General features: G+C 70.0%; 49 protein-coding genes (1 of these 49 running past the window's edge). 31 read left to right on the forward strand and 18 right to left on the reverse strand.

Features of this window, described 5'->3' with window-relative positions; genetic code table 11:
• On the reverse strand, window positions 1-1884 hold a 1884-nt coding region (locus tag N553_RS0100035; protein WP_028044837.1), incomplete at its 3' end, for a DUF4214 domain-containing protein.
• Window positions 1885-2076: 192 nt separating this feature from the next.
• Between N553_RS0100035 and rfbB the strand changes: the two genes are divergently transcribed.
• Window positions 2077-3072, forward strand: a complete 996-nt coding sequence (gene rfbB, locus N553_RS0100040) for a dTDP-glucose 4,6-dehydratase (RefSeq protein ID WP_028044838.1) — start codon at window positions 2077-2079, stop codon at window positions 3070-3072.
• Window position 3073: 1 nt separating this feature from the next.
• Window positions 3074-5389, forward strand: coding sequence for a hypothetical protein (locus tag N553_RS0100045; RefSeq protein ID WP_028044839.1), 2316 nt, complete (start codon window positions 3074-3076; stop codon window positions 5387-5389).
• Window positions 5390-5412: 23 nt separating this feature from the next.
• Here N553_RS0100045 and lhgO read toward each other — a convergent pair whose 3' ends face one another.
• Entirely contained in the window at window positions 5413-6603 is a 1191-nt protein-coding gene (gene lhgO / locus N553_RS0100050; protein ID WP_028044840.1) for an L-2-hydroxyglutarate oxidase, read from the reverse strand.
• A 72-nt stretch (window positions 6604-6675) separates the two neighbouring features.
• Window positions 6676-7728 (reverse strand): lysylphosphatidylglycerol synthase transmembrane domain-containing protein, encoded by a 1053-nt coding sequence (locus N553_RS20275; RefSeq protein ID WP_051639707.1) that lies wholly within the window; start codon window positions 7726-7728, stop codon window positions 6676-6678.
• A gap of 179 nt (window positions 7729-7907) precedes the next feature.
• On the opposite strand from N553_RS20275, the gene N553_RS0100060 reads away from it, so the two are divergent.
• Both N553_RS0100060 and N553_RS0100065 read left to right on the forward strand, forming a co-directional pair.
• Complete coding sequence (locus N553_RS0100060; RefSeq protein WP_028044841.1) at window positions 7908-9008, forward strand: DegT/DnrJ/EryC1/StrS aminotransferase family protein; 1101 nt, start codon at window positions 7908-7910, stop codon at window positions 9006-9008.
• On the forward strand, window positions 9005-9970 hold the full coding sequence (locus tag N553_RS0100065; protein ID WP_028044842.1) for a Gfo/Idh/MocA family protein: 966 nt from the start codon (window positions 9005-9007) through the stop codon (window positions 9968-9970). The genes N553_RS0100060 and N553_RS0100065 overlap by 4 nt, the downstream gene beginning before the upstream one ends.
• A gap of 26 nt (window positions 9971-9996) precedes the next feature.
• Here N553_RS0100065 and N553_RS0100070 read toward each other — a convergent pair whose 3' ends face one another.
• The 4 genes from N553_RS0100070 to N553_RS20280 form a co-directional block, all read right to left on the reverse strand.
• Window positions 9997-10467: a DapH/DapD/GlmU-related protein gene (locus N553_RS0100070; RefSeq protein WP_051639708.1), complete on the reverse strand. Its 471-nt coding sequence runs from the start codon at window positions 10465-10467 to the stop codon at window positions 9997-9999.
• A complete protein-coding gene (locus tag N553_RS0100075; RefSeq protein WP_028044844.1) occupies window positions 10464-11393 on the reverse strand; it encodes an NAD(P)-dependent oxidoreductase in 930 nt (309 codons plus the stop codon). Before N553_RS0100075 ends, N553_RS0100070 begins: the two co-directional genes overlap by 4 nt.
• A 34-nt stretch (window positions 11394-11427) precedes the next feature.
• Window positions 11428-12561 carry a DegT/DnrJ/EryC1/StrS aminotransferase family protein gene (locus N553_RS0100080; protein ID WP_034620354.1) on the reverse strand — a complete coding sequence of 378 codons (1134 nt, stop codon included), beginning with the start codon at window positions 12559-12561 and terminating at the stop codon, window positions 11428-11430.
• 81 nt (window positions 12562-12642) lie between these two features.
• Window positions 12643-13575, reverse strand: a complete 933-nt coding sequence (locus tag N553_RS20280) for a glycosyltransferase family 2 protein (protein WP_051639709.1) — start codon at window positions 13573-13575, stop codon at window positions 12643-12645.
• A gap of 209 nt (window positions 13576-13784) precedes the next feature.
• Here N553_RS20280 and N553_RS20285 point away from each other — a divergent pair, with 209 nt between their 5' ends.
• The 3 genes from N553_RS20285 to N553_RS25510 all read left to right on the forward strand — a co-directional run bounded on the left by N553_RS20285 (window position 13785) and on the right by N553_RS25510 (window position 17270).
• Window positions 13785-14435 carry an acyltransferase gene (locus N553_RS20285; RefSeq protein WP_051639710.1) on the forward strand — a complete coding sequence of 217 codons (651 nt, stop codon included), beginning with the start codon at window positions 13785-13787 and terminating at the stop codon, window positions 14433-14435.
• A 166-nt stretch (window positions 14436-14601) separates the two neighbouring features.
• Window positions 14602-15771, forward strand: a complete 1170-nt coding sequence (locus N553_RS0100095) for an LCP family protein (RefSeq protein ID WP_231505116.1) — start codon at window positions 14602-14604, stop codon at window positions 15769-15771.
• A gap of 587 nt (window positions 15772-16358) precedes the next feature.
• Complete coding sequence (locus N553_RS25510) at window positions 16359-17270, forward strand: LCP family protein (RefSeq protein WP_231505117.1); 912 nt, start codon at window positions 16359-16361, stop codon at window positions 17268-17270.
• A gap of 12 nt (window positions 17271-17282) precedes the next feature.
• Here the strand turns inward: N553_RS25510 and purE are convergent, their stop codons facing one another.
• Together purE and N553_RS0100115 are read right to left on the reverse strand one after the other, a co-directional pair.
• Window positions 17283-17825 carry a 5-(carboxyamino)imidazole ribonucleotide mutase gene (gene purE, locus N553_RS0100110; protein WP_028044849.1) on the reverse strand — a complete coding sequence of 181 codons (543 nt, stop codon included), beginning with the start codon at window positions 17823-17825 and terminating at the stop codon, window positions 17283-17285.
• A gap of 108 nt (window positions 17826-17933) precedes the next feature.
• Window positions 17934-19079, reverse strand: a complete 1146-nt coding sequence (locus N553_RS0100115) for a 5-(carboxyamino)imidazole ribonucleotide synthase (RefSeq protein ID WP_028044850.1) — start codon at window positions 19077-19079, stop codon at window positions 17934-17936.
• 133 nt (window positions 19080-19212) lie between these two features.
• Here N553_RS0100115 and N553_RS20290 point away from each other — a divergent pair, with 133 nt between their 5' ends.
• The 10 genes from N553_RS20290 to N553_RS0100165 all read left to right on the forward strand — a co-directional run bounded on the left by N553_RS20290 (window position 19213) and on the right by N553_RS0100165 (window position 29256).
• The gene (locus tag N553_RS20290; RefSeq protein WP_081844290.1) at window positions 19213-19746 is read left to right on the forward strand and encodes a GtrA family protein; all 534 of its coding nucleotides are present in this window, start codon (window positions 19213-19215) and stop codon (window positions 19744-19746) included.
• 377 nt (window positions 19747-20123) lie between these two features.
• On the forward strand, window positions 20124-21449 hold the full coding sequence (gene rfbH / locus N553_RS0100125; protein WP_028044851.1) for a lipopolysaccharide biosynthesis protein RfbH: 1326 nt from the start codon (window positions 20124-20126) through the stop codon (window positions 21447-21449).
• Window positions 21449-22483 carry a CDP-glucose 4,6-dehydratase gene (gene rfbG / locus N553_RS0100130; protein WP_028044852.1) on the forward strand — a complete coding sequence of 345 codons (1035 nt, stop codon included), beginning with the start codon at window positions 21449-21451 and terminating at the stop codon, window positions 22481-22483. The genes rfbH and rfbG overlap by 1 nt, the downstream gene beginning before the upstream one ends.
• Window positions 22480-23538 (forward strand): NAD(P)/FAD-dependent oxidoreductase, encoded by a 1059-nt coding sequence (locus N553_RS20295; protein WP_051639711.1) that lies wholly within the window; start codon window positions 22480-22482, stop codon window positions 23536-23538. Before rfbG ends, N553_RS20295 begins: the two co-directional genes overlap by 4 nt.
• Window positions 23539-23541: 3 nt before the next feature.
• The gene (gene fdxA / locus N553_RS0100140; protein WP_028044853.1) at window positions 23542-23883 is read left to right on the forward strand and encodes a ferredoxin; all 342 of its coding nucleotides are present in this window, start codon (window positions 23542-23544) and stop codon (window positions 23881-23883) included.
• A 251-nt stretch (window positions 23884-24134) separates the two neighbouring features.
• Complete coding sequence (gene rfbF, locus N553_RS0100145) at window positions 24135-24911, forward strand: glucose-1-phosphate cytidylyltransferase (RefSeq protein WP_028044854.1); 777 nt, start codon at window positions 24135-24137, stop codon at window positions 24909-24911.
• Window positions 24908-25897 carry a glycosyltransferase family 2 protein gene (locus tag N553_RS0100150; protein WP_051639712.1) on the forward strand — a complete coding sequence of 330 codons (990 nt, stop codon included), beginning with the start codon at window positions 24908-24910 and terminating at the stop codon, window positions 25895-25897. The genes rfbF and N553_RS0100150 overlap by 4 nt, the downstream gene beginning before the upstream one ends.
• Window positions 25894-26376, forward strand: coding sequence for a GtrA family protein (locus tag N553_RS20300; RefSeq protein ID WP_231505118.1), 483 nt, complete (start codon window positions 25894-25896; stop codon window positions 26374-26376). Before N553_RS0100150 ends, N553_RS20300 begins: the two co-directional genes overlap by 4 nt.
• A 121-nt stretch (window positions 26377-26497) precedes the next feature.
• Window positions 26498-28237: a thiamine pyrophosphate-binding protein gene (locus tag N553_RS20305; protein ID WP_034620360.1), complete on the forward strand. Its 1740-nt coding sequence runs from the start codon at window positions 26498-26500 to the stop codon at window positions 28235-28237.
• A gap of 8 nt (window positions 28238-28245) precedes the next feature.
• On the forward strand, window positions 28246-29256 hold the full coding sequence (locus tag N553_RS0100165; RefSeq protein ID WP_081844292.1) for an NAD(P)-dependent oxidoreductase: 1011 nt from the start codon (window positions 28246-28248) through the stop codon (window positions 29254-29256).
• A 114-nt stretch (window positions 29257-29370) separates the two neighbouring features.
• Here N553_RS0100165 and N553_RS0100170 read toward each other — a convergent pair whose 3' ends face one another.
• Together N553_RS0100170 and N553_RS0100175 are read right to left on the reverse strand one after the other, a co-directional pair.
• A complete protein-coding gene (locus N553_RS0100170; protein ID WP_028044857.1) occupies window positions 29371-30690 on the reverse strand; it encodes an ATP-binding protein in 1320 nt (439 codons plus the stop codon).
• Window positions 30691-30694: 4 nt separating this feature from the next.
• Entirely contained in the window at window positions 30695-31396 is a 702-nt protein-coding gene (locus N553_RS0100175; protein ID WP_028044858.1) for a response regulator transcription factor, read from the reverse strand.
• Window positions 31397-31538: 142 nt separating this feature from the next.
• On the opposite strand from N553_RS0100175, the gene N553_RS0100180 reads away from it, so the two are divergent.
• From N553_RS0100180 to N553_RS0100200, 5 genes are all read left to right on the forward strand, one after another.
• A complete protein-coding gene (locus tag N553_RS0100180) occupies window positions 31539-32741 on the forward strand; it encodes a sensor histidine kinase (RefSeq protein ID WP_028044859.1) in 1203 nt (400 codons plus the stop codon).
• Window positions 32738-33448 (forward strand): response regulator transcription factor, encoded by a 711-nt coding sequence (locus N553_RS0100185; RefSeq protein WP_028044860.1) that lies wholly within the window; start codon window positions 32738-32740, stop codon window positions 33446-33448. The genes N553_RS0100180 and N553_RS0100185 overlap by 4 nt, the downstream gene beginning before the upstream one ends.
• Window positions 33449-33563: 115 nt before the next feature.
• Window positions 33564-34349 carry an ABC transporter ATP-binding protein gene (locus N553_RS0100190; RefSeq protein WP_028044861.1) on the forward strand — a complete coding sequence of 262 codons (786 nt, stop codon included), beginning with the start codon at window positions 33564-33566 and terminating at the stop codon, window positions 34347-34349.
• A complete protein-coding gene (locus N553_RS0100195; RefSeq protein WP_028044862.1) occupies window positions 34349-36877 on the forward strand; it encodes an FtsX-like permease family protein in 2529 nt (842 codons plus the stop codon). The genes N553_RS0100190 and N553_RS0100195 overlap by 1 nt, the downstream gene beginning before the upstream one ends.
• Window positions 36878-36956: 79 nt before the next feature.
• Window positions 36957-40505 carry an FtsK/SpoIIIE domain-containing protein gene (locus N553_RS0100200; protein ID WP_028044863.1) on the forward strand — a complete coding sequence of 1183 codons (3549 nt, stop codon included), beginning with the start codon at window positions 36957-36959 and terminating at the stop codon, window positions 40503-40505.
• Here N553_RS0100200 and N553_RS0100205 read toward each other — a convergent pair.
• Window positions 40490-40891 carry a hypothetical protein gene (locus N553_RS0100205; RefSeq protein WP_028044864.1) on the reverse strand — a complete coding sequence of 134 codons (402 nt, stop codon included), beginning with the start codon at window positions 40889-40891 and terminating at the stop codon, window positions 40490-40492. The two genes, N553_RS0100200 and N553_RS0100205, sit on opposite strands and share 16 nt — an antisense overlap.
• A 382-nt stretch (window positions 40892-41273) precedes the next feature.
• Here N553_RS0100205 and N553_RS0100210 point away from each other — a divergent pair, with 382 nt between their 5' ends.
• On the forward strand, window positions 41274-41522 hold the full coding sequence (locus N553_RS0100210) for a WhiB family transcriptional regulator (protein ID WP_028044865.1): 249 nt from the start codon (window positions 41274-41276) through the stop codon (window positions 41520-41522).
• Window positions 41523-41611: 89 nt separating this feature from the next.
• On the opposite strand, the gene N553_RS0100215 is transcribed toward N553_RS0100210, so the two are convergent.
• Window positions 41612-43102 carry a sensor histidine kinase gene (locus tag N553_RS0100215; protein ID WP_028044866.1) on the reverse strand — a complete coding sequence of 497 codons (1491 nt, stop codon included), beginning with the start codon at window positions 43100-43102 and terminating at the stop codon, window positions 41612-41614.
• A 101-nt stretch (window positions 43103-43203) separates the two neighbouring features.
• Here N553_RS0100215 and N553_RS0100220 point away from each other — a divergent pair, with 101 nt between their 5' ends.
• The 5 genes from N553_RS0100220 to N553_RS0100240 all read left to right on the forward strand — a co-directional run bounded on the left by N553_RS0100220 (window position 43204) and on the right by N553_RS0100240 (window position 48603).
• Window positions 43204-43707, forward strand: coding sequence for a DUF2505 domain-containing protein (locus N553_RS0100220; protein ID WP_028044867.1), 504 nt, complete (start codon window positions 43204-43206; stop codon window positions 43705-43707).
• Between the two features lie 337 nt (window positions 43708-44044).
• Window positions 44045-45349 carry an extracellular solute-binding protein gene (locus N553_RS0100225; RefSeq protein ID WP_028044868.1) on the forward strand — a complete coding sequence of 435 codons (1305 nt, stop codon included), beginning with the start codon at window positions 44045-44047 and terminating at the stop codon, window positions 45347-45349.
• 149 nt (window positions 45350-45498) lie between these two features.
• A complete protein-coding gene (locus tag N553_RS0100230; RefSeq protein ID WP_028044869.1) occupies window positions 45499-46536 on the forward strand; it encodes a carbohydrate ABC transporter permease in 1038 nt (345 codons plus the stop codon).
• The gene (locus N553_RS0100235; RefSeq protein WP_028044870.1) at window positions 46533-47453 is read left to right on the forward strand and encodes a carbohydrate ABC transporter permease; all 921 of its coding nucleotides are present in this window, start codon (window positions 46533-46535) and stop codon (window positions 47451-47453) included. The genes N553_RS0100230 and N553_RS0100235 overlap by 4 nt, the downstream gene beginning before the upstream one ends.
• Window positions 47454-47574: 121 nt before the next feature.
• Complete coding sequence (locus N553_RS0100240) at window positions 47575-48603, forward strand: LacI family DNA-binding transcriptional regulator (protein ID WP_028044871.1); 1029 nt, start codon at window positions 47575-47577, stop codon at window positions 48601-48603.
• A gap of 78 nt (window positions 48604-48681) precedes the next feature.
• Here the strand turns inward: N553_RS0100240 and N553_RS20310 are convergent, their stop codons facing one another.
• The 5 genes from N553_RS20310 to N553_RS0100265 all read right to left on the reverse strand — a co-directional run bounded on the left by N553_RS20310 (window position 48682) and on the right by N553_RS0100265 (window position 53987).
• Window positions 48682-49617, reverse strand: a complete 936-nt coding sequence (locus N553_RS20310; protein ID WP_081844293.1) for an ABC transporter permease — start codon at window positions 49615-49617, stop codon at window positions 48682-48684.
• Window positions 49617-50549: an ABC transporter permease gene (locus tag N553_RS0100250; protein WP_231505119.1), complete on the reverse strand. Its 933-nt coding sequence runs from the start codon at window positions 50547-50549 to the stop codon at window positions 49617-49619. Before N553_RS0100250 ends, N553_RS20310 begins: the two co-directional genes overlap by 1 nt.
• Window positions 50546-51685, reverse strand: a complete 1140-nt coding sequence (locus tag N553_RS20315; RefSeq protein WP_051639714.1) for an ABC transporter ATP-binding protein — start codon at window positions 51683-51685, stop codon at window positions 50546-50548. The genes N553_RS0100250 and N553_RS20315 overlap by 4 nt, the downstream gene beginning before the upstream one ends.
• A 2-nt stretch (window positions 51686-51687) precedes the next feature.
• The gene (locus N553_RS0100260; protein WP_028044873.1) at window positions 51688-52926 is read right to left on the reverse strand and encodes an extracellular solute-binding protein; all 1239 of its coding nucleotides are present in this window, start codon (window positions 52924-52926) and stop codon (window positions 51688-51690) included.
• Window positions 52927-52988: 62 nt separating this feature from the next.
• The gene (locus N553_RS0100265) at window positions 52989-53987 is read right to left on the reverse strand and encodes a LacI family DNA-binding transcriptional regulator (RefSeq protein WP_197029872.1); all 999 of its coding nucleotides are present in this window, start codon (window positions 53985-53987) and stop codon (window positions 52989-52991) included.
• A gap of 291 nt (window positions 53988-54278) precedes the next feature.
• Between N553_RS0100265 and manD the strand changes: the two genes are divergently transcribed.
• From manD to uxaC, 3 genes are all read left to right on the forward strand, one after another.
• Entirely contained in the window at window positions 54279-55505 is a 1227-nt protein-coding gene (gene manD / locus N553_RS0100270; protein ID WP_028044875.1) for a D-mannonate dehydratase ManD, read from the forward strand.
• Window positions 55506-55520: 15 nt separating this feature from the next.
• Window positions 55521-57092 (forward strand): UxaA family hydrolase, encoded by a 1572-nt coding sequence (locus tag N553_RS0100275; RefSeq protein WP_081844294.1) that lies wholly within the window; start codon window positions 55521-55523, stop codon window positions 57090-57092.
• A gap of 62 nt (window positions 57093-57154) precedes the next feature.
• Window positions 57155-57671: the beginning of a glucuronate isomerase gene (uxaC, locus tag N553_RS0100280; RefSeq protein WP_028044877.1), read on the forward strand. It continues 914 nt past the right edge of the window; 517 of the gene's 1431 nt are visible here — the first part of the coding sequence; its start codon is at window positions 57155-57157; its stop codon lies off the right edge, out of view.

Raw genomic sequence — 57671 nt, forward strand, 5'->3', positions numbered from 1 at the left:
GGCGAGCAGCACGTTCGTCCAACCCTCCAGACCCGACGGGTCCGGACCCCGACCCAGGAACGTCTGGTAGTAGCCACCAGCGCGGATCGCCGCAGCCTCGAAAGACCACCAGATCGAGTCCACCACCCAGGCCCGGCCCTTCGACGAGACCTGCGCCACCCACGACGCGACCTCAGCATCAGAGGCCCCCCGGTGCAGCATCGTCGTGTACAGCCGCTGGACATACCCCTGCCACGTCCCACCGGACGCCGTGAAGTACTCGTCCGAGTCGTAGAACCGCCGCTGCACGTCATCGACCGTGCCGTACCCCGCACGGATCTGCTCCAACCACGCCTTCGCACCCGCAGGCTCCGGTGCACGACCCAGCACCTCGTTGTACGCCTTCGACACCCGCAACGCGATGTACTCATCGCTACGCGTCAACGCAGCCACCAACGCAGGCTGACCCGTCCCCGACAACAACGCCGCAGACCAACCCTGCAGACCCGTCGGATCCGGACCACGGCCCAACAGATCCATGTACATCGCCCGCACCACCGACTGAGCCTCCGCGTACTGCCGGCTGTCGTAGTTGTTGGTGGCCATGGACCGGATCTGCGGAAGGACCGCGTATCCCCCGTTCCCGGGGCACGCGGTGTAGGCGACGTCCCGGTGCCCGAAGACCCGGGGAAGGGTCACCGTCTGGTTCTGGAAGCGGGAGTTCTCCCCCACCCCGGTCGCGTACTGCATCGTCCCGCTCGGGTTCACGTTGTATGCCGAGAGCCGCCAGCCGATGATCCGCGCGACGGTGTCCACCGTGGCGGGCGGCGGAGCCGCGTCGTACGTCCCGAGCATCGCGACGCCGACCGTTCCGGTGTTGAAGCCGCCCGCGTGCACCCCGATGACAGGTGAGTCGAGGCTGTGCGCGCGCCCCTCGTAGAGGTTTCCCCACTTGTCGACGATGAAGTTGTAGCCGATGTCGCACCACCCGCGCCCATCGATGTGGTAGCGCTGGTCGTTGCGGATCTGCTGGGCCGCCTCCGCGACGGTGTTGTAGCTGTTGGATCCGGCTGTGTGGTGGACCGCAGCGCCGACGAGGCTGGAGGCGACGTCGGGCGTGCACACCGGAGCGGCAGCACCCCATTGGTCACGCGTGATCACGGCCGGCGGCGCCCCGGCCGTCACGAGCGCAGCCGACGAGATCACCGGCTGCTCGTCCACCGACGCCCGTGCCGACGCCGGAGTCGAGAAGACGGCGGACTGCACGGACGCCCGAGCCGCCCCGTTCAGCCGAGCCGAGTCGATCGAGGCCGACGGCTTCGGCCCGGCAGAGCCAGCGTCCTCGCCGGACCCGACCAGGACTACGTTCAGGTCCGACGACGGCGACGTCGGGGAGTCGGCACCGAACGACAGCTGCAGTGCGTCCGCGTCGCCGAACCACAGGGGGTGGGTCCCGCCCCGGGTCGATCGCTGCGCATCGGACGTTCCGGGATCGGGAGCCGACTCCTCGGTCTCCAGGGCCTGCCACGCACCCCACGAGCCATCGTCGTCCCGCCAACGGACCTCCGCGTCGAGCTGGTCGACCGCCGTGCCCGCGTCAGGCGCCCAGGTGATGCCGACGGTCTGATAGCCCTCGGCCTCGATCGTCTCGGTGACCACGCGGTCGCCGTCGACCTGGTCCGCAGTGAGGGCATCCTCGGGCACCGAGCTCGGTGCCTCCACGACACCCTCGTCGGTCACCGTCGGGACCACCAGCGGGATCTCGTCGAAGGCGTCCTCACCATCCGGTGCGCCCGAGGGTTCGTCGGTAGCGACGGCGGTCGCTCGCGGTGGCCCCTCGGCAGACGGCAGCGCGGCGGGCAGGCCCACGGCGAGGACAACGGCGATCACGAGCTGCGGAAGCATAGGGGTGTCCTGACATCGACGGCGCTGCGGTACTCGAGTGTTTGTCGATGCCGCTCATGGATCAAGCACCGCCACGCCCAACCGATGTGAAGGTTCTCTGCTGGATCGGCCCCGAAGACGTCGATCATAGACCGTCGTGCTGGGCGGGTAGGCTGTGGCGGCTTCTCACCCCGTCCCTGGAGGTTCGCTCTCGTGCGACTGCTCGTCACCGGCGGCGCCGGCTTCATCGGCTCGAACTTCGTCCACCAGACGGTCCGCGACCGCCCGGATGTGCAGATCGTCGTCCTCGACGCGCTCACCTACGCCGGCAGCGAGGCGAGCCTTGCGCCGGTGCGCGGGTCCGTGGAGTTCCGCAAGGGTGACATCACCGACGCCGAGCTCGTCGACGAGCTGGTCGCTCAGGCAGACGTCGTCGTGCACTTCGCGGCGGAGTCGCACAACGACAACTCGCTGCACGACCCGTGGCCGTTCGTGCAGACCAACGTCATCGGCACGTACACCCTCCTCGAGGCCGTGCGCCGGCACGGGGTGCGGTACCACCACATCTCGACCGACGAGGTCTACGGCGACCTCGAGCTGGACGACCCGGCCAAGTTCACGCCCGAGACCCCGTACAACCCGTCGAGCCCGTACTCGTCGACGAAGGCGTCCTCCGACCTCCTCGTCCGGGCCTGGGCGCGCAGCTTCGGCGTGCAGGCGACGATCTCGAACTGCTCGAACAACTACGGGCCGTACCAGCACGTCGAGAAGTTCATCCCGCGGCAGATCACCAACCTGATCGACGGTGTGCGCCCCAAGCTGTACGGCAGCGGCCAGAACGTGCGCGACTGGATCCACGTGGAGGACCACAACTCTGCCGTCTGGGCCATCATCGACGGCGGCCGCCCGGGCGAGACCTATCTCATCGGTGCCGATGGCGAGGAGACCAACCAGCAGGTCGTCGAGGCGATCCTCGAGCTCATGGGCCGGTCCCGGGACGACTACGACCTCGTCAGCGATCGCCCGGGACACGACCTGCGGTACGCGATCGACGCCTCCAAGCTCAAGGAGGAGCTCGGCTGGGAGCCTCGGTTCGGCAGCTTCACGGATGGACTCGCAGCGACGGTGGCCTGGTACCGCGAGAACGAGGCCTGGTGGCGGCCGCAGAAGGACGAGACCGAGGCCCGCTACAGCGGTCTCGGGCGCTGACTTGACCAACGAGGCGGCGTCACAGGGAGGCTCGTCGACGGAGACCGAGGACGAGTCCCTCCCCCGTTCCCCCGCAGCCGAGGCCGGGCAGCACGAACAGAGTCAGTCGGCTGCGCCGGAGGTCGACCCGGAGGCGTCGGCGGCACCAACGTCCACCCGCGCCGGCCGGCTCGGACAGCGGACGGCCGCTGGTGCGGCAGCGGCATGGCCCTACGCGCTCGCCGCGGCGATCGCCTTCGCGGCCGCGCTCTGGACCTATCGCCCGTGGGCCTTCGGCTCGGCGATCGCGACCCCCTCGGGCGACTCCCTGGCATTCCACGCCTGGGTGCAGAACATCATCGAGTCAGGCTGGTACGAGCACGGCACGCGCCTCGCGGCGCCGTTCGCTCAGAACAGCCACTCGTACAGCGTCACGGACGAGCTCCTGTTCGGCCTCGTGGGCAAGGTGCTCGTCCCGCTGACCGGCAGTGCCGGTGCGGCAGTGACCTGGTTGCTGATCCTGTCCTTCCCCGCCGCAGCGGCGCTCGCCGTCGTCGCCGCCCGCACTCTGAGCGTGAGCAGGGCGGCGAGCGTCCTCGTCGGAGTCGCGTTCGCCCTGCTCCCTGACCACTTCCTGCGGGGCACCGGGCACTTCTCGCTGGCACAGTCCTGGGTCGTGCCGCTCGGCGTGATCGCGGCCACGTCGCTCGTGCACCCGTTCCAAGGGATGCGTCGTCGGCGCTATGTCATCGAGGGCGCCGTCCTGCTCGGCTGTGCGTCCATCTCGCTCGTCAACGCCTACTACGCGGTGTTCGCGGGCCTGCTCGTGGTCGGCGCCGCCCTGGGGGCGTGGCGAAAGTTCGGTCTGCGTCGCGCCATCGCGCCGGCGGCGCTGCGTGCTGCGGCACTGGGCACCCCGCTCGTCGTCGCCATGTGGCTGGACAAGCTCTACCTGCCGTCGCCCCTCGGCTACCCGTCGATCGCACTGTCGCGGTCGGCCGCCGACGCCGACGTCTACTCCGGCAAGCTCCTGGCGTTCCTGCTGCCTGCGGCGCAGCACCGCAGTGGGCTCTTCCGCAGCATCCGCAACAGCTACGACTCGACGTTCCCGAACCCTGCCGAGCAGCCGGCTCTGGGCGCCGTCGCTACCGTGGCATTCCTTGCGCTCATGGTCTGGGCGGTGCTCGTGTACTGGCGCCCGCGCGCCGCCGAGACCTCCCCGGTCGTCGCAACCCTCGCGGCGCTGACCTGGGTGGCGATCATCTGCTACACCGTCGGTAGCATCGGCGAGCTGTGGGCGTTCGTCCTGAACGGGGGCGGCCTTCGGGCGTGGAGCCGGATGCACATCTACATCGCCCTTCTCGCACTGCTCGCGGCGGGTGTCACGCTGGACAAGATCCGCCGGCGCTGGGTTCTGTGGTCGACGGTCGCCGCGCTCACGCTGGTCGCCGTCGTCGACCAGACGAGTCCGTGGTACCGACCTGACCCGGGTGTGGCCGTGGCGACCGAGAAGGACGTCACCGACTTCACGTCGCAGATCCAGGACGACATGCCGTCCCAGTCGCTGATCTACCAGTACCCCGACGTCTCGTTCCCCTTGTCGTTGACCGACACGGCGCCAGCGTCGGCGTACGACGGCTTCCTGCCGTACCTGTACTCCGACGGTCTGCGCTGGTCCTACGGTGGCCTGCAGGGCGATCCCAAGTCGGACTGGCAGACAAGCCTCGGGCAACGGCCCTTCGCACAGCAGGTCCCGCTTGTGCAGGCCGCCGGATTCACGGGCCTCGTGATCGACACCACGGCGCTCACGAACAATCCGGTGGCTCTCGCCACCGCCCGTACGGTGCTGGGTAGGCCGGACGTGACCAGCGGCAGCGGCCGATGGGAGTTCTACCGCCTCGACAGCACGGATCCGACCTGCATCGCCGGGACCGACGACCTCTCGGACGTCGCTCTGGCACCGCCGATCCTCTACCCCGGGGTCGGGACACACCCGACCGGCAACGTGCTGATCAATGACCAGCCTGGTCCCGGAACCCTGCGCATCCTGACGCTTCGCCCGGGTGGATGGGCCCACGCCGACACCACGTTCACCATCGAGGTTCCGACGTCAGGACTACGGGTGACATGGCCGGACGGCGCCCAGGTGGAGCTTGCACCCGGGGTCCAGGAGGTCCGCTGGTCCGGCGCGCTCACCGAGACCGAGTCGGTCGTCGGCATCGAGCGTCTCGACGGCAGCGCGACCCCGTTCAAGATGTACGGCTTCTCGGCCGAGCCGGGTCTGGGCGCCGCCGCCCAGACCTGCCTCGCGGCGCGCTCGGCTGCGGCGGCTCCGTAGCGCCGCCGGACAGCGCTACGCCATCACGCAGCAACGACCTCGTCGAGCTGCCGCACGACGTGATCGGCGATCTCGAGCGCCGATGTCGCCGCGGGCGACGGCGCGTTGATGACGTGCACCTGGTGCGGTGCGGAACGCACCAGGAAGTCGTCGACGAGCTGACCATCAGCCCGAAGTGCCTGAGCTCGAACCCCTGCGGGCGCCGGCACCAAGTCCTTTGCGGTGATTCCCGGGACGAGGCGTGCCAGGCTGCGCGCGAAGGCCGCGCGGGACAGCGACCGGACGACCTCGCGAGCGCCCGGCACGATGTTCCGGACGCCGAGCCGCCACGTTCCCGGCCACGACAGTGCGTCGGCGACGTCCGCTGCCCGGAAATCCGTCCAGGTATACCCCTCACGGGCCAGCGCGAGAACCGCGTTGGGGCCGGCGTGGACCTCGCCGGTGACCGACCTGGTCAGGTGCACGCCCAGGAACGGGAACCGTGGGTCTGGAACGGGATAGATGAGGCCCCTCACGAGCGACCGACGCTCCGGCACCAGCTCGAAATACTCGCCACGGAAGGGCACGATGCGGGCGCCCGGGTCCACGCTGCACGCCGCCGCGATGCGATCGGCGTGGAGCCCGGCGCAGTTCACCAGCGCGTCGACCGTCAGTCGCCCTGACGACGTCTCCACGACGATCGACCCGTGCTCGGTCCGTGCGGAGTCGAAGGACTCCCCCAGCCGCAGCTCGGCGCCGGCAGCCAGCAGGTCCGCGACCATGGCCTCGCACACTCCGGGATAGTCCACGATCCCGGTGCTCTCGACACGGAGCGCCGCGACACAGCTGACCTCGGGCTCGGACTCGCGCGCCTCGGTCGCGGAGATCAGCCGCGCGGGAACGCCGTTCGCGGTCGCGCGTTCCGCCAGGACGTGCAGCCTCGCGATCTCTGACTCGTCGGTGGCGACGACGAGCTTGCCGCAGGTCTCGACCGCGACCCCGCGCTCCTGGGCGTACCGCGTCATGGACCGTGCACCCGCGACGCTCATCCGCGCCTTGGCGCTGCCGGGTGGGTAGTACAGGCCCGAATGGATCACCCCAGAGTTGCGGCCCGTCTGGTGCTGGGCGATCCGCGGCTCCTTCTCGAGCACGATGACGTCGTCGCCGCGCCCGGCGAGCTGCCGCGCCACGGCGAGGCCGACGATCCCAGAGCCCACCACAACGATCCGAGCCATTCGCTCCCTGCCGCCTTCCGTCCTTGGATCCGTGAGCACGCGCCCACGCCCTGCGCTCCGCACGTTCCCCGACTACACCTCGATGCCGGGATCTCCGACGTAGGGGCCCTCGCGTCGCCGTGCGACCGCGGCCAGCGCCGCAGCACCGCCGGCCATCAGAAGGTCGGCGAGCGTGAACAAGACACGGGAGACGGCCGCGTAGGCGATCGCAGCACCGACCCCCACCAGCGGGGTGAGGACCGTGACGATCACCAGCTCACGCACTCCTGCACCCGACGGGAGGAGGATCGCGAACAACCCGGCGACCATGGCGATGCCCATGCTGCCGATGAAGAGGAGCAGCTGACGGCGACCGAGGTCGGCGTCGCTGCCGACGAGCAGCCAGAGCTGGACGCCGTAGCAGCAGTACGAACCGAGCGCCCAGGCGAGCGAGTGGAGCACCGTGCGCCGACGCACCGGGTGGGTCGGCCGAGGGCGACGCAGGAGCTTGAAGCCGAAGTTCGCGACGGCCGTCAGGACCTTGGGGTGCAGGCAGACGAGGCCGAACGGCAAGAGGACATACAGCCACCGGACCCAGGCGAGGCTGGGATCCTCGCTGACGAGCTGCGGCAGGGCGAGCGCGCCCACGATCAGTGCTCCGACGACAGCGACCATCAGCGAGAACACCGTCGCTGTGAACACCCGCGTCCGCGCGAGTCCGGCCCGGCGACCCAGCTCGAGCTGCAGGACATACGCCCACACCGATCCGGGCAGGTACTTGCCGAGCTGCCCGACCAGGAAGATCTGCCCTCCTCGGCGGATCCCGATCGGCGTGCCCAGATCGTCGACGAACACCTGCCAGCTCAATGTCCCGCACCCGATGCCGACGGCGACCAGCGCCGTGGCACCGACCACTGTGGTCCACGACATGTGCGAGATCGCGCGCTGGACCTCGGCCCAGTTGTGGAACAGGGTCCAGCTCGCGGCGGCGATGACCAGAGCCAGCAGCACGACCCTGGCGATCGCGATCACCCTCGGACTGAGCCGGGGTTTCGCCGCGACGGGCGGTGGGTCGACCACGAGGGCGTCCTTACCCGAACGAGCGGGGTCGTTGCCAAGGTCTGGCTGCAGCGTGCTGTCGTCCATGTGCCCTTTCATCGGCGCCCGCCATCACTCGACCTGCCCCAGAACGGAGGGTGACAGGGACGTCGGCGGAGCCCGATATGATTGACGCCGCCCAACATCGTAGTAGACGCGACGCGTCCCCCGGCCCACGAGCGCGTGGCTGGCGCGCCGCCGATGCGCCCGAGAGAACCGAGGCCCGCATGATCCCGATCTCCCAGCTCCGTCTTGGCACGGCGGTCGAGGACAAGGTGCTGCAGGTCATCCGCTCCGGCATCATCGCCCAGGGACCAGTCGTCGCCGAGCTCGAGCGCGGGTTCGCGGACATCGTCGGTACCGAGCACGCGATCGCGGTCAACAACGGGACGACTGCTCTCGTCGCGGCGCTCGAGGTGCTCGACCTGCAGCCGGGCGACGAGGTCATCACGAGCCCGTTCACCTTCGTCGCGACACTGAACGCGATCATCGAGGCCGGTGCTGTCGTTCGCTTCGGCGACATCTCGACCGCGGACTACAACCTCGACGCAGCCTCGGTGGCGCAGCTCGTCGGTCCACGGACCCGAGCAGTGCTCCCCGTCCACCTCTACGGCCAGACAGCAGACATGGCCGCTTTCAGCGACCTGACGACGAGCCACGGGCTCGCCCTCGTGGAGGACGCCGCGCAGGCCCTCGGCGCGTCGTTCGAGGGCAAGGGCGCCGGCTCGTTCGGAACCGGTTGCTTCTCGCTGTACGCGACGAAGAACCTGACCAGCGGTGAGGGCGGCATCATCACCACGAACGACGCCGCCACGGCAGACAAGCTGCGTGTGCTGCGCAACCAGGGGATGCGCCAGCGCTACCAGTACGAGATCCCCGGTCACAACTACCGGATGACCGACCTTCAGGCTGCCGTCGCTGTCCCGCAGCTGGTGACGTACCCGGAGCAGGTCAAGGCGCGAGCCGTCAACGCGGCACTGCTCTCCCACCTCCTCAGCGACATTCCAGGGCTCGTGCTCCCGTCGGCGTTGCCGGGACGTGAGCACGTGTGGCACCAGTACACGGTGCTCCTTCCGGCTGATCGCGCCGCGGACCGGGAAGCGATCGTCGAGGAGCTCGCCCAGCGTGGCGTGGGCTCGGGTATGTACTACCCGCGGCCGGTGTACGACTACGCCTGCTACCGCGAGCACCCGCTGGTCGTCCTGCCGAGCTCGCCCGTGGCCGAGGACGTCGCGGCCCGCTGCTTGTCGTTGCCGGTGCACCCCGGACTGTCCGAGGAAGACGTCACCACGGTCGCGACGGCTCTGCGCGCCGTCCTCGCCCGATGACGCGCCCGAACGTCGCACTCATCGGCGCGGGGTCGATGGGCACGAATCACGCCCGGGTGATCGCGGGTTCCGACCGTGCCGAGCTCACCTGGGTCGTCGACCCCCGACGTGAGGTGGGCGAGCCCCTCGCCGAGCGGTTCGGCGCTCGCTGGGCTCCCGACCTGGCCGGCACCGTCGGTACCACCGCGGTCGTGATCGCGGCAGCGACGGAGTGGCACCACCACCTCGCGACCGAGACGCTCCAGGAGGGCCTTCCGCTCTTGGTCGAGAAGCCCATGTGCCCGTCGCTCGAGGACACCGAGGAGATCATCCGGCTCAGCCAGAGCGTCGGTGCGCCCCTGATGTGCGGCTTCCTCGAGCGGTACAACCCGGCGTTCCTGGTCGCACGCGGCATGCTGTCCGAGCCTCGCTACGTCCGCGCGGAGCGACACTCCCCGTACGCCCCGCGCATCCGGACCGGCGTCGCGTGGGACCTCCTCGTCCACGACGTCGACCTGATCGCACAACTGTTCGGCGGGGCAGACCCGGACAGCCTCGCCGTCGAGGTGGGGCAGTACCACCCGCTCTCGAGCCCTGGCGCGGAAGACGTCATCGAAACGAGCCTGCGGTTCGCCGACGGCGGCATCGCCTCGGCCTCCGCGTCTCGGATCAGCCAGCAGAAGGTGCGCAAGCTCGTCATCCACGAGCTCGACCGCACGATCGAGGTCGACATGCTGCGCCGCGGGGTGACCTCGTACCGGCACGCCGTGGTCAAGGCGAACGACGAAGGCTCGACCTACCGCCAGGCGACGGAGATCGAGATCCCCGAGGTGATCGGCAAGGAGCCGCTGGTTTCACAGTTCGACCGGTTCGTCGACCTCATCGAGGGCAGGATCGACGCGGACGAGGAGCGCGCTTCGGCGCTACCTGCGCACCGGATCGTCGAGCGGGCGCTGGCAGCCTCTAGCGCAGCCGCGATCTGACGCGCTGCCGACGACGTTCAGTCCGTTCAGGGCTGGACCGGCGGAAAGCTGGCTCGGCCGTCCTCGTCGAACACGACGTCGGCGACCGCCCGCGCGGGCACGCCCGCGACCACGGTCCGAGGAGCGACGTCGGTGGTGACCACGGCCCCGGCGCCCACGACCGCCTCGTCGCCGATCGTGACACCCATGTTCACGACTGCATTGGCACCGATGAACACGCGGTCGCCGATGGAGACAGGTTTGCGCTCGACCTCGGTGAACCGGCGGCCGGAGACGCAGCGGCGAACGCTCGAGTGCGTGTAGATGTGGACGCCCGAGCTGATGTCGCAGCCCTCGCCGATCGTCAAGCCCCCAGAACCGTCGACGACCGTGAACGCCCCGATCCACGTGCCGGCGCCGATCTGCGGGGTGCCGACGACCCAGGCGAGCTCGTTGTACGGGTTGGCCGGAAGCGACCCGGCCGACCTGACCGACGCCACCGGCAAGGGCTCGGTCATCCGCCGGTCCGGATGAGGTCCGTCATCCCCGTGCGAACGTCGATCGTCGGCTCGAAGCCCAGGATCTCCTGTGCACGGCGGACGTCCGCAGCCCTGCGGCTCACCAGCACGTCGCGAGGGTTGAAGATCGGCTCGACGTCCGCACCGACCGCGTCGATCAGGATCCGCGCGAGATCGGCGATCGACGTGTCGATGCCCGTCCCGATGTTGATCGGCAGGTTCGCCTGCTCCGACTCCAGCGCGAGCACGGCCGAGCGCGCGATGTCGTGGACGTGGATGAAGTCCATCGACTGCTCGCCCGAGCCGTCGATGACGGGAGCCTCGCCGTTGCGGAGCCGGTTGACGAAGTGGTTGATGACCGAGGTGTAGTAGGCGGTCGTCTTCTGGCCCGGCCCGTACACGTTGAAGAACCGCAGCGCGATCCACGAGAGGTTTGCGCGTCGCTGGTAGAAGCCGAGCAGGTCCTCGCCGGCACGCTTGGAGATGCAGTACGGGGTCAGCGGGGACAGCTTGTCGTCCTCGTTCATCGGCAGGTGCTCCGGGTCGCCGTACACGGACGCGCTGGAGGCGAAGACGAGGCGCTCCACCCCGTGGTCGGCGGCCGCCGCGAACACGTTGTGGTTGCCGATCATGTTGATGTCCATGGACTCGTACGGGTCCGACTGGCTCTTGTTGATCGACACCGCCGCGAAGTGGATGACGTGGCTGCACCCCTTCATCGCCTGGTGCACGGCACCGCCGTAGCGCACGTCCTGGTCGATGAGCTCGACGTCACCGGCGGCGGCGAGCTTCGCGATCGCGTCGCGGTCCCCCCGGAACATGTTGTCGAAGATGCGCACCCCGTAGCCGCGCTCCAGCAGCATCGGGACGACGTGGAGGCCGATGAAGCCTGCTCCACCGGTGAAGAAGACGGTCTTCTTGGACATACGTGCGGTTCTCCTGCTCTCGTTGGTGCGCCGCTCAGCGGCGGTGGTCGGCCGAGGTGACGATGCGGCGGACACCAGCGGCGACGCGCTCCACCTCGTCATCGGTGAGGTTGGCGTGCATCGGGATGGCGAGATGACGGGCGAACAGATCGCGAGACACCGGCAGGTGCACGTCCGCGCGGTACACCGGCTGGACGTGCGACGCATAGGTGCCGAAGTTGCACTGGATACCCTCGGCCCGTAGTGCGCTCGCGACCGAGCCGCGGTTGACTTCGGCCCCGAGCGTGAGCACGTACGACTGCCAAGGGTGCTCACGGTCCTCGAGCGCGACGGGCAACGTGAGCTCGTCGACGTCGCCGAGAAGCTGGTGGTAGGCGCCCGCGACCCGTCGCCGCGCTGCGAGCAGCTCAGGCAGGCGGGTCACCTGGACCGACATGATCGCGGCCGCGACGTCCGAGAGCCGGTAGTTCCAGCCGGCCTCGTCGAACGACGGGATCGGCAGGTCTTGCGAGCCCGCACGCGCGAGCGCCGGCTCGATCCCGTAGGTGTGCAGCTTTCGAGCACGGTCGGCGAGGTCGCCGCGGTCCGTCGTCAGGGCTCCGCCCTCACCGGCCGTGATGCCCTTGCGGCCGTGGAAGCTGAACGTCGCGACGTCCGCCAGGGAACCGGCAGGGCGCCCGTGGTACGTGGCACCCGCCGAGCACGCTGCGTCTTCCATCAGCCACAAGCCGTGCTTGTCCGCGATTCGCCGGAGCTCGTCGTAGTCCGCGGGCTGCCCGAAGACGTCAACCGCGAGGATGCCGACGGTTCGCGGGGTGATCGCGGCCTCGACCGCAGCAGGGTCGATGCTCCAGATGTCGGGGCGCACGTCGACGAAGACGGGTCGCGCACCGGTCCACATCACGGCGTGCCCGGTGGCCGGGAACGTGTAGTCCCCGACGATCACCTCGTCCCCGGGTCCGGCGCCGAGGACGGTGAGGCCCAGGTGGAGCGCCGACCCGCAGTTGGACGTCGCCAGGACGTGCTGCGTGCCCGCCACCGCGCCGAACTGGTTCTCGAAGGTCTTGCACGCCGGCCCTGCTCCCGACAGCCATCCCGATGCGAACACCTCGGCGATGGCGCGAAGCTCGGGCTCTCCCACGGTGGGTTGCCCCAACGCGACATCCATGCGATCCACTCCCAAAGTCGGCGACAGGTTATCAGCGGTTCCTCGAGCACCTTCGCGCGCGATCGTGCGCCGAAGGTCCTGCTAGTGGATGTCCTGCACGACGTAGAGGGGTCGACGCCGTGCGTCGTCACCGGCCCGCGAGACGTACTGCCCCAGCACCCCCAGCGCCGTCACCTGGACCCCGACCGCTCCGAGGACGACGCCGACGAGCATGAGCCCCGTGCCCTGAGCTCCGGTCAGCGCCATCACGAGCGCGACCACGAGGGCTCCCAGGCCGAGACCGGCCATCACGACGCCCGCCAGCACGATCCACGTGAGCGGGACCGCGGAAAACTCCACGATGGAGTCCGTCACGAGCTTGACCTTCTTCGCGGACGTCCACTTGCTCTTGCCGTACGGGCGCGGCAGCTGCTCGAAGTACACGCGCCGCTGGTCGAAGCCGGTCCACGCGGCCATGGCGAGCACGTTCCGGTTCTGCTCAGGCATCGCGTTCAGCACGTCGATCACCCGTCGCGAGACCAGGATGTGCGAGGGCCCCTCCCTCGGGTAGGTGGGAACCGTCGAGATCGCGTGGAACGTGCTCGAGAAGGTCCGCGCGAAGAACTCGTTCGAACCTCCCTTCGATGAACGGACCGAACGCAGACCCCACACGAGGTCCGCACCGTCGCGCCACTGCTCCACGAAGCTGAACACCGCGCTGAGCGGCTCCTGACGGTCGGCGCTCAACGTGAGAGCGGCATCCCCTGTGCAGTGTGCGAAGCCGGCCGAGATTGCCGCGTGCGAGCCGAAGTTGCGGGAGAAGACAATGACCTTGGCCCGGTCCTCAGGACCAAGGAGCTCGAGAAGGGCGTCGGAGGTGCCGTCCGTGGAACCGTCGTCCACCACGACGAGCTCGAACTCGAGGTCCGGGACGGACGCTCGGATCTCCCGGTAGAACGAGACGATCTCGGCCGCACCCTCGTGCTCGTTGTAGGCCGGAATGATGATGGACAAGGTCCGCTGTGCTGACGTCATACGACTTCACTTCACTCGAGCGCACGCCGTGCGCGACACTTCCGGGCGGTCCGTGGCGGAGGCCGCGGCTGTTTCGCCCACCGGGTTGCGGGCCGCTCGAAAGGGTACCTGAGGCCCAGATCGGACACGCTCCGGCGCGAGCTTCCGAGTACGACCCACCCGGCAGGACGAGCGATGATGCTGGCGGACGACGGAGGAGCACACCCCACATGAATTCCCAGGCAGTGGACGCAGTAGTCGCACCGTCGGCTGACGTCGACCCCCGCGCGCGCCTCGGTGCCCGAACGCGCGTCTGGCACCTCGCACAGGTGCGAGAGCACGCGGTCATCGGCGACGACTGCATCATCGGCCGTGGCGCCTACATCGGCACCGGCGTGCAGATGGGCGACCGGTGCAAGGTGCAGAACCATGCGCTCGTGTACGAGCCGGCGGTGCTGGAGGCCGGCTGCTTCGTCGGTCCTGCCGTGGTGTTCACGAACGACCACTACCCACGTTCGGTCGCGCCCGACGGCACGCTCAAGTCCGCGGAGCACTGGACACCGGTCGGCGTCACCGTTCGGGAGGGCGCGTCCATCGGTGCTCGCTCCGTGTGCGTCGCCCCGGTCACGATCGGCCGATGGGCGCTCGTCGCGGCAGGCTCGGTCGTCACCACGGATGTGCCCGACTTCGCGCTCGTGGCCGGCGTGCCCGCCCGACGAATCCGCTGGGTCGGTCGCGCAGGCGTGCCGCTGGACGGCGCGGGACCCGGGCGGTGGACGTGCCCCGAGACGGGCGAGCGGTACACGGAGCACGAGGGCCGGTTGGTCCTCGACGACGAACGCCCGCACGCAACCGGGGACGAAACGCCTGCGGGCCTGTGATCTGCACAGATCCTCCACGACGCCGGCCCGTCTGCTCCCCGACCACGGAACCTCCACCTCCTACGATCGTCCCGTGACCGTTCGCCATGCAGCCCCCTCGCGCCCCCGTGCCGCCAGGCACGCCCGACGTGTCCGGACGCACGGCGTGGTCCGTAGCGTCGCCCTCGTGGCGGTCGCCGTCCTGACGTTCAGCGTGGCCGGCGGTGCGGCCGTCGCGGCCAGGCTGCAGGGGAACATCGACCAGGTCGACGTCTCGGCACTGGTCAAGCCCGTGCCCACGCCGGTGCCGGACCCGGACGACCCGAACAAGGGCAGCCCGGTGAACATCCTGGTTCTCGGGTCCGACCAGCGCGACGGCGAGAACGGCGAGATCGGCGGCGAGGTCGCCGGTATGCGCTCGGACACGGCGATGGTCATGCACATCTCGGCGGACCGGACGCGGATCTCGGTGGTGTCGATCCCCCGTGACTCCCTGGTGGACATCCCGTCGTGCACCATGACCAACGGCAAGACCACGCGCGCCAAGCACGCGATGTTCAACGAGGCGTTCGCGACGGGCTGGGACACGGGCGGCGACATGGCGTCGGCTGCTGCGTGCACCATCAACACGGTCCAGCAGAACACCGGCGTGACGATCAACCACTTCGTCGTCGTCGACTTCGCGGGCTTCCAGAAGATGGTGGAGTCGATCGGCGGGGTGCCGATGTGCATCCAGAGCGACACCCGGGACAAGGACGCCGGGCTGTACCTGGCTGCGGGCAACCAGGTGCTCGACGGCCCCACCGCTCTCGCGTTCGCACGGGCCCGGCACAACGTGGGCGACGGTTCCGACATCAACAGGATCGGCAACCAGCAGCAGCTGGTCGCCGCGATGGTCCGCGAGGTGCTGTCGCGTGACGTGCTGACCAACCCGACGAAGCTGGTGCCGTTCCTGAGCGCGGCGACCAGCTCCTTGACCACCGACAACACCATGTCGATCGCGGACATGACCGGCCTCGCCTACAACCTCCGGGGCATCGACCGTGGCAACATCACGTTCATGACGATCCCGTGGGCAGCGGCCAAGTCGGACAAGAACCGGGTCGAGTGGACCTCGGAGGCGACCCAGGTCTGGGCCGACATGGCGAACGACGTCCCGCCGGCCAGCTACGTTCCGCCCGCGCCGACAGCCGCCGCGACGACGCCCCCGGCACCTGCCGCGACGACACCGCCCGCAGCCACGACTCCGCCTGTCGAGGCAGCGCCCCCGGCGCCCGTCGCCCCCGCGCCCGTCGAGACCAAGAAGGCCGGTCGCGAAGAGTTCTCGGTCGCCGACACCACCGCCGTCTGCGCATGACCTCGGACGACCGAACCGTCCGGACCCCGCCGCCGAGCTTCACGCCGGCGGGCAGCGCGAGGCCCGCCGACCCGGCGGAGGCTCAGCCGATCGTCGTCGGCCGGCCGGCCCGACCGCCGGCGCCAGCGACCGGGCGACCTGCCGGGTCGGCTCGGTCGTCGACGCGTCCCCCGACCCCGGCGATGCCCGCCTCGATCGCGCCTTCCTCAGCCGAGTCAGCTGCGCGTCCGGACGCCGACCCGATCACGGTGTCCGGCAAGCGACCGCCGGCCCGGGCCGCAGCTCCGGTTCGGCCATCCACCTCGTCGGCGTCGCGCCCGTCGGCCCCGGCGGCCGTCCCTCCCGGTTCCGCACGCACTCCTCCGCCTGCGCCGCTCCCTGGGGGTTCGGTGCGCACCGCGCCGCCTACGTCGATCTCACCCGGTTCGGACGCTTCGAGCTCGGGTCCGCGCACCACGTCGTCGCGGCCGGCGGGTCAACGCCCGCCCGGCGCGCCTGTCCCTCCCCGGCCGAGCCGACCTGCGACGACCACGACGGAGGCACCCGAGCCGCGTAGACGCCGGTGGCCGCTCATCGCCCTGGTTGCGGTGATCGTCGTCGCCCTCCTGCTCGCGTGGCCGATCGGTCTGACGATGTGGGCGAACGGGAAGGTCCAGCACACGTCAGCGCTCAGCGGTGCGGCGGACACACCCGGAACCACGTACCTGCTGACCGGCTCGGACTCCCGCGCGGACGGCGCCGTGGGCGAGGACGGGACGGAGGGCGCGCGGACCGACACGATCCTCGTGCTCCAGGTCCCCGAGAGCGGACCCGTCGCCCTGATCTCCCTGCCGCGCGACACCTACGTGGACATCCCCGGCCACGACGCCGCCAAGCTCAACGCCGCGTTCTCCTGGGGCCAGGCACCGCTGCTGGTCCAGACGGTCGAGGGCATGACGGGTCTGACGGTCGACCACTATGCCGAGATCGGCATGGCCGGCGTCGAGCAGATCGTCAACGCGGTCGGCGGTGTCAACCTCTGCCACGACGTCGCGGTCAACGACCCCGACTCCGGGATGGTGTGGACGCCGGGCTGCCATGACGTCGACGGTGCGCAGGCACTGTCCTTCGCGCGGATGCGCAAGGCCGACCCGACCGGTGACGTGGGTCGCGCGGACCGTCAGCGGCAGCTGATCAGCGCCGTGATGGGCAAGGTCAAGCCGACCTCGCTCGTGTTCCACCCGGGCAAGCAGGTTGCGCTCGTCGACGCCGGTACAGCCGCGCTGACGGTGAGTGACGGGACCGGGATCGTCGACATGGGCAAGCTGGCGCTCGCGTTCCGCGCGGCCAACGGTCCCGACGGCATCACCGGCACGCCGCCGATCAAGAGCCTCGACTACCGCCCGGGCGGCGTCGGTTCGACGGTCCAGCTCGACCCGGACCTGACCCCGGCGTTCTGGGTTGCCGTCCGTGACGGCTCGCTGCCTCCCGGCCCCGTCGGTGGGATGCCCGGCTCCTGACGCCTCTGAGGCTCAGAGGCTAAAGCCGATGCTCGGCCGGGCGTCTGCCGTGTGCGAGCGGAGCCGCGCACCCTTGGACTCGGCCTGGCCCTGCAGCTCCACCTGGAACGCGACCATCGCGGTCCGGATCCGCGTCGCCTGGGCGCCCTCGCCCGACGCCAGGATGCGGGCAGCGAGCAGTCCCGCGTTCTTTGCGCCGCCGATCGACACCGTGGCCACCGGGACGCCGGCGGGCATCTGGACGATCGACAGCAGGGAGTCCAGCCCGTCGAGCAGGGCGAGCGGGACGGGGACACCGATCACCGGCAGCGTGGTCACGGACGCGAGCATCCCGGGCAGGTGCGCTGCGCCGCCGGCGCCGGCGATGATCACCTTCAGGCCACGGTCCGCCGCGGTGCGCCCGTAGTCGATCATCTTCTCGGGCTGCCGGTGGGCGGAGACCACGTCGACCTCGACCGGCACACCGAACTCGGAGAGCACGTCGGACGCGGCCTGCATGACCGGCCAGTCCGAGTCCGATCCCATGACGATCCCGACGAGCGCCTGCACTGCCATCACGATCTCCGTCTGCTCACGCTGCTCCGACCTGCGACGACGCCGCCGCACCCATCATGGACCAGCACAACCGTCCGACCCGCCGTGTTCGCGGCCGGCAGACAGGACTCAGACGGGTTCGCCGCGCAGGATCGCCGCGGCGGCGACCGCCCGGGCCCGGACGTCGGCGAGGTCGTCCCCGCTGACGTTGACGTGCCCGAGCTTGCGGCCCGCGCGGACCTCCTTGCCGTACAGGTGGACCTTCACGGTCGGGTCGAGGCTGGCCAGCGCCTCCGCGGGATCGGCGAGCGCGCTGCCCAGAACGTTGGCCATCACGGTCCATGTCGCGGTCGGTGTGGTGTCGCCCAGCGGGAGGTCGAGGACCGCGCGCAGGTGCTGCTCGAACTGGCTGGTGACGGCACCGTCGATCGTCCAGTGCCCCGAGTTGTGCGGGCGCATCGCGAGCTCGTTCACCAGGACGGTCGGGCTCCCGTCCAGGCCGGGGACCTCGAACAGCTCGACGGCGAGCACACCGGTGACGCCGAGCCCCTTAGCGATCCGCGTCGCCACGTCGACCGCCTGCTCCCTGGTTACCGCGTCGAGGTCGGGCGCCGGAGCAATGACCTCCGCGCAGACACCGTCCCGCTGGACCGACTCGACGACGGGCCACGTGCGGACCTCACCGCTCGGGCTTCGTGCGACGAGGACTGCGAGCTCCCTCGTGAACGGCACCTTCTCCTCGGCGAGCAGCGGCACACCGGTACTGTCGGCGACCGCCGAGAACCAGTCCGAGACCTCGTCGGACGACCGCACGACGCGAACGCCCTTGCCGTCGTAGCCGCCGCGGGAGGTCTTGACGACAGCGGACCCGCCCGCGAGGAACGCGTCGAGATCAGCAGGGGCGGTCAGCGGGACCCACCGTGGGCACGGGATCCCGAGCTCCGTCAGCCGGGTGCGCATCACGATCTTGTCCTGGGCGTGCACCAGCGCCGCGGCGCGCGGCTGGACCGACGTCCCGGCAGCCTCGAGCCGGTCGAGGAGCGCGTTCGGGACGTGCTCGTGCTCGAACGTCAGGGCGTCCGCACCGACGACGAGTCGTTCGATCGCGACCTCGTCGGACGCGGCACCGACCGGTGCGTCCACGACCACCTGAGCCGCCGACGACGTCGGGTCCTCGACGAGGACGCGAAGGTGCAGCCCCAGCGCGGTCGCCGGCGGCGCCATCATCCGGGCCAGCTGGCCTCCGCCCACCACTGCCACCACAGGTGCCGTCACGGGCGACGACACTAGCGGAGCACCTCGGGGCCGCGTCCGTCGACCCCGCCACGTGGACGGCCGGGATATCCTCGCGGTCTCTCCGGTCATGGCGGGCGGGAGCACGAACGCGGACGGGTGGCGAGCTGCAGGCATGGGCGACGAGCTGGCCGACGGGCCTTCGGTACCGCGCGGCTCGACGACGCCCGGCCGGGTGCTCGCCCCCGGGGCCGCCGTCGCAGTCTCGTCCGCGAGGGAACGCGCATACGAGATCCTGCGGTTCCTGTCGGTCGGCGGGCTCGCATTCATCGTCGATCTTGGGCTGTTCAACTTGCTGCGGTTCGGACCGGGGCACCTCCTGGAGCACAAGCCTGTGACTGCGAAGGTCGTCTCGCTCGTGGCCGCGACCCTGGTGTCGTGGGTCGGAAACCGGCACTGGACGTTCTCCCGGCAGCGGACCGACCGCCAGGGGCGCGAGCTGATCGTCTTCGCAACCGTCAACATCGTCTGCGCGGGAATCCCGATCGTCACCCTCGCCCTGTCGCACTACATCTTGGGTCTGGCCAACGCGCTCGCCGACAATGTCGCGACTGTCATCGGAATCGGGATCGGGACGGTCCTGCGCTACGCCGGCTACAAGCGCTGGGTATTCACCGGGCACAGCGTTCAGCCGGCGCTCCGGAGGTGAGCTGAACCGCCTCGTGTCCGTTCCCGCGCGATCCGGCACTTGCTGCGTCAGGTCGGTCTGCTCAGGTCGACGGGCCCGCGTCGTCTCGCACGTGCATAGGTACATTGTAAAAGTCCGTCGTTCGACAATGCGGCGCTGGCTGCTCGCAGCCCTGCTGGTCCAGCGGCGAAGACCTCCCTTGCAGCGAGCGATCGTCTGTGAATGGACGGTTCCCAGGTGCCGCCGGGGAATCAGCCCTGGGTCGGCTGCCTGGTCGGCAGACTGCCCGAGGAGCTCTTGTCCCGACTCCCGCCCGGAACCACGTATCGGTCACCCGATCGGCCTGGACAACCCCGGCGTTATGCTGGTCGCCGCCGCCGACCGACTCGAGGAGTTTTGTGAACGACGCCCTGCCCGCACGCCGCGAGAGCATCCTGGCCTCCGTCCGTGAGTACGCCGAGATCTCCCTGGCCGCGCGAGAGTTCGTCGCCGGAGAGTCGACCGTGCCAGTCTCTGGCAAGGTGCTTGACGCCGATGACATGGTGGCCCTGATCGACTCCTCCCTCGACGGGTGGTTGACGGCCGGCCGTTTCACCACCGAGTTCCAGGACACGCTGGCGAACTACGTGGGCGCACGTGCGTCCTCGTTCGTGAACAGTGGCTCGTCCGCGAACTTGGTTGCCCTGTCGGCGCTGACCAGCCCGAAGCTCGGTCCCAAACACCTCAAGGCCGGCGACGAGGTCATCACGGTCGCCGCTGGGTTCCCGACGACGCTGAACCCGATTATCCAGAACGGCCTCACGCCGGTATTCGTGGACGTCGAGATTGGCACGTACGACGCCATCGGCGACCAGTTGCGTGAAGCCGTCGGACCCAAGACCCGGGCCATCATGATGGCCCACACCTTGGGCAACCCGTTCGACCTCGACCTGGTCCGTGCCCTGTGCAAGGAGCACAAGCTCTGGCTCGTCGAGGACTCATGCGACGCGCTCGGCTCGACCTACCGCGGCCAGCGAACCGGTAGCTTCGGCGACACCGCCACCGTCTCGTTCTACCCGGCCCACCACATCACCACGGGCGAGGGCGGAGCCGTCTTCTCCAAGTCGCCGCTCGTCACGCGCCAGGTCGAGTCGTTCCGCGACTGGGGCCGCGACTGCTACTGCGAGACCGGCCAGGACGACACCTGCGGTAAACGGTTCGAGTGGCAGCTGGGCGACCTCCCCCTCGGGTATGACCACAAGTACACGTACAGCCACATCGGGTACAACCTCAAGGGCACCGACATGCAGGCCGCCCTCGGCCTGAGCCAGCTGGCCAAGCTGGACCACTTCGTTGCGCGCCGCAAGGAGAACTTCAACTACCTCTACGAGCGTCTGCGCGACGTCGAGGGCCTGATCCTGCCCGTGGCGACGCCAAACTCGGACCCTGCATGGTTCGGGTTCCCGATCACGCTCGCGGACGACCTCAAAGTCGACCGCGAGGACCTGATGCGCTTCCTCGACAAGAACAAGGTCGGCGTCCGGCTGATCTTCGCCGGCAACCTGCTGCGGCAGCCCGCGTACCGCAACATCGACCGCCGCGTCGTGGGCGACCTGCGCAACTCCGACACGGTCATGAACCGCTCGTTCTGGCTCGGCGTCTACCCAGGCCTCACGGACCCGATGATCGACTACATGGCGGACGCCCTGATCCACTACGTCACGGGCAAGGACGGCAGTTTCTGATGCACTACCTGGTCACGGGGCACACCGGCTTCAAGGGGGCGTGGCTCACGCTCATGCTCCTCGAGCAGGGCCACACGGTCAGCGGGCTCGCCCTCGATCCAGCGCCGGGCTCGTTGTTCGAGCGTGCGCGTGTCGGCGAGCTCCTGTGCGAAGACCTGCGGATCGACATTCGGGATGCCGCCGCGACCGCCCACGCCATCAGCACCGTCGCGCCGGACGTTGTGCTGCACCTTGCCGCCCAGCCCCTCGTGCGCGAGTCGTACCGTGACCCGGTGGGCACCTGGGAGACCAACACGATCGGCACGCTCAACGTCCTGCGTGCTGTGGAGCAGACGCCGAGCGTGCGGGCTCAGGTCATCATCACGACGGACAAGGTCTACCGGAACGTCGACCAGATCTGGGGGTACCGCGAGTCCGACCCGCTCGGCGGATTCGACCCCTACTCCGCATCGAAGGCTGCAGCGGACCTGCTCACGCAGTCCTGGATCGCTTCCTCGGGGTCGACCGTGCCGACGGCGATCGCCCGTGCAGGCAACGTGATCGGCGGTGGCGACGTGTGTGCGGAGCGGCTCATGGTCGACCTGGTCGCCGCCTTCACTGCCGGCGCGCCGGTCCGCCTTCGCTATCCGGACGCCGTGCGGCCCTGGCAGCACGTCCTGGACTGCCTCAACGGCTACCTGCTGCTCGCGGACGCACTCCTGGCGGGCCGTCTGGCGGGTGAGGCATTCAACTTCGGGCCGGGCACGAGGTCCTTCGTCAAGGTCGGCGACATCGCAACGAGTGTCGCCGCCCTCTGGGGCACGGACGCGCGCGTCGAGGTCGACGAGGGGCCCAAGGTGCACGAGGCAGGACTTCTCGCGCTCGACTCCCGCAAGGCCGAGCTCGCGCTCGACTGGCACGACCGCCTGATCCTGTCCGACGCACTCGGGTGGACGGTCGAGTGGGCCCAGAAAACCGATGCGGGGACCGATCCGCGGACCCAGACGGTGGGCCAGATCCGCGAATACCTCGAGCTGGCAGGACGCCACGCATGAAGGAGCACGACGCCTTCGCACACCGCACCGCCTGTGACCTGACGATCGTCGGAGCTGGCCCGACCGGCCTGTTCGCGGCGTACTACGCGGGCTTCCGAGGGCTGACCGTGACCGTCGTGGACGCGCAGCCGGACGCAGGTGGCCAGGTGGCCGCGCTGTACCCGGCCAAGACGATCCACGACGTCGCCGGGTTCCAGGGCGTGACGGGCGCCGATCTCATCAGGGGCCTGTCGGCGCAGGCCGCCGTGTACGAGCCCCGGATGGTCTTCGGTCAGAACGTCGTCGACATCGTGCGCGACGAGCGCGAGGCCGGGCTGTCCGTGTCCCTGGAAGACGGGTCGTCGATCGACACGCGTGCGATCGTTCTGGCGACCGGTGTCGGCGGCATCCGCCCTCGAATCCTGCCGCTCGGCCACGGCTGGCACGGGCGAGGGGTCACCTACGTGGTGTCGGAGCCGGAGTCGCACGTCGGCGAAGACATCGTGGTGGTTGGCGGTGGTGACACCGCACTCGACTGGGCCATCCAGCTGACCCCCATCGCGCGCTCGGTGACCGTGGTACACCGCCGGCGCCTCTTCCGCGCGCACGCATCGCAGATCTCCCGCGCTGAAGCACTCGGCGTGACGCTACTGACCGAGAGCGAGATCCAAGCCATCCACGGCGACGACTTCGTACGTGCGGTCGTGGTGCGAGACGGATCCGGTTCGGAGCGCGAGATTCCGGCGGACACCGTCATCGGTGCTCTGGGCCTGATCACCGCGCCGTCCCCGTTCAGTGCTTGGGGTCTCGAGCTCCAGGACCGCAAGCTGCTCGTCGACTCTGCGATGCAGACCAACGTGCGCGGTGTTTTCGCGGCGGGCGACGCGTCGACCTATCCGGGCAAGGTCGCACTGATGGTGACAGGCTTCGGGGAAGCCGCCACGGCGGTCAACAACGCCGCAGTCCTGATCGACCCCGACTTGTCGCTGTTCCCCGGCCACTCGACGGACGAGGACCTCGAGCCTCCTGAGAGCGTGCCCTCGTCCGAGGCCGTTCCCGCCGGAAGGGATGCTTGAGCCATGACGTACGTCATCGGCAAGGAGTGCATCGACGCCCAGGACATGTCCTGCATCGACGTCTGCCCCGTGGACTGCATCTACGAGGGTGCGCGAAAGACCTACATCAACCCCGCAGAGTGCATCGACTGCGGCGCCTGCGAGCTCGCGTGCCCCGAGGTCGCGATCTTCCCGGCTCGCAAGGCCAAGGGCAAGGCGGAGTGGGAGACGTTCACGGCCGACAACGCCGCGTTCTTCACGCTTCCCCTGCCCGGTCTCGCCGGCCCGCTGGGCGATCCTGGCGGTGCCGCGGGACTGGGCAAGGTGGACGCAGACACTCCCCTGGTCGCTGCCTGGGCGGAATGACCGCCGACCGCAGACCCGCCGTATCCCAGCCCACCACGAGGCGAGCACGCAGCACCCGCATCGGTCCCGCACGCCGGCTGTGGACGCGCATCGCTGCGGTTTCGGTCAGTCGTCGTCGCCAGGCTTCGCCGGCTGTCGCCCCACGCATCGGTCCGGTCGGCCGACCGTCCATCCCGGCTACACTCTGCCCGGATAGCGGCGCCGTAGGCCCGCGTCGCAAGTGTCGAGCTCGGAACAGGGATGGACGGGACATGAAAGCCGTGCTTTTGGCCGGGGGTCTCGGCACCCGCATGCGGGAAGAGACCGAGTTCCGCCCCAAGCCGATGGTCGAGGTCGGCGGGAAACCGGTCCTGTGGCACCTGATGAAGTTCTTCTCGACGCACGACATCACGGAATTCGTGATCTGTGCCGGCTACAAGGGCGACCAGATCCGCGAGTACTTCCTCAACTACGCGGCGCACAACAACGATTTCACCATCACCCTCGGCAAGCACGGGCACCTCGAGTTCCACGACGAGCACCTCGAGAGCGACTGGACGGTGACCGTTGCCGACACAGGGCCGCTCACGCTGACCGGCGGCCGTGTGGAGCGCATCGAGAAGTACGTCAAGGGCGAGCGGTTCATGGTCACCTACGGCGACGGCCTGGCGGACATCGACGTGTCGAAGCTGCTCGCGTTTCACGAGGGCCACGGTCGTAAGGCGACCATCACGACAGTGCGCCCGCTCTCCCGATTCGGTCTGGTCGACGTCGAGGACTCCCTGGTCACGCGGTTCCGAGAGAAGCCGCAGATGGACGACTCGGTGAGCGCCGGGTTCTTCGTCTTCGAGCCCGAGATCTTCAACTACCTTCGCAACTCGGACCAGGTCATGCTCGAGCACGAGCCCCTCGCCCAGCTCGCCGCCGAACGCGAGCTCGGCGCGTACCGGCACGAGGGCTTCTGGCAGCCGATGGACACCTATCGCGAGTCGCAGCTCCTCAACGAGATGTGGGAGTCGGGCGTCGCCCCTTGGAAGATCTGGGAATGACAGACACGACACAGGAGTCAGCGACCACGGAGGTCAACGCGTCGGACTCCGAGTCGCGCAAGCTGATCTCGGTGGTCATCCCGGCGTACAACGAGTCGGACTGCGTCGACGAGCTCGCCGTCCGGCTTCAGGCGGTGATGGCAGTCGAGTCGAGCTACGACTTCGAGATCATCATCGTGGAGAACGGGTCGGTGGACGACACGTGGGCCAAGCTCAACGTGATCCACGACGGCGACGAGCGGTTCAAGATTCTCCAGCTCGCCCGCAACTTCCGGATGGACGGCGGCCTCACCGCCGGCCTGGCCTATGCGACCGGCGACGCGGCCGTGGTCATGACGGCCGACCTCCAGGACCCACCTGAGCTGATCTCGGAATTCCTCCGCAAGTGGGAGGAAGGCTACGAGAACATCTACATGGTGGTGAGCGAACGCCAGGGGACCGGCCCGCTCCGTACGTTCAACAGCAAGGCCTTCTACTGGTTGGCCAACAAGCTGACCGACGGCGCCATCCCCCGCAATGTGAGCGACTTCCGCCTCGTCGACCGGGGCGTCTACGAGTCGATCAACGGCATGCAGGAGCGGAACCGCTTCCTGCGCGGGCTGTTCGCGTGGGCCGGCTACAAGTCGATCGGCATCCCCCACGAGCGTCCCCCGCGGTTCGGTGGCGAGTCGAAGGCGTACTCGCTCAAGGTCCTCGACCTGGCGTTCAAGGGGATCTTCGCGCACTCCTACGTGCCGCTGCGCCTGATCACCATTCTTGGTCTCTTCGTGTCTTTCATCTCGATCGTGCTGCTCTTCATCTACTCGGTCCGCTGGGTGGTGTCGGGCGTTCCGTTCGCTGGCTTCGGCACACTCGTCGGCCTCATGCTCCTGCTCTTCGGCATTCTCTTTTCGATGATCGGCGTGGTGAGTGAGTACGTCGGCCTCATCTACGAAGAGGTGAAGCAGCGCCCGAACTACATCGTGCGTCGCAAGGTTGGTCTGTGACGAGAGTGTCCGCTGAAGGCGAGCAGATGCCCGTGACCTCCGGAGGCGAGCCCTTCCCGGCCCCGCGGTCCGGTCTCGTCGGTACGGTCCAGCGCCTCTACGCGCTCGAGCCCGTCCGATTCGTCCTGGTCGGCGGGTTCAACTCGGTGTTCGCCTACCTCGTCTTCGCCGGGCTTCAGGCAACCCTTAAGGACCACGTCCACTATCTCGTGGTCCTCGTCGTCTCAACGGTGATCGGGATCCTCGAGGCCTACCTCCTGCAGCGTTGGATCACGTTCCGCGCGACCGGTCACTGGTGGGCCGACCTCGCCCGCTTCAGTTCGGTCTACGCCGTGGCGTTCGTCGTCAACCTGGGCACGCTGCCTCTGCTCGTCGAAGTGTTCAACGTCCCGGTGCTGGCCGCGCAGGCGGTCATCATGGTGGCAACCGCCGTCGGCACCTACGTGGCGCACCGCGCTTTCAGCTTCCGTCGGACCTGAGCCCCCGGGCGTCGTTCCGCGCTGATCCGTTGGCCCGAAGGTAGACTTCGGCCGGGTTTTCGCCGACGCGATGCTGCGGCCATCCAGTCCCGAGTTCACGCACTGTGGAAGGTCCACCATCATGAGTACGCCCCGGACCGTCGCCAGCTTCCTGGCATCGGCACTCCCGGACTACGGAGTGAGCCACGTCTTCGAGCTCGTCGGCGGGATGGTGACCGTTCTCATCGACTCGATGCATGAGAACCCAGCGCTCACCGTCGTGAGCGTCCACCACGAGCAGGGCGGTGGCTTCGCGGCGGAGGGCTTCGCGCGCACCTCGGGCCGACCGTCCGTCGCTCTCGCGACGAGCGGCCCGGGCGCTACCAACCTTCTGACCGCCGTCGGCAGCTGCTACTTCGACTCGACACCGGTCGTGTTCATCACCGGACAGGTGAACCGGCACGAGCTGCGCGAGTACGGCCGCGGGCGGCAGGGCGGCTTCCAGGAGACCGACATCGTCTCCATGGTCAAGCCCGTCACCAAGTGGGCCAAGATGACGACCGATCCGGACACGTTCGCGGATGACCTGGCCATGGCCTTCCAGATCGCAACGTCCGGACGACCCGGCCCTGTGCTGCTGGATATTCCCATGGACGTCCAGCGCTCGCTCGTCCCAGAGTCAGCCTCCTCTGCGCATCTCGCCCCCGACCTCGTCGGACGGGCGCAGGCGGCCGAGCGCGACGCGTTCATCGAGCGACTCGGCACGGCTCTCGCCGAGTCGCAGCGCCCCCTGGTGCTTGCGGGCGGTGGGCTGCGTTCCTCGCACGCGATCGACGACTTCCGCGCTGCGGTCGAGAAGTGGCAGGTTCCCGTCGCGACGTCCCTCATGGGCGTGGACGCGATCGAGTCGTCTTCCCCTTACGACGCCGGCTTCTACGGCAGCTACGGCAATCGCTGGACCAACTGGGCCATCTCGCAGGCGGACCTGCTCCTGGTTCTGGGGAGCCGACTCGACGTGCGCCAGACCGGCTCGGACGTCGACGGCTTCCGGTCGGGTCGGCAGGTCTTCCACGTCGACATCGACTGCAGCGAGCTGAACAACCGAGTCCTCGGGTCCGACGTCCTCTGCGACGACGTCGCAGACTTCCTCCCGCCTGCCACTCGCGCAGTTGCGCCCGTCGACACCTCCACGTGGCTCGCGGAGATCGCCGAGAAGCGGGCAGAGTGGCCACACTCGGACGAGAACGTGCCGGTCGCAGGCATCAACCCGAACCTGGCCGTGCAGCAGATGTCAGAGGCATGGCCCGAACTCGCGGCGGTCGTCACTGACGTCGGCCAGCACCAAATGTGGGCCGCCCAGAGCATCGTGATCGAGGGTGACCGTCGGTTCCTGACGTCCGGTGGCATGGGCTCCATGGGGTTCGGACTGCCGGCAGCCATCGGCTCGGCGCTCGCCGCCAAGGGCAGGCCGGTCGCGCTGATTGCCGGCGACGGAGGCTTTCAGTGCAACATCCAGGAACTGCAGACGCTCAAGCGCCTCCAGCTTCCCCTGCGCGTCGTCATCTTCGACAACCAGTCGCACGGCATGGTCCGGCAGTTCCAGGAGTCGTACTTCGGCTCGCGGTTTTACTCGACGAAGTGGGGCTACAGCGCTCCCGACTTCACCGCGCTCGCCACGGCGTACGGGATCGCCGCGTGGCACGTCGGCACCCATGACGAGCTCCTCGTAGCGCTCAAGGCGATCGACGCGGCGGGCGACATTCCCTCGCTCCTCCACGTCGACATCAGCGGAGAGCTCAACGCCTATCCGAAGATGGCGTTCGGCCGACCGTTCGGATCGATGGAACCCGACGTAGCACCGACCGAGATGGAAGGCACCTGAGCCCGGCCATGAACGGAGCACCACTCGAGCTCGTCACGAGAGTTCTTCGGAGCGTCTCCGGGCCAGTGGCCGTCACGGGCGCTACAGGATGGCTTGGCGGGGTTGCGACAAGCCTCCTCTACCGCGCACTCGGTGACGACGCGTCCCACCGCGTCCTGCCGTTCGCAAGCCGCGCAACGCAGATCACGGTAGACGACGGCAGAACGGTCGACGTCCTGCCACTCGCGTCCCTGCCGACCGCGGAGGCTCGGCCCGAGGTCGTCCTGCACTTCGCCTTTGTGACGCGCTCACGGCTGGCGCAGCTGGGCCACCCCGAGTTCATCAGGCAGAACTTGTCCGTCACGGCCACGGTGCTCGAGGCGATCGCCCGGCACCGGCCGCGAGCGACCGTAGTCGCCAGCTCGGGCGCCGTGTATGCCCCTGACCGGTTCCTGCAGACCGATCTCGCCGCCGAACCGTATGGAACCTTGAAGTATCTCGACGAGCTCGCGTTCCGGTCCGCGGTCGCAGACACAGGCGGATCGCTCGCCGTTCCACGAATCTTCAGCGTCGCCGCAGCCAGCACACCCCACCCTGACACCTACGCACTCGGGAACATGATCACGATGGCTCAGGCCGGCAGTCCGATCGACATCCGCGCGCGCGGACCGGTCCGCCGAGCATTCTGCGGCGTGGACGAGGTGATTGCCCTCGCACTGTGGGCCGCAACCGGGCGCCCTGGCACGACGACCTTCGACACGTCCGGCGAGCCGACCGAACTGGGCGAGCTCGCTCACGTGGTCGCTCGCGTGAATGCGCGGACGCCCGATGCGATCGTCCGCGAGTTCGACGCCAGCCTCGCCGAAGACGACTACACCGGAGACAGCACCGCAATGCGAGGCTTCGCCAGGGAGGCTGGCATGCGGCTGAGGTCACTCGAGGAACTGGTCCAACTAGCGTCGGATGGCCTCCGACTCAGCGCCCGACCGGGATACCCCAAGGTCGTTGCACCACAGCCGGGCGATCACGCCGTTCGATGACCAGCCGCTCTCACACCCCTGGAGAAGAGCGCGACGGAAGGTGACCTGGACCTCGTGCCACAGGCGGCTAGCGCGGCTCGCACCGCCCTGCGTCGCCGACGGCACAGGGACGAGCTAACGGCGGCGGCGGTCCGGGCGGGTCACCACGGTGCCCATGGGGACGACGACGTCCGGGCGCATGGAGGACGGCACACCCGACAGGAACAGGGCGAAGACCGCGGGACGCCGTTGTGCGAGCTCGAGCCGTCCGCCGTCCGCCGAGGCCAGGTCGCGGGCCAGCGCCAGGCCGAGGCCGGTCCCCCGTCCTGAGGTGACCTCGCGCTCGAAGATGCGCGGTGCGAGGTCGTCGGGAACACCGGCGCCCTCGTCGGCGACCTCCACCACGACCGCACCGGACGGGCCACCTGTGCGCGCGCGGACGGTCGTGGTGCCGGCGCCGTGCTTGAGGGAGTTCTCGATGAGGGTCGCGAGCACCTGCGCGAGTGCGCCCGGCGTCGCGAGCACCTGGGTGGCGGGGTCCACCTCGACGCGGATGTGTCGGCCGACGACGTCGAACGTCGGCTGCCACTCCTCCTCCTGCTGGCGCACCACGTCGACGAGCATGATCGCCTCGGTCGTCCCACCCTGTGCGCGTCGCGAGCTGGCCAGCAGGTCGTCGACCACGCGGACCAGACGCTCGACCTGCTCGAGCGAGATGCGCGCCTCCTCGCTGACCGCGGCGTCGTCCGTGGCGAGCATGATCTCCTCGAGCCGCATCGTCAGCGCGGTCAGCGGCGTACGCAGCTGGTGCGACGCGTCGGACGCGAACTGCCGCTCGGCCGCCAGGCGTGCCGCCATCCGGTCGGCGCTGCGGGCCAGCTCCGCCGCCACGAGGTCGATCTCCTCGACCCCCGAGGGCTCGAGGCGAGGGCGCACCTGGCCGGCGCCGAGCTGTTCGGCCGAGGCGGCGAGGTAGACGAGCGGAGCCGTGAGGCGGTTGGCCTGCCAGATCGCCATCGCGATGCCGGCAGCGAAGGCGACCACGGCGGCCGCGACGACGAGCGCGATCACCCGGGCGCTCAGCCAGAACACGTCCCACCACGAGACGTAGAGGTTGACGACCGCGCCCGCCTGGGAGGTCACCGTGACGGACAGGCTGCGACCCTGCACGTGGTCGCCGGCCTGGTAGATCTCACCGTCGGGCGCCTGGACGGTCACCGACGCGGGGATGTCGCCGGGGCCGCCGGTCGCGTTCTCGAGCATGCGGTCGGTCAGGACGATGTTCTGCTGCATGCGGAAGTCGACCGAGCGCGCCACCGAGTCGGCGCGCGCCTTGAGTGCCTGCATCTCGTTCTCGCGCACCAGCTGTGCACCGAGGAACGCCAGGGGGAAGCCCAGCAGGACGACCGCGACGGTGACCGCCGCGATCGTCGCCTGCAGGACGCGACGACGCAACGCCTCAGCCGCTCGTGCTGCTGCTCGCGCTGCCGGTCTCGAAGCGGAAGCCCATGCCGCGGACCGTCGTGACGTACCGCGGCGCGTTGGCGTCGTCGCCGAGCTTGCGACGCAGCCAGGACACGTGCATGTCCAGCGTCTTGGTGGAGCCTGTCGGGTCGGAGCCCCACACCTCGCGCATGAGGGTCTCGCGGGCGACGACCGTGCCTGCGGCACCGACGAGGACGCGCAGCAGGTCGAACTCCTTGGCGGTCAGGTGCAGCTCGCGCTCACCCTGGAACGCGCGGTGCGCGGCGACGTCGACGCGGACGTTCTGGGCGTGGACCTCGTCCTCGTCACCCGGTTCCCCGACGCTCCGGCGCAGCAGCGCCCGGACGCGTGCCAGCAGCTCGGCGAGGCGGAACGGCTTGGTCACGTAGTCGTCGGCGCCGGCGTCGAGCCCGACCACCAGGTCGACCTCGTCGGCACGCGCCGTGAGGACGAGCAGCGGCGTGGTGAGCCCGAGGTTGCGGATCGCGCGGGCGACGTCCAGGCCGTCCATGTCGGGGAGCCCGAGGTCGAGCACGATCAGGTCCGCGGCTGCGGCGCCATCGATCGCGCCTTGACCCGTTCCTTGCACGCGCACGTCATAACCTTCACGCCCGAGCGCCCGAGCCAAAGGCTCGGCAATCGCGGGATCGTCCTCGGCCAGCAACACGTGGGTCATTCGCCCATGCTAGGTCACGGGACGGTGTCGTCCGCCAGTGGATCGCTGTGACCCTCGTCTGCATCTGAGGGTGGACGGTGGCCGACCCACGGTCCGCCCGCGGGGGCACGACGACCGACGGGCACGCCCCTACCCTCGGGGGGTGACGAGTTGGGAGCGGCTGCTGCGCTGGGACGAGGCGCACCGGTTCGTCGTCGACGCGACCATCGCGGGAATGCTGCTGCTCGTCACGGTTCCCCTGTCGATCGTGCTCGGCACCGCAGGCTCGTACGCGAACGTCCAGGTGTCGGCCGTGTTCACCCTCGCGCTGGTGGTCCCCGTCGCATGGCGGCGCGTGCGACCCACGGCCTCGGCAGCGACGATCTACTCGGTCGCACTCGCGCAGATGCTGTTCGGAACACCCCTGCTGTTCCCCGCGGACGCGATGGTGCTCATCGCCCTCTACTCGGTCACCGTGCACGGGCCGCGCTGGGCGCACCGGGTCGCGATGGTGGGGGCGCTGCTCGGCTCGGTGCTCCTCGGGTTGTTGCTGCGCGGCTGGAACGACCCCGCGGCCGTGACGGCTGCGGTGTTCACGAGCGTCACCGCGCTCGCTGTGTGGGCGTTCGGCCTGGTCCGGCGCTCCCGCAGAGAACGTATCGAGGCGCTCGAGGACCGTGCACGACGCCTCGAGGTGGAGCGGGACCAGCAGACGCAGATCGCGACCGCAGCGGAGCGTGCGCGCATCGCCCGGGAGATGCACGACATCGTCGCCCACTCGTTGACCGTGATGATCGCTCAGGCCGACGGCGGAAGGTACGCGGCGTCGGCTGATCCCTCGGCGGCAACGCGCGCGCTCGGCACCATCGGGGAGACCGGTCGGGCCGCCCTCACGGACATGCGACGCCTGCTCGGCGTCCTTCGTGGCTCGCACGCCCCGTCGCTCGAGTTCGAGCCGCAGCCGGCCGAGTCCGACGTCGGCACGCTCGTCGACCAGATGCGGTCGAACGGCATGCGGGTCTCGATCGTGCGCATGGGAACCCCCCGGACCCTCCCCCCGGGGGCAGGTCTGACCGTCTACCGGATCGCGCAGGAAGCGCTCACCAACGTGCTCAAGCACGCGGGACCGGACCCGCTCGTGTCCGTCCTCGTGCAGTGGCTTCCCGACGGGATCGTGCTCGAGGTGAGTGACGACGGCCGCGGTGCGTCGGCTGACTCCGACGGTCTCGGACAGGGTCTGCTCGGGATGCGCGAACGCGCGACGATGTTCGCGGGCACCGTGAGCGCGGGCCCGCGCCCCGGCGGAGGCTTCCGCGTCCGGGCGCAGCTCCCGACCCCGCCCGGCAGCACCCAGGAGAACAGATGACCGACCACATGATCCGTGTCGGCCTCGTCGACGACCAGCAGCTCGTTCGCGCGGGATTCCGCATGGTCATCGACAGCCAGCCCGACCTCGAGGTGGTCGTCGAGGCCGGTGACGGGTCGCACGCGGTGCGCGCCCTGGATCCCGCAACCCATCCCGGAGTCGTCGACGTCGTGCTCATGGACGTCCGGATGCCGACCATGGACGGCCTGGCCGCGACCGCCGAGATCGTCGCGCGAGGCACCGACGAGTCCCCGGCGCCCAAGGTCATCGTGCTCACCACGTTCGACCTCGACGAGTACGTCCTGTCCGCGATCCGTGCGGGCGCCAGCGGGTTCCTGCTGAAGGACGCTCCCCCCGAGGAGATGCTCGGGGCGATCCGCACGGTGCACCGCGGAGACGCCGTCATCGCCCCGTCCAGCACGCGCCGCCTCCTGGAGCACCTGGTCACCGCGCTGCCGCCCGACGAGCCCGGGCGGCCGACCGACCCGGCGCACAGGGCGGTCGCCGACCTCACCGACCGCGAGCGCGAGGTGCTCGTCCTCATGGCCCGTGGCCGGTCCAACACCGAGATCGGTCAGGACCTGTTCGTCGCCGAGGCGACCGTGAAGACGCACGTCGGACGCATCCTGGCCAAGCTGCACGCACGCGACCGCGTACAGGCCGTCGTGGTCGCGTACGAGACCGGCCTGGTACGACCCGGTTCGTGAGGTGCGTGCGACCACGGGATGACGCGAGGCGACACCGTGGCCTGATGTGCCGGTCTCGCACCGCTCCGTAGCGTCGAGGACGTCAAGCCCGTCACCTCCCGAAGGAGCCGCACCCGTGGACACGACCGTGTACCGCCCGACCGAGCAGACACCCGCTTCGAGCGCCTCCTGCGCCCGGTCCCTGACGAAGGTCTACGGCCGCGGCGCCGCGGCGGTGCATGCACTCGACGGGGTCGACATCGACTTCGCCGCCGGTGCGTTCACCGCGATCATGGGCCCCTCAGGCTCGGGCAAGTCGACGCTCATGCACGTGCTCGCCGGCCTGGACCAGGCGACCTCCGGCACCGTGCGGCTGGGCGACACCGAGATCACCTCGCTCGGCGACGACGCGCTGACCCGGCTCCGGCGCGACCGCGTCGGCTTCGTGTTCCAGTCGTTCAACCTCCTGCCCATGTTCACGGCCGAGCAGAACATCCTGCTCCCGCTCGAGCTTGCGGGTTCGCCCGTGGACCGACCGTGGTTCGACACGCTCGTCGAGACCCTCGGGCTCGGGCAGCGGCTCACGCACCGACCGAGCGAGCTGTCCGGCGGCCAGCAGCAGCGCGTCGCCATCGCGCGTGCCCTCATCGCCAAGCCCGAGGTCGTGTTCGCCGACGAGCCCACCGGCAACCTCGACTCCCGGTCGGGCGCGGAGGTGCTGAGCTTCCTGCGGCGCTCCGTCCGCGAGCTGGGCCGCACGATCATCATGGTCACGCACGACCCGACCGCCGCCGCGTACGCGGACCGGGTGGTCCTCCTGGCCGACGGACGGATCGCCGGGGACATCGAGAACCCGACCCCTGAGTCCGTGCTCATGGGCCTCGAGGCTCTGCGCACGCTCGAGCAGCCGGCGGTCCGCTGATGCTGCGCCTCACGCTCTCCCAGATGCGCCGCAGCCTGGGCCGACTCTCCGCCGCGGCCATCGCCATCGCGATCGGCGCCGCCTTCCTCGCAGCAACCCTCATCGCCGGTGGCGTCATCACACGCGCGGGGTACGACGCGATCGCGGCGGCCTACGGCGACGCTGACGTCGTCGTGGAGGGCGACCTGTCGACGGCGGAACGCAGCGAGCTCCTGCGCCAGCCCGACGTCGCTGCGGCCGACCCGCTCACGGCGGTGATGTTCCAGCTCCGAGCCCACGGTCAGGCGCATCTCCAGATCATGCTGCCCGTCCCGTCGGACCCCCGGCTGGGCTCGCTCACCGTGTCCGAGGGCGCCGCTCCGACGTCCGAGCACGAGATCGCCCTGCCGCCGGCGACCGCGTCCTCGCTCGGCGTCGGCGTCGGTGACAAGGTCACCGTCCTGTCCCCCGAGGCTGCCGGCTCGTCCCAGGACTTCGACGTCACCGGGATCACCGACGACCCGCGGAACGCGTGGTCGCAGGAGGGCGGAGCGGGTCTCGTGACCTCGTCGGACATCAGCGCCTGGTCGGGCGAGCGCCTCGACGACTCCGGCACGACGCTCGTCGCCGCGTCGGATGGCGTGACACCCACAGAGCTTCGCGAGTCGCTGAGCCCGCTGGTCGGCGACGCCCGGGTGCTCACCAAGGACGAGGCCGCCGCAGCGGCCGTCTCAGAACTGTCCGACGGCGGCAACGTCCTGGTCACGGTGGTGCTGGGCTTCGCAGCCGTCGCCATGCTGGTCGCGGCCCTGGTCATCGCCAACACGTTCCAGGTGCTTGTCGCGCAGCGCACCCGCACCCTCGCGCTGCTCCGCTGCGTCGGAGCGACCAAGCGTCAGCTCCGCGGGTCTGTGCTGCTCGAGGCGACCATCCTGGGGGCGGGGGCCGCCCTCGTGGGTCTGGTGGCCGGAACGGCGCTCGCCCAGGGTGCGCTCACCGTGCTGAACCGCGCCGACCTGGACGTCCCGCTCCCGTCGACGGTCAGCATCACGCCGGCCGTCGTCCTCGTCCCCCTGCTGGTCGGGACGCTGGTCACCCTTCTCGCGTCGCTCGTGCCTGCACGCGAGGCCACCCGGGTTGCGCCGATCGCGGCTCTTCGACCCGCGGACGCTCCCGCGGTGGGCGCCCGCGCAGGACGCGTCCGGCTGGGCGTCTCGCTGCTGCTCGTCCTCGGCGGTGGGGGTGTGCTCCTGCTCGCCTCCGCGGCGGCCGGCCGAGGCACCGGTGACGCCACCCTCCTGCTCGGGATCGGGACCCTGGCCGGGGCCCTCTCGTTCGTCGGGGTGCTGCTCGGAGCCGTGTTCTGGGTCCCGCGCATCGTCGCGCTGCTCGGTCGGGGGCTCGCCTCGACCGGGACCAGCGCCCGCATCGCCGCCGCGAACACGGTGCGCAACCCGCGCAGGACGGCGGCCACCAGCACTGCGCTGCTGATCGGCGTCACGCTCGTCGTGATGATGAGCACGGGTGCCGCGAGCGCGCGCACCACGATGAACCACGAGCTCGACGCCCACTATCCGGTCGACCTGGTCGTGGAGGGGCACCAGGCGGACGGCACGGAACGGTTGGACGAGGCAGGTGTGCAGCGTGCGCTCGACGGCGTCGACGGTATCCGGGAGTCCGTGCTGGTCCGGACCGCCATGGTCGAGTTCGACGGAAGCGAGGGCGACACCGTGACGGTCGCGGCCGTCGACGGGGACGCGGCAGCATCGGTGGTCCGCGACGCCTCGCTCGTCGACAGCCTCGACGACGGGACGCTGCTCCTGCCGGCGTCGTACGACGACAAGCTGGCCGGCGACGCCACCGTGAGGTCGGTGACCTTTGACGCGGACTGGAACAGGGGCCCCGACGGGCCTCCCGTCCAGCTGCGTGCCGTGACGTCCGACCTCGGCGGGTACCGGGCGATCGTGACGACCTCGATGCTCGACCAGATCGCGCCGAACGCACCGGTGTCCACGGTCTGGGTGTCGCTCGACCCGGGCGCCGACCCGGCAACCGTCCTGCAGGACGTCCGCGCTGCGCTTCCCGACGGGGCTCTGGAGGTCTCCAGCGCCGCCGCCGAGCGGGTCAGCAACGAGAGGTTCGTGGACGCGATGCTCGGGATCGTCGTCGGCCTGCTCGCCGTGGCCGTCGTCATCGCGCTCATCGGCGTCGCGAACACCCTGTCGCTGTCCGTGCTGGAACGGCGCCGCGAGTCTGCGACGCTCCGGGCGATCGGCCTGTCGCGCCGTCAGCTGCGCTGGATGCTCGCGCTCGAGGGGATGCTCATCGCGGGGGTCGGGGCACTGCTCGGCGCGGGCCTCGGTCTGCTCTACGGCTGGGCTGGAGCGGTGGTGGTCTTCGGCAACGTCGGGGACGTGCTCCTGAATGTGCCGTGGCGCGATCTCGTGCTCGTCTTCCTCGTCGCGCTCGTGGCTGGGCTGCTCGCGTCGGTGCTCCCCGGTCGGGCCGCAGCCCGCACCTCGCCGGTCGCAGCACTCTCGGTGGACTGAGCCGACCCCGGCCCTGTGGACGGCTCAGGCCGTCCACAGGGCCGTTCCGCGGCGTACTCCCACGGGGCATCGTCTCCGGGTGCGCCTCACCCTGCTCCACCCAGACCCCGATCGCGGAGCGGGCACGGTCACGACGGACGTCGAGGTCCTGCCCGGGACCGCTCTGGCCCTCCTGCGGCCCGCGCTCGCGAGGCTGAGCGGTGACCCGGCCTGGGCGAGCAGCGCCCACCGGGTCTTCGTCGCGCAGCAGGTCCTCGACGACTCCCACGTGGCCGGTCACGTACCTCTGGTGCACGGCTGCGTGCTGAGCCTCGGACCCGACGCACGCCCGTCGGCCGAGGAGGCGCTGCGGGCGGACTGGCACGTCGCGGTCGTCGCGGGGCCGGACTGCGGGGTGCGCCTGGGGCTGCGCGACAACGAGACCCTGGAGGTGGCACCCGGCTTTGCCGTGCGTCGCCGCGGCGACCGGGTCCGAATTCGCAGAGGTCGGCCGTCGCCCCGCTGGCGACCGGACGCAGAGCACATCCGCGGCGACACGACGTATGCCGTCCGGCCGCGCACACCCGCGGAACCCAGCCGGGTCGCCCCTGCCCCTGCGCGACCGCCCGTCGCGACGTGGCTGACGCCGCTGATCGGGTCCGCGGCGCTCGCCGTCGCGCTGCACCAGCCGCTGCTCGCACTGGTCGGCCTGGTGGGACCGCTCGGCGCGCTTCGGCTCCGGAGGCGACGGCAGGACTCCGATGGCGCGTCGGCACCCGCTGACCCGGCCGCCCTGGAAGCGGCGACGGTACGAGCACGGCCCGACGACGAGCCCATCGAGGCAGCGGTCCCGTGGGACGACGGTGGCACGGTCGCGATCGTCGGCCCACGGGCGCTCGCCCTGCCCGTCGCACGGGCCACCGTCCTCGCGGCGCTGGGCACGCACGCGCACCGACCGCTCTCCGTTCACAGCCTCCACCTGCACGACTGGTCGTGGTGCGTCTGGGCCGGGGCAGGCACCGCAGGGCTCCCAGGGCTCGACGAGGGGTCGGCGGTCGTGGTCGTCGACGGCCCGCCCGACCCCGCTGCCCTCGCGCTCTGGCGGTCCGCGGCGCCGCCCGCGCAGCGTGCCGTGGTGCTCGCAGCACGTGCGGCGGACGTCCCTGCGTGGTGCCGGTCCCGGATCGAGGTGTCTCGCGGATCGGTGCGGGTGCACGGTCCGCAGGGCGCGACGTCCCTGATACGCCGGCACGCCGTGACGGAGCGGACCGCGGAGGCACAGCTCCGCAGAGCCGCGGGGCTGGGCGCCGTCCGCACGTCCGGCAGCGAGCTCGCCGCGCAGGCCACGCTCGGCGCGCAGCCCGGCATACCGGCGGCCGAAGCCTGTGCGGTCTCGTCGGCGTGGGACGAACCGCGGCCGGGGCTGGTGGTCGCGCTGGGTGACGGTGCCGCCGGTCGGCCGTTCACGGTCGACCTCGTGGCCGACGGACCGCATGCCTTGGTGGCCGGGACCACCGGGGCGGGAAAGTCCGAGCTGCTCACCACGCTCGTCCTGGCCGTAGCGCTGACCCATCCCCCGGAGCGGCTCTCGATCCTGCTGGTCGACTTCAAGGGCGGCACAGGACTGGGCGCAGTCGCCGGGCTGCCGCACGTCCTCGAGCACGTCACCGACCTCGATGCACCGCAGGCGCACCGCGTGCTCAGCGGGCTGCGCGCAGAGCTGCGCCGACGCGAGCGTCTGCTCGTGGCCGCCGGTGCGCGTGACATCGCGGAGCTGGACCCGCAGGCGCCTGCGACCCCGTCACGCCTGCTCGTGGTCGTCGACGAGCTGCGGGCACTCACGGAGGACGTGCCTGAGGCGTCCGCCGCGTTGGCCCGGCTGGCAGCACAGGGCCGTGCGCTGGGCGTGCACCTGGTGCTGGCCACGCAGCGGCCCGCGGGAGCCGTCGGTGCGGACCTGCGCGCGAACGTCAGCCTGCGCATCGCCCTGCGCGTCGCCGACCCAGCGGACTCCGTGGACGTGCTCGACGTCCCGGACGCAGCGGCGATCGACCCCGGTACGCCCGGTCGCGCACTGGTCCGCCGGGGCTCGCGTGCAGCCGAGGTGGTGCAGGTGGCACGTGCGACGACCGCACCGCAGGTGGCACCAGCGCGGCTCGCGGCGCCGTGGGGCTCCTCCGTGACCCGCTGGACGCCAGGGTCCCAGGGCCGCGACACCGACGCCGCGCCCGCGTGGGTGGCCGCCGCCGTCGAGGCCGCAACACCACGGCCGACGAGCAGGCCACCGTGGTTGCCCGCTCTGCCGAGCGTCGTCGCCGCAGAAGACGTCGACCTGGGTCCCGGGGTGGCGCTCGCCGTGGCGGACCTGCCCGACGAGCAGCGCCGCGGAGCCGTCCGCTGGGATCCGTCGACCGGCCACCTGCTGGTCCTGGGCGGGCCACGGTCCGGGCGATCGACGACTCTGGTCACCGTAGGCCTGGGGGCGCTCGCGCAGGGCTGGGCCGTGCACGCCCTCGGGCTCCCGGAGGACTCGGCCGCCCGACTGCGCGCCGGGGACGAGCACGGGATCCTGGGCACCCTGCTCGGGGTCGACGACGCGGTCGAGACCGCCCGACTGCTCGAGCTGCTCGACCGGTCGCAAGGTCGGCCGAGCGTGCTGCTGGTCGACCGGGTCGACCTGGTGCTCGGCGCCCTCGGGGAGCTGGCTCGGGGCGCCGGTGCCGATCGCCTGACGGCCTTCTGGCGCGGCGGGCGAGCCCTCGGCGGTGCGGCCGTGGCGGCGAGCGCGGACGTCGGTGCCGTCGCGGCGCAGCACGCCGGGGCGTTCCGGGACCGCGTGGTGCTCCCTCTCGCGGACCAGCTGCTCGACTCGCTCGCCGGGGTGCCGTCCGTGTTCGCTGGGCCCCGCGACACGGCTGGTCGCGCCATCCACCTCGGTCCCGGCGGCGCGCAGCTGGTCCAGGTGGCCCTCCCGTCGGAAGCCGTGCATACGCAGGCCACCCCTGACCCAGCCGTCGTCCGCGTGCGGCGTCTGCCTCGGGCGTGTCCGTTGCCCGACGCCGGTCCGCGCACGGTGCGTCCGCGCACGGTGCGACCCGATGCGTGGCACGTCCTGCTGGGACCCGGGAGCGACGATGCCGAGCCCATCGGTGTCGACGTCTCGCAGGGGCTGCTGATCGCCGGACCGCCCGGGTCAGGACGCAGCTCCGCGCTCGCGGTGGTCGCGCGCGGTCTGGTGCGGGCCGGCCGGACCGTGCGCCTGCTCAGGACCGGCCCATCGTCTCCCGTGCTGGCGGGCATCCCGACGACGACGCCCGGCGAGGTGTCCGGCCTCGACGACACGGTGACGCTGCTGGTCGACGATCTCGACGAGCTCGAGCGCGAGCACCCGGACCTCGGCGACACCCTGGTCCGGCGGGTGGTGGCGACCAGCACGGCACACGCCGCCGCCGGTGCCTACCGCGGCGCGCTCCCCGAGCTGCTGCGCCGCCGCCGCGTCCTGGTCCTGGACCTCCACGACGCCGCGTCTGCCGAGCTGGTCGGGATCCGGTCGAGGTGGCTGGCGGACCCCGGGAGACGCACCGCCGGCCGCGGTGCGCTGGTGGTCGGGCGCGCGGTGACGCCCGTGCAGGTCTACGACCCGGCGTGATCCTCACGGGCCGGGGTGGTGGCGCGGACGACGGCGGGGAGCAGGAGCCCGACACCGATCGCGACCGACAACCCGATCACCACGAGCGCCCAGGCGGAGGGTTCCGCGCTGTACCAGCCCACCGCCAGGACGACCAGGAGGATCTGCCACATCATCACGGGCGACCGCGCCCAGCGCCGCCCGCGCCACAGTCCCCGGGCGCAGAGCCCGAGCAGTGCGGCGACACCGAGCGCGCACAGGGCGAGGAAGGCGGTGGCGCCCGGCATCGTCGCTCGGCCACGCACCAGCTCAGCGGCCACGGCCAGTCCGAGCCCTGCGAACGCCGCGGCCTCCACGACCACGAACGAGCAGACGGCGACAAGGAGGGGCGGGCGGGTGTCGTTCACGCGAGAAGCCTAGAGAGTGCCCCCGGCACGTATCACAGGCCCTGCGCGTGGCCCCGCGATACCACGTCACAGAGGCGTTCTCGTACACCACATGTTGCGAAAGACGAGGTCAGCGCGACGCGCTGACCTGGACGTATGTCCTATATGGCCTCCGACCTGCGGCGACACCGTGACGTGGCTCACCCGGGCCGGGAAAGCCGGTGTGACGAACGCCTCAGTCGTTACCGACATGAAACCTCCCCGTAACCCCTTGTGCGGACGACGGACCGGTGTGACTCTTGAAGGAGCAACAACGTCCCCGCACAAAACCCCCCGATTTCATGCCGTGTTCCGCGCGCCTCCACCCCGTGCGCCGGACCGACGTGTGCCTAGGAGAGAACTCATGGATTGGCGCCACCGCGCGGCGTGTCTCGACGAGGACCCGGAGCTCTTCTTCCCCATCGGGAACACCGGACCCGCCCTGCTGCAGATCGAGGAGGCCAAGGGCGTCTGCCGCCGTTGCCCCGTCGTCGACACCTGCCTGAAGTGGGCCATCGAGACCGGCCAGGACGCAGGCGTCTGGGGCGGCCTGTCCGAGGACGAGCGCCGCGCCCTCAAGCGCCGCACCGCGCGCCAGCGTCGCGCGGGCTGACTCCGCACCACTCCGAACGCCGCGCTCTCCTCGAGGGAGCGCGGCGTTCGTGCGTTCCGCTGCGACCGGGGTCACTCACCGGTCGCCGGTCAGATGAGCGTCCCCGCCTCTCGGGGTGCTCGCAACCGGGCCTCGATGACGACCGACGTGCCACCGCTCTCGCGGTTGGACCAGGCGATCGTGCCGCGCATCTCGTTCGTCACGAGGGTCGAGACGATCTGCGTACCCAGCCCCGAGCCGGCGCCGCTCGACCGGTCGGCGGGCAGGCCTGAACCGTCGTCGGCCACCTCGACACGGATCGTGTCGTCCTGCCGCTCGACGATGACCTCGACCGTGCCGGTCTCACGGCCCTCGAACCCGTGCTCGACGGCGTTGGTGACGAGCTCGGTGAGGATCAGCGCGAGCGCGGTGGCGTCCCCCGCCGGGATCGACCCGAACGACCCGCGCACGGTCGTGCGGACGTGCGCACCCTCCGTCGCGACGTCGGCGGCGAGGCGCAGGCTGCGACCGACCAGGTCGTCGAACGGCACGGACTCGTCCAGCGTCTGCGAGAGGGTCTCGTGCACCAGGGCGATCGTCGCCACGCGCCGCATGGCCTCACCCAGCGCCTCGCGCGCCTCCGGGCTGCTCATCCGGCGCGACTGGAGCCGTAGCAGGGCCGCCACCGTCTGAAGGTTGTTCTTCACGCGGTGGTGGATCTCGCGGATCGTCGCGTCCTTGGTGATCAGCTCACGCTCGCGCCGGCGCAGCTCGGAGACGTCGCGGCACAGGAGCACCGCACCGACGCGCTGCCCGTGCTCGGTGAGCGGGACGGACCGCAGCGACAGCGCCACCCCGCGCGACTCGACGTCGACCCGCCACGGCGCACGACCCATGAGGACCAACGGCATCGACTCGTCGACCGTGACCTCCTCCTGCGAGACCAGGTCCGCTGTGACCTCCACCAGAGACCGGCCGACCAGGTCCCCGACGACCCCGAGCCTGTGGAAGCAGGACAGGGCGTTGGGGCTGGCGTAGAGCACCTCGCCCTCGGAGTTGAGCCGGACGAGCCCGTCGCCCACCCGAGGGGCACCGCGACGTGGGCCGGTGGGCGCGTCCAGGGCAGGGAACTCTCCCCGGCCGACCATCGCGAAGATGTCGTCGGCAGCCTCGACGTAGTTGAGCTCCAGGCGGCTCGGAGTGCGGGCGCCGCCGAGATTGGTCTGGCGTGCGAGGACGGCGATCGGTCGGCCGTTGCGGACGACCGGCACGGCCTCCTCCCGCACGGCGTAGGAGCCGAACCAGCGAGGCTCGCGCGACCGCTGCGCCGCCCTCTCGTCGAGGGATCGCTGCAGCTGGGGACGCTGACCGTCCGGCGCGGTCGCACCGACCACGTCGTCGTAGTGCACCGTGGCGCCCGTCGAGGGCCGGCACTGGGCGACCGCGACGAAGTCGCCGTCCGCGGTCGGCAGCCAGAGCACCAGATCAGCGAACGCGAGGTCGGAGAGCACCTGCCAGTCCCCCACCAGGAGGTGGAGCCACTCGAGGTCGGGACCGTCGAGAGCCGCATGACGAGCGACGAGAGTGCTCAGTGTGGACACGGGACAAGGGTAGGTGGCGGCGGCCGGCACCGGGCACGGTGCTCAGGGTGGCGCTCGGCTACCCTCGGACGACCATCACACGCGTGCTAAGGATCTTCATCGTGCGACTGAACGTGACCCTGGAACTGCCGACCGGAGCCCATGACGCGGCCCTCCTGCTGAGCGATCCGGACTACGTCCACGCGAAGGTCCGGGCGAGCGGTGCCCTCGAGCAGCACGTGGACATCACGGGGTCCCCCGACGCGGAGTTCACGGTCACCACCCGGCGCTCGCTGCCGACCGACCAGATCCCCTCGCACCTGCGCGGCTTCGTCGGGAACAGCATCGACGTCAGGCAGGTGGAGGCGTGGGAGGCGGCCGCGGCAGACGGCTCACGGGTCGGCACGGTGGTCCTGGACATCGCCGGAGCGCCAGTTCGGCTCAGCGGACGCACCCGGCTCGTGCCCACGGGGCCGGGCGCGAGCACCGTCAGCTACGACGGCGATCTGCGCTCGACGCTGCCCCTGTTCGGTTCGGCGATCGAGAACGCCGCGGCGGGCGCCGTCAAGGCGGCGCTCGAGGTGGAGCAGGACGTGGCACGACGCTGGATCGCCGACCACGCGTGAGCGCCGTTCCTCGGCCCGATCGTCCGTTGGTTACGAACAATGCACCAGCCGTAACGATTCGGTAACACGTCCGTACCGGTAAAGGCCTTCTGACCTGCAGTTTCCCTACCGTGGGATCGCTACCACACCACCTGTCCCCGACGTGATGCTTGACACCCGAGGGGCCGCCGACGACAGTTCTCGCAACGCGTGGGAACGCTCCCGCAGACTGCGGATGGGAGCGCGACCACGCCGGGTCCACCAGGCCCACCTGACGTCCGGACACGCCAGCGGCGTACGGACCACGGGAGCCCTCGGGTTACGGCGAAGACGCCGTCCGACTGACAAGGGAGTCATTGTGCGCAAGACCTCAAGCAAGATGTGGGCGGCAGCTGCGGGTGCCGCGAGCATCGCCCTGCTCGCCACGGCATGTTCCTCGGGAGACGGGGGCAGCAGCGACGACGAGTCGTCCGCCTCCTCCGACGAGAAGATCACCCTCACCGTCGCGACGTTCAACGACTTCGGCTACAGCGACGAGCTTTTCGCGGAGTACACCAAGGACCACCCGAACGTCACGGTCAAGCAGACCAAGGCCGCCAAGTCCGAGGACGCCCGCACGAACCTCACGACGAAGCTCGCCGCAGGTGGCGAGGGACTGGCCGACATCGAGGCCATCGAGATCGACTGGCTGCCTGAGCTGCGCCAGGCACCGGACGAGTTCGTCGACCTGGCCGACCCGGCGGTCGAGGGCCGCTGGTCCGACGCCGTGGTGGGTAACGCGACGCTCGACGACGGCAAGCTGCTCGGCTACGGCACCGACACCGGCCCCGAGGCGATCTGCTACCGGCAGGACCTGTTCGAGGCCGCCGGTCTGCCGAGCGACCCCGACGCCGTCGCGGCCGAGGTGGGCACGTGGGACGACTACTTCGCGCTCGGCACGAAGTTCGTCAACGCGTCTGACTCCGCGTGGTTCGACTCCGGCGTCGCGACCTACCAGGGCATGATCAACCAGGTCAAGGCCGCGTACGAGAACCCGGACGACGGCACCGCGACCGACCTCGCGGACAACGCCGAGATCCAGAAGCTGTACGACAAGGTCACGTCGCCCGAGGTCCAGGCGCTGTCCGCCAAGCTCGACCAGTGGACGGGTGACTGGGACGCCGCGTTCCAGTCGAACGGCTTCGCGACGATGCTCTGCCCGTCGTGGATGACCGGCCCGATCGAGGAGCGCGCCGGCGGCGTCACCGGCTGGAACATCGCCAACGCCTTCCCCGGCGGCGGCGGCAACTGGGGCGGCTCGTACCTGACGGTGCCGGCTTCCGGCAAGCACACGGCTGAGGCCAAGGAGCTCGCGGCGTGGCTGACCTCGCCGGAGATCCAGACCAAGGCGTTCATCAAGACGGGCAACTTCCCGAGCCAGCTCGAGGCACAGAAGTCCGACGAGGTGCAGTCTGCGACTGCTCCGTTCTTCAACGACGCCCCCAAGGGCGCCATCTTCACCGACCGCATCGCCGCGATCGACGTCATCCCGTTCAAGGGCCCGAACTACTTCTCGGTGCACCAGACGGTTCAGGACGGCATCAAGCGCGTCGAGTACGAGAACGTGGACCCGGCCACCTCGTGGCAGACCGTCCTCTCGGACTTCTCTGCACTGGGCCTGTGACCCACCCGCCGGCCGGGACCTGAGTGTCCCGGCCGGCGACCCGGGGCCGGTCTGACGGGCCGCCCCGGACCCCGACCGAAGCCCGGTGCGATCCGCCGACCGGACCGCACCGGGCTTCGTCCGTCTCCACTCCGTCTCGAGGTCGTCTAATGCTCACACCGACTCGCGACGCCGCGCAGGACGCGGCGACCGCACCCCCCCGGCAGTCCCGCCGGGTCGGCTTCAACCAGCGGCTCGGACGCTGGGATGTGAAGTTCTCGCCCTACCTCTACATCTCGCCGTTCTTCATCCTGTTCCTCATCACCGGCCTGTTCCCGATCGTCTTCACGGCGTACGTGTCGATGCACTCCTGGAATTTGCTGTTCGGCCAGGGCGAGTTTGTCGGCCTCAAGAACTACACGGACGTCTTCGCCCAGCCGCACTTCTGGACGTCGCTGCGCAACACGTTCTCGATCTTCGTCCTCTCGTCCGTCCCGCAGGTCATCACCGCCATCGTGCTCGCGGCGTTCCTCGACCAGAACCTGCGCTCGAAGACGTTCTGGCGGATGGGCGTGCTGCTGCCCTACGTCGTCGCGCCGGTCGCGGTCGGCATGATCTTCGGTCGGCTGTTCGCCGACAAGTCCGGCCTCATCAACGCCGGGCTGGAGGCGATCGGTCTGCCCGCCGTGCAGTGGCACGTCGACGTCCTTGCCAGCCACATCGCGATCGCGTCGATGGTGAACTTCCGCTGGACCGGCTACAACACCCTGATCTTCCTCGCCGCCATGCAGGCGGTGCCTCGTGAGCTGTACGAGGCCGCGATCATCGACGGCGCCAACCGGATGCGTCAGTTCTTCTCGGTCACCATCCCGCAGATCCGCGCGACGATCATCTTCGTCGTGATCACCGCGACCATCGGTGGCCTGCAGATCTTCGACGAGCCGCGCGTGTACGACGCGACCGGCCTCGGCGGAGCGTCCAAGCAGTGGCTGACCACGACGCTGTACCTGTACGACGTCGGATGGGGCAACCAGAAGAACCTCGGACGTGCCGCCGCAGTCGCGTGGCTGCTCTTCCTCATCATCGTCGTCATCGGATTCCTCAACTTTGCCGCCACCCGACGCATCGCGACCGGAGGCTCCGGCGTGCCCAGCCGGCGCGCCCGTCGTGCCGCCGAGCGCGCCGCAGCCAACCGGAGGGCGTCATGAGCTCCGTCCCCACAGTCGCCCAGACCGCCGGACCCCGAGCCGCCCGCTCCGCGGCCCGCAAGTCCTCGCGCCGCGCCAAGGTAGGCGGCTACGACCGCCGTCCCCGCTGGCTGACCTACACGGTGCTCGGCTTCGCCGTGTTCATCGGCCTCGCCCCGCTGTACTACACGATCGTGATCGGGTCCTCCGACCCGATCTCGATCGCGCAGGACGCCCTGCCGCAGTTCCTGCCGGACTCCACGCTGTTCCACAACTTCAGCCTGGTCATCCACTCGGAGGCGTTCAGCTTCTGGAAGGCCTTCGCCAACTCGGTGATCATCTCGGTCGTCACGTCGACGTCGGTGGTGCTCTTCTCGACGCTCGCCGGGTTCTCGTTCGCCAAGCTGCGGTTCCGCGGACGCGGCGCGCTCCTGGTGTTCGTGATCGCCACGATGGCGGTCCCGACGCAGCTCGGCGTCGTGCCGATGTACATCCTGATGACCGACCTGCACTGGATCGGCAAGCTGCAGGCCGTCATCGTGCCGGGTCTGGTCACCGCGTTCGGCGTCTTCTGGATGACGCAGTACCTCGAGGAGGCGCTGCCGTACGAGCTGATCGAGGCGGCCCGCATGGACGGTGCCAGCATGATCCGCACCTTCTGGTCGATCGCGCTCCCGGCGGCCCGGCCGGCGGCCGCGATGCTCGCCCTGTTCACGTTCGTGGCGCAGTGGGTGAACTTCTTCTGGCCCTCGATCGTCCTGAGCAGCGAGAATCCCACACTCCCGCTGACGATCAGGCTGCTGCAGGCGAACTACTTCGTCGACTACTCGCTGGTCTTGGCGGGCGTCTTCCTGATGACCATCCCGCTGCTGGTCCTGTTCCTGTTCACCGGCCGCCACCTGGTCGCCGGGATCATGGCCGGAGCCGTCAAGGGCTGAGCCCGTACCTGGTCCCGGCGCCCCCCTAAGGTTGGGGTGCCGGGACCCCAAGCCCGCCGACGATGGCTGGGCGGCCCGCCGTGGCACGACACGGGCCAACCGCACACGGAAGGGAAGTCCGGTGAGCACGTACCACCCGCAGGACGCACCTGCGGCACCGACCCTCGAGCAGGTGGCGGAGCGCGCAGGGGTGTCCCGGTCGACGGCGTCCCGCGCCATCAACGGCGGTCTGCGGGTCTCCCCCGAGGCGCTCGCCTCGGTCGAGCTGGCCGTCGCCGACCTCGGGTACACCCCCAACCGCGCCGCGCGGTCGCTGGTCACCCGGCGCACCGACTCGATCGCCCTGGTGGTGCCCGAGCCCGACGAGCGGGTCCTGTCAGACCCGTTCTTCGCGGGGACGCTCAACGGGCTGAGCACCTCGCTGGCCGACTCGGACGTGCAGGTCGTCCTCGTGATCGCCCGCCCCGGCGAGAGCGAGCGCACCATCCGGTACCTGCGCAACGGCCACGTCGACGGTGCGATCGTGGTCTCCCACCACCGCAACGACGAGCTCGACCAGGCCCTGCAGTCGTCACGGGTGCCCAACGTGTTCGTCGGCCGTCCGCTGTCCGCGCAGGACCGCCACGTGCAGTACGTGGACACCGACAACGTCGAGGGTGGCCGCATCGCCACCCGGCACCTCATCGGACGCGGGTACAAACGCATCGGGACCATCGCCGGTCCGCAGGACATGTCCGGTGGCATCGACCGCCTCGCGGGGTGGCGCAGCGCGATGGGCGAGGCCGGGATGGACGACGACGCCATCGTCTACGGCGACTTCACGCTGTCCTCCGGCGCGGCGGCCGCCCGCGAGATCCTGGCCCGGTTCCCCGACCTGGACGCGCTCTTCATCGCTTCGGACCTCATGGCAGCCGGCGCGCTCGGGGTGCTTGCCGAGCTGAACAAGGACGTGCCTGGGGACGTCGCCGTGGTGGGGTACGACAACCTGGGCGTCGCCGCGTCCACCGTTCCGCCGCTGACCTCCGTGATCCAGCCCGTGGTCGCGATGGCCCGTGCCGCCGGAGCCCGCCTGCTCGCACAGCTCAACGGTGCCCCTCCAGGAGAGCCGCTGATCTTCGCCCCCGAGCTGGTCATCCGGGCGTCCGCGTAGCAACGCTTCCGGCGTAGCGACGACGACGCCCGTCGACCGGATCCGCAGATCCTGCCGACGGGCCGGTCCGCCTGGGGCTCAGTCCTCGCGCGAGTCCTTGACCCGTGCGACGAGCTGGGTCGGGCTCACGAACCGCAGGGCGACGATGAGGATCGCCATCATCGACACCGTGTAGACGACGGCCATCGACGAGATGAGCTGTCGCGCCTCGCCGCCACCCGCGGCGGTCATCGCACGGTAGATCGCGACGACCAGCGTGTCCGACTTCGGACCCGAGACGAGGAACGTCAGCTCGAACATGCCGACGGTCCGCACCAGGACCAGGATCGATGCGGCGAGGATCCCGGGTACCAGCAGGGGCGCCAGGATGCGGGTGAGGATGTGGCGCATGTCCGCCCCGCACATCCGCGCCGCGTTCTCGATCGACGGGTTGATCTGCTCGATGAACGGCGTCATCGTGAGGATCACGAACGGGATCGACGGCACCAGGTTCACCAGGATCACGGCGGTCAAGGTGCGTCCGAGGCCGACGTTGTACATCACCGTGGCCAGGGGGATGCCGTAGGTGATCGGCGGCATGAGCACGGGCAGCAGGAAGAGCGCCGCCACGAGCTTCTTGAACGGGAAGTTGCGGCGGGCCAGCATGTACGCCGCGGGGACCCCGACGAGCGTCGAGATGACGATGACCGACAGGGCGACCACGAGCGTCACGCCGATGACCGACGCCATGCCGAAGCGGTCCCAGGCCTGGGTGTACCAGTCGGGCGAGAACCCGGCGGGCAACCACGTGGTGAACCACTGCTCGCCGAAGGAGTCGACCACGACGCTGAGCAGGATCCCGATGAGGAAGATGAAGAAGGCCGCAGCGCCCGCCCACACGAACCAGGTCGAGGGCCGCGCGACGAGCGACTTCTCCCCCGGTGCGACGTGCGGCGACGACCGCTTCTTCTTCGGTGCCGTCGGTGCGGGGTTGCCCGCACCGACGGCCGTGCTGTCGAGGGTCTGGTTGGCCATCAGCCCTTGCCTCCCGTCGAGCCCTTGTACATGAACGACCGCCACACCAGCACGATGGCCACGATCACGAGCTCGACGACGCCCATCATGACCGCGATCGTCGAGGCCATGGGGTAGTCGAGCTGCTCGGCGAACGCCCGGTAGCCCATCAGCGCCATCACGCGCGTCTCCCCCATCGCGTCACCCACGAGGCGCGCCGACGGGAAGACGCTGAAGGCGAGCACGAACGTCAGGATGAACGTCGTCGCCAGTCCGGGCGCCAGCAGGGGCAGGGTCACCCGGCGGAAGCGCTGCACCCAGTTCGCCCCCAACGTCTTGGCCGCCGCCTCGATGGACGGGTCGATGCCCGACAGGTAGGACGAGATGAGCAGGAAGGCGAACGGCAGACCGGAGATGACGAGCGAGAAGAACACACCCCAGTAGTTGTTCACCAGGGTCAGCGGCTGGTCGATGACGCCGATCTGCAGCAGGAACCGGTTGAGCCAGCCCTGCCGGCCCGCGAAGATCAGCAGACCTTGCGCGGTCAGCACGGTGCCGAGGGTGATCGGCAGCACCAGCAGCATCGTCAGCGTCTCCTTGCCCCGGAACCGCTGTCGCAGCTTGAAGGACAGCGGGACCGAGACGGCGACGTTGAACAGCGCGACCGGCAGCGCGAGCCGCATCGTGAGGTAGACCGACTCGAAGACGAAGGGGTCACGGAAGAAGGCCACGTAGTTGGCGAAGATGCCTCCTCCCCACTGCGCCTGCATGGCAAGCGTGGGCTGGAACGTCAGGCCGATGCCGTAGGAGAACGGGTAGATGAACAGCGCGATCGCGAAGACGATCGCCGGCAGCAGCATGAACAGCGACGAGTCGACGCCACGCTCCGCCAACCGGTGTCGCAGGCTGGCCGTCGAGCGCGTCCTTGTGCCTCCGGCGGTCACGGCGCTCACGTCCGGACCTCTTCCAGCTCTCGTTCCTCGACCGACAGTGCCGCCGCGTCGGACGGGTCGCTGGGGAAGACCAGCACCCGCGCGGGGTCTGCCCGGAGCTCGACCGGGCTGCCGATGGCCGGGGCGTGGTCGGACCGCACGTGCAGGAGCCGCCCGCTCGGCGTCGTGACACCGACGGCGAACTCGCGACCGTGGTACTCGACGATCGAGACGGTGGCGACGTTGGTGTTGTCGGAGGCTCCCTCCGAAGCCGGGACGACGACGAGGTCCTCGGGGCGGATGGCCGCTCGGACCCTGTCCCCGACGGCGACCGGATCGACGGCCGTGCCGCGCAACGTGAAGCCTTGGTCGGTCGCCGTGACGGACGTTCCCTCGACCGAGGTGATCACCAGGTCGAGCAGGTTGCGGTATCCCATGAAGTCCGCCACGTGGGCGTTCCGAGGCGCGTCGTGCAGCTCGGCGGGTGTGCCGATCTGCTGCACCCGGCCGTCCCGCAGGACCACGAGCCGGTCCGCCATGGACAGGGCTTCCTCCTGGTCGTGGGTCACGTAGATCGTCGTCAGGCCGAGCGACTGGTGAAGCCGCCGGATCTCGGTGCGCATCTCCAGGCGCAGCTTCGCGTCGAGGTTGGACAACGGCTCGTCCATGAGCACCAGCCGCGGCTCGAGCACGACGGCGCGCGCGATCGCGACGCGCTGCTGCTGCCCGCCCGAGAGCTGGCCCGGGAGCTTGTGCACGTGCTGCTCGAGCTTGACCAGCGCGACCGCCTCGTCGACGCGACGCCTGATCTCCTGCTTGGGGAGGCGGCGCATCTCCAGGCCGAACGCGATGTTCTTCTCGATCGACATGTGCGGGAAGAGCGCGTAGTTCTGGAACACCATGCCGAACCCGCGGTCCTCGGCCGCCAGGGTGTCGACCCGTGCGCCGTCGATGAGGATCTGTCCGTGCGTGAGCGGGAGCAGCCCGGCGAGGCAGTTGAGCGCGGTGGACTTGCCGCACCCTGACGGCCCGAGCAGCGCGATGAACTCGCCCGCCCGGACCATCAGGTTGAGGTCCACCAGCGCGTCGACCCCACCGAAGCTCCGTCCTACTCCGCGGAGCTCTAGCGACTCGAACGTGCCGGCAGCGATGGCCATGGCTACTTGGCCTCGAACTTGCCGGAGCCGATCTCGCGGTCCCAGATGTCGAACGCCTTGACCAGCTGAGCCGGCGGGAGCGGTGCGGCCTTCGGGTGCTCCTCGATCAGGTCGTCGTACCAGTCGCGCCCGAACTCGGCGATGGCGTCCTGGCTGGCCTGGGGAGCCTTGTCGAGCGTCGCCCCCTCGATCGCCGGGCCTGGGTAGAAGTAGCCGGTGTCGTAGGCCATGGCGTTGACGTCCGGCGTGAGCATGTACTGCAGCAGGTTGAGGATCGCGGACAGCTTGTCCGGGCTCTGCCCCTTCGGCACCACCGCGTACTGGGAGTCGGTGACCCACGTGAAGTCGTCGAACGGTGCGGCCTCGATCGAGGCCGGCTCGGTGCCGAGCGCCCGAGGGTTGATGTCCCAGCCGGTCGTCGTGGGGATCAGGGACCAGGTGCCGTCGGACATGTTGGTGATGACCTGGCCGGTGCCGGTCGGGTAGCTGTCGATCGTCTGGCCCAGCTCGGCGAGGTAGGCCCAGGTCTTCTCCCAGCCGTTCTCGGGGTCCATCGGGTCCTTGTCGCCCAGCATGTAGGGCAGGCCCTGCAGGAAGGTGCGCCCGGGGCCCGAGTTCGCGGGACGCGCGTAGCCGAACTTGCCGGGGTTCGCCTTGGCCCAGGCGAGCAGCTCCTGAGGGTTCGTCGGGACGTCCTTCACGACCGCCGGGTCGTACTGCATGAGGGGGCCGGAGGGGTAGTACACGGTGACGACGCCGTAGTCGCCCGCGAGCTTCTGCATGTTCGCGGCGGGCTCGATGTAGTTGTCCATGTTGGACAGCCGGTCCGCGTAGTCCGCGGCCACCGGGATCCACAGGTCCTGCTCCACGCCGGCCGACATGCCGTCGGTGCCCGTCATGACGAGGTCGGTGGTCAGGTTCCCGCTGTCGACCTGCGGCTTGACGGTCCCGACGAGGTCGGGTGCGCCGGCGGTCTCCCAGGTGACCCCGGAGATGATGTCGGGGTGGTCGGCGACGAACTGGTCGATCATCGCGCCGGTGAGCTTCTGGTTGCCCGCGACGTCGAGGATGTTCAGGGTGACGGGCTTGGACGGCGTCTCGGGGATACCTCCGTCGTCGGCCGACGAGCTCGGTGCCGCGTTCGCCGGAGGCTCCTCCGAACCAGGCGCGGAACAGCCGGCCACGATGAGTCCGGCGGCCATGATGCTGGCGAGGAGGTAGAGCGGACGTTGTGCGCGCATCGGCGTTCTTCTCTCTGGTCTGCGCCCGGTGGGTGGCCCGGGCGACACGGGAGGTGCGACGTTCAGACCCCGGGGTGGGCGTCTGGGGCGGGACCGGTGGACTCGCGCACGACCAACCGGAAGGTCAGGTCGTGGTGGTGCTCTGGAGGGGTGGACGGGTCGCGGACGAGGCTGAGCAGCATGTCGACGCCGGCGCGACCGCAGTTGACCAGCGGGATGCCGACGCTGGTGAGCTCGGGCGTGGTGAGGGTGGACATCGGGATGTCGTCGACGCCGACGACGCTGATGTCCTCGGGCACCCGGACGCCGCGCTGGCGGAACCGCTTGAGGAGGCCGAAGGCGACGAGGTCGTTGTAGGCCAGGACGGCGGTCGCCCCGCTCGCGATCACCAGGTCGCCCGCGCTGATCCCGCCCGAGACATAGGGCTGGAACGAGCCCAGGTCGATCACCTCGAGCTCGGGATCCTGCGCCGTCACCGACTTCAGTGCCTCGAGCCGGCGCTGCGTGGACCAGGAGGTGACCGGTCCGCCGACCCAGGCGATGGTCCGGTGCCCGAGGGCCCGCAGGTGGTTGACCGCCTGCCGGATGCCGTCGAGGTTGTCCATCGACACCGTGGGAAGGCCGCCGCACTCGCGGTTGACCAGCACGATCGTGCACTCGTCCGCCAGCTGCTGGATCACGGAGTCCGGGGCACGCGGAGAGCACATGATCAGACCGTCGACCTGGCTGGCCATCCCGAGCACGAGGTCGCGCTCGCGGCTGGGGTCCTCGTCCGAGTCGGCGAGGACGACCGCGTAGCCGGCGGTCCGCGCCTTGCCCTGGACGCCCTTCGCCACCGCGGCGAAGAAGGGATTCTCCAGGTCGGGCACCATCAGCCCGATGTTCCCCGTGCGGCCGGTGATCAAGCCCCTGGCCGCGAGGTTGGGGCGGTAACCCATCCCCCGTGCCGTGCTCAGCACCTTGTCCCGGGTCTCCGGCGACACCTCGTCCGGCTTGGCGAGCGCACGCGACACCGTGGAGATCGAGACACCCGCAACGCGGGCAACATCTCGCGCGGTCACCGGCACGACCCACCTCCATCGGTGTCATCAGCCACGGCAGTGTGGCTGGCGGCAAGTATGCAAACCATTGCAGCGACTCGTCAAGCGTCATTCATCGGCAATGGCTTCAGGGCACTGCTGCGCCCTCCAGGATCCCGCGTACTACCAGGTCAGATCGCATTTTGCCCATTTTCGCCGTCCCGGGCCTACGCTGTGCAGGTCGTTCCGACGACACTCAGGCCGTTTCAAGGAGGAGACGCACATGCTCGCTGCCGCCGGCGCCACGACCTGTGTGCGGGTCCGAGGCCCGCGATGAAGATCGAACGCGCCGAGGTCATCGTCACGAGCCCGGGCCGCAACTTCGTCACGCTCCGGCTGACGACGTCCGACGGCGTGGTCGGCCTCGGGGACGGGACGCTGAACGGACGCGAGCTCGCCGTCGTCTCCTACCTGCGCGACCACGTCGTCCCCCTGCTCGTGGGCCGCGAGGCCGACACCATCGAGGACACGTGGCAGTACCTCTACCGCGGCCCGTACTGGCGCCGGGGTCCGGTCACGATGGCCGCGATCGCGGCGGTCGACATGGCGCTGTGGGACATCCTCGGCAAACGCACCGGCGTGCCGGTCTACCAGCTGCTCGGCGGCCGCAGCCGGCGCGGTGCGCTGGCCTACGGGCACGCCTCGGGCACCACCGTCGAGGCCCTCTTCACCGCCATCCGCAACCAGCTGGACCACGGTTTTCGAGCCGTCCGGATCCAGGTCGGCGTGCCCGGCCTGGGCAAGGTCTACGGCGTCGGCACCGACCAGCGCGCCGGCGAGCGCTACGACTACGAGCCGGCCGCACGCTCGGTCGTCCCGGTGGAGGAGGCGTGGGACACCGAGGCCTACCTCCGGCACCTGCCCACGGTGGTCGAGGCGGTCCGGGCGGAGTTCGGTGAGGCGCTGCCGCTGCTGCACGACGCCCACCACCGGCTCACCCCCAACGAGGGCGCCCAGCTCGGCCGAGCACTCGAGCCGCACCGGCTGTTCTGGCTCGAGGACTGCACCCCCGCCGAGGACCAGGAAGCGCTGCGTCGGGTGCGGTCACAGACGACCACACCGCTGGCGACCGGCGAGGTGCTCAACAGCGTCCACGACTACCGCACGCTGATCAGCGAGCGGCTGATCGACTACGTCCGGTCGTCGGCCACCCATGCCGGTGGCATCACCGGCCTGCGCAAGATCCTCGACTTCGCGGCGGTCTACGGAGTCCGGTCCGGGATCCACGGAGCCACCGACATCTCGCCGGTCGGCATGGCGGCGGCCCTGCACCTCGACATCGCGCTGCACAACTTCGGCATCCAGGAGCTGATGCTCCACAACGAGCGCACGCTCGAGGTGTTCCGCACCAGCTATACGTTCGTCGACGGACTGCTCGACCCCGGGGAGAACCCGGGGCTGGGCGTCGAGCTCGACGACGAGGCGGCGGCTGCGTACGAGTACACGCCCGCCTACCTGCCGGTGAACCGGCTTCTCGACGGCACGATCCACGACTGGTGAGTCAGGAGAGCGACGATGGCTGACCTGCGGGAGACCGGCACGACACCGACCGGCGCGGTGCCGCTCGGACAGTGCGCGCTGCTGCTGCGTCCCGACGACGACGTCGCGGTGACGACGACCACCCTGCAGGCCGGCACGCGCGTGCGCACCGCGACCGGCGAGATCCTCCTGACGGGCGAGGTCCCCCGCAGCCACAAGCTGGCGGTCCGCGACGTGGCCGCCGGGAGCGCCGTGCACAAGTACGGCCAGTCGATCGGGCTCGCCCTCGTCGACATCCGCGCCGGCACCCACGTCCACACGCACAACCTCGGGATGGACGACACACAGCGGTCGTACGAGTTCGGCACCGTCCACGCGACGCTGGAGCCCGCCGTCGGCCCGGTCCGCACGTTCGAGGGATACCACCGGGTGAACGGCCGGGTCGGCACCCGCAACTTCGTGGGTGTGCTCACGTCGGTCAACTGCTCGGCGTCGTCCGCGAAGATGATCGCCGACCAGTTCCGCGGGATGGCCCTGGACGCCTTCCCGAACGTCGACGGCGTCGTCGCGCTCACCCACCAGAGCGGCTGCGGCCTCGTCCCGGGCAGCGAGGGCGCCAACATCCTCCTGCGCACGCTGCGCGGGTACGCCCAGCACCCGAACTTCGGCGGTCTGCTGGTGCTGGGCCTGGGGTGCGAGATGGTCCCGGTGCAGTCGCTCGTCGACGGCCTCGACCTGCCGGCGGACACCCTCGTGCAGACGCTGACCATCCAGGACACCGGCGGGGTGCGCGCCACGGTGCGCGCGGGTGTCGAGGCCATCCGGGCGATGCTTCCCGTCCTCGACGCGCGACGGCGGGCTCCGGCACCGATCAGCGAGCTGGTGCTCGGGTTGAACTGCGGTGGCTCGGACGGCTACTCGGGGATCACGGCCAACCCCGCGCTCGGTCGCGCATCCGACCGGCTCGTCGCCGCCGGCGGCACGTCGATCCTGGCCGAGACGCCCGAGGTCTTCGGCGCGGAGCACCTGCTGACCCGCCGCGCCGTCTCCGAGGCGGTCGGCCGGCGGCTGCTGGACCGGATCGACTGGTGGCAGGCCTACGCCCGCGCGGGCGGCGGCACCCTGGACAACAACCCCTCGCCCGGCAACAAGGCCGGCGGCCTCACCACGATCCTGGAGAAGTCGCTCGGTGCCGTGGCCAAGGGCGGCCAGGCGGACCTGAGCGCGGTGTACGAGTACGCCGAGCCCGTGACCGAGCACGGCTTCGTCTTCATGGACACGCCCGGCTACGACCCCGTCTCCGTGACCGGGATCGTCGCCGGTGGGGCGACCGTCGTGTGCTTCACCACGGGTCGCGGATCCGTCCTGGGTTGCCGGCCGACGCCGTCGATCAAGCTGGCGACCAACACCGAGATGTTCGAGCGCATGAGCGACGACATGGACCTCAACTGCGGCCGCATCGTCGACGGGACGGCGACCCTGGACGAGGTGGCCGACGAGATCTTCGAGACGATCCTGGCGGTCGCCTCCGGACGCCGGACCGTGAGCGAGGAGCTGGATCTCGGCCAGGAGGAGTTCATCCCGTGGCAGCTCGGCACCGTGACCTGATGCTCGACCTCCGCCGCCGCGTCCGTCGTCCCCGAACGTCCCACGACCTCTGAGAGCGAACCATGACCGCCACCCTGCACGACACGCCTCGGCTCACCGTCCACCCGGACCGGCTGCTGCCCGCCGACCCCGTCGTGCGTGCGATCGCCCGCCGGCTCTACGAGCAGGTGCGGGACCTGCCGATCATCTCCCCGCACGGTCACGTCGACCCGCGCCTGCTGTTCGAGGACGCACCCTTCCGCGATCCCGCGGAGCTCTTCGTCTCCCCGGACCACTACGTCACCCGGCTGCTGCACGCCTCGGGCGTGCCGCTCGAGGCACTCGGCGTGGGGCAAGGGCCGCTGAGCGAGGCCCGGGCGCGGGAGGCCTGGCGGCTGCTGTGCGCGCACTGGCACGTCTTCCGTGGGACTCCTGTGCGGTACTGGCTCGAGTCCGAGCTGGCCGAGATCTTCGGCGTGACGCAGCGCCCCTCGCCCGAGACGGCCGATGCGATCTACGACCACCTCGCCGGCTTGCTGAGCCAGCCCGCGTACAGCCCGCGCGCCCTGTTCACCCGCTTCAACATCTCGGTCCTCGCCA

Source organism: Cellulomonas sp. URHE0023, from assembly GCF_000688475.1.
In the GTDB taxonomy this organism is placed as follows: Bacteria; Actinomycetota; Actinomycetes; order Actinomycetales; family Cellulomonadaceae; genus Cellulomonas.

Coding starts and splice junctions, on each gene's coding strand:
- N553_RS0100150 (WP_051639712.1), top strand. CDS start 24,908: ATGACAGACACGACACAGGAGTCAGCGACCACGGAGGTCAACGCGTCG.
- rfbF (WP_028044854.1), top strand. CDS start 24,135: ATGAAAGCCGTGCTTTTGGCCGGGGGTCTCGGCACCCGCATGCGGGAA.
- N553_RS0100060 (WP_028044841.1), top strand. CDS start 7,908: ATGATCCCGATCTCCCAGCTCCGTCTTGGCACGGCGGTCGAGGACAAG.
- lhgO (WP_028044840.1), bottom strand. CDS start 6,603: ATGGCTCGGATCGTTGTGGTGGGCTCTGGGATCGTCGGCCTCGCCGTG.
- N553_RS0100165 (WP_081844292.1), top strand. CDS start 28,246: ATGAACGGAGCACCACTCGAGCTCGTCACGAGAGTTCTTCGGAGCGTC.
- N553_RS0100075 (WP_028044844.1), bottom strand. CDS start 11,393: ATGTCCAAGAAGACCGTCTTCTTCACCGGTGGAGCAGGCTTCATCGGC.
- N553_RS0100070 (WP_051639708.1), bottom strand. CDS start 10,467: ATGACCGAGCCCTTGCCGGTGGCGTCGGTCAGGTCGGCCGGGTCGCTT.
- N553_RS20275 (WP_051639707.1), bottom strand. CDS start 7,728: ATGGACGACAGCACGCTGCAGCCAGACCTTGGCAACGACCCCGCTCGT.
- N553_RS20285 (WP_051639710.1), top strand. CDS start 13,785: ATGAATTCCCAGGCAGTGGACGCAGTAGTCGCACCGTCGGCTGACGTC.
- purE (WP_028044849.1), bottom strand. CDS start 17,825: ATGGCAGTGCAGGCGCTCGTCGGGATCGTCATGGGATCGGACTCGGAC.
- N553_RS20315 (WP_051639714.1), bottom strand. CDS start 51,685: ATGGCCATCGCTGCCGGCACGTTCGAGTCGCTAGAGCTCCGCGGAGTA.
- N553_RS20305 (WP_034620360.1), top strand. CDS start 26,498: ATGAGTACGCCCCGGACCGTCGCCAGCTTCCTGGCATCGGCACTCCCG.
- N553_RS0100065 (WP_028044842.1), top strand. CDS start 9,005: ATGACGCGCCCGAACGTCGCACTCATCGGCGCGGGGTCGATGGGCACG.
- fdxA (WP_028044853.1), top strand. CDS start 23,542: ATGACGTACGTCATCGGCAAGGAGTGCATCGACGCCCAGGACATGTCC.
- manD (WP_028044875.1), top strand. CDS start 54,279: ATGAAGATCGAACGCGCCGAGGTCATCGTCACGAGCCCGGGCCGCAAC.
- N553_RS0100230 (WP_028044869.1), top strand. CDS start 45,499: ATGCTCACACCGACTCGCGACGCCGCGCAGGACGCGGCGACCGCACCC.
- rfbG (WP_028044852.1), top strand. CDS start 21,449: ATGCACTACCTGGTCACGGGGCACACCGGCTTCAAGGGGGCGTGGCTC.
- N553_RS20290 (WP_081844290.1), top strand. CDS start 19,213: ATGGGCGACGAGCTGGCCGACGGGCCTTCGGTACCGCGCGGCTCGACG.
- N553_RS20280 (WP_051639709.1), bottom strand. CDS start 13,575: ATGACGTCAGCACAGCGGACCTTGTCCATCATCATTCCGGCCTACAAC.
- N553_RS0100175 (WP_028044858.1), bottom strand. CDS start 31,396: ATGACCCACGTGTTGCTGGCCGAGGACGATCCCGCGATTGCCGAGCCT.
- N553_RS0100275 (WP_081844294.1), top strand. CDS start 55,521: ATGGCTGACCTGCGGGAGACCGGCACGACACCGACCGGCGCGGTGCCG.
- N553_RS0100185 (WP_028044860.1), top strand. CDS start 32,738: ATGACCGACCACATGATCCGTGTCGGCCTCGTCGACGACCAGCAGCTC.
- N553_RS20310 (WP_081844293.1), bottom strand. CDS start 49,617: ATGGCCAACCAGACCCTCGACAGCACGGCCGTCGGTGCGGGCAACCCC.
- N553_RS0100260 (WP_028044873.1), bottom strand. CDS start 52,926: ATGCGCGCACAACGTCCGCTCTACCTCCTCGCCAGCATCATGGCCGCC.
- N553_RS20295 (WP_051639711.1), top strand. CDS start 22,480: ATGAAGGAGCACGACGCCTTCGCACACCGCACCGCCTGTGACCTGACG.
- N553_RS0100210 (WP_028044865.1), top strand. CDS start 41,274: ATGGATTGGCGCCACCGCGCGGCGTGTCTCGACGAGGACCCGGAGCTC.
- N553_RS0100195 (WP_028044862.1), top strand. CDS start 34,349: ATGCTGCGCCTCACGCTCTCCCAGATGCGCCGCAGCCTGGGCCGACTC.
- N553_RS0100235 (WP_028044870.1), top strand. CDS start 46,533: ATGAGCTCCGTCCCCACAGTCGCCCAGACCGCCGGACCCCGAGCCGCC.
- N553_RS0100080 (WP_034620354.1), bottom strand. CDS start 12,561: ATGGATGTCGCGTTGGGGCAACCCACCGTGGGAGAGCCCGAGCTTCGC.